Source organism: Paraburkholderia sp. J10-1 (assembly GCF_905220165.1).
Lineage (GTDB): Bacteria > Pseudomonadota > Gammaproteobacteria > Burkholderiales > Burkholderiaceae > Paraburkholderia.
Window position 1 is genome coordinate 229415 of record NZ_CAJMYW010000005.1, and the last position, 57671, is coordinate 287085.

Sequence of the window (57671 nt, forward strand, 5' to 3'; positions counted from 1 at the left end):
CCGCTATCTGTTCGCGCCGGTCGCGGTGGGCGACGCGATCTACGCAGCGGGCGAGAACGGCTCGGTCGCGAAGATCGACGCCGCGTCGGGCAAGGACATCTGGCGCACCAAGCTCAAGGACGACCTCTCGGCGGGCGTGGGCAGCGACGGCAATCTTACGGCGGTGGGCGGCCTGAAGGGCGATGTCTACGTGCTCGACTCGAACGGCAAGCTCTCGTGGCAGGCCAAGGCCCCGGGCGAAGTCATCTCGCCGCCGCTCGTCGGCAACGGCCTCGTGATCGTGCGCACGATCGACGGGCAGATCGTCGCCTTCAACGGCCAGACGGGCGAGCAGAAGTGGCTCTACCGCAACCGCGCCGTGCCGCTGAATCTGCGCGTGTCGGCGGGCATGACGTTCGCGGGTGACCAGGCCGTGCTGGCCGGCTTCCCGGGCGGCTCGTTCGCAGCGATCAACCTGCAAAGCGGCGACGCGTTCTGGGAAACGCCGGTCTCTTACCCGAAGGGCGTGACGGAAGTCGAGCGTATCAATGACGTGAGCGGTCCGCCCACGCTGGTGGGTGCCACCACCTGCGCGGTGACGTTCCAGGGTCAGCTTGGCTGCTTCGACGCCAATTCGGGCCGTCCGATGTGGCAAAAGGCGTTCTCGAGCACGAGCGGGATCGCTCAGGATGAAGGCACGGTGGTCGGTGGCGACGACTGGTCGGTCGTGAAGGCGTTCAGCGTGTCGACGGGCGAGCCGACCTGGACGAACGAGAAGCTGAAGAGCCGCGACGTCAGCGTGCCCGCATTGCTGGGCCATGCGGTCGTGCTGGGTGACTTTGAGGGTTATGTCCACTTCCTCTCGCTCGACGACGGCAGCTTTGTCTCGCGCGTGAAGACCGACGGCAGCCCGATCACGGCGGCTCCGGTACTCGCCGGCAACACGCTGGTCGTGCAGACGAAGGACGGCGACCTTTACGGTCTGCGTCCGCACTAAGTGGCGTTGGCTGCGGTAGCGCCTTCGGGGCGCGCCGCAGAGACACATGACGCCGGCTTGCGCGGCCGGCGTGCAAGGCAAGAAACGCGCATCGACCCGCGCACTGCACGCATACGCAGTTGGCAGCGCCTCACGAGCGGCGCTCCGATGCATGCAGATGCTCGAGGTAGCGGAGCCGGCAGGTTCCGATGCCTCACCCGCTGGCCGGCTCAAGCCGGCCATGCGCATTTTGGGACGGCGGCGAGCACGACCTCGCCGTTCATCCGCTGTTCGCCCGCTGTTCACCGTTACCGCCCCAGGTGGTTGCGCGGCGTCCAGCCCCGGTCGCGTTGCGCTTTCGGCTCGGGGACGCGGCCCTGCTCGTGAATTTCGTGATAATTTGCAACTGATGCAGCCCCGCAGGCGCAGGGCTTGCCGCGCAGCGCGCCGGACTCTCCGGCGCTGCGCCTTACTGTAGAAAAGATCAGATGAAACCCGTAATCGCCCTCGTCGGGCGCCCCAATGTGGGGAAATCCACGCTGTTCAACCGGCTCACGCGTTCGCGCGATGCGCTGGTGGCCGACCTGCCTGGCCTCACGCGCGACCGTCACTACGGTGAAGGGCGCGTGGGCGAGCGCCCGTATCTCGTGGTCGACACCGGTGGCTTCGAGCCGGTCGCGAAGGACGGCATCCTGCACGAAATGGCGCGCCAGACGCGTCAGGCCGTGGAAGAGGCCGATATCGTCGTGTTCATTTGCGACGGCCGTAATGGACTCGCGCCCCAGGACAAGCACATCGCCGATTATCTGCGCAAGACCGGCCGGCCGATCTTCCTTGTGGTGAACAAGGCAGAGGGCATGAAGTACAGCGCCGTGGCTGCCGACTTCTATGAACTCGGTCTCGGCGACCCGCGCGCGATTTCCGCGGCGCACGGCGACGGCGTGACGGAAATGATCAACGAGGCGCTCGAACAGGCGTACGCCGATCAGCCCGAGGAAAGCGAAGAGGACGCCGCCAAACACGGGATCAAGATCGCGATCGTCGGTCGCCCTAACGTGGGCAAGTCGACGCTCGTCAATACGCTGATTGGCGAAGACCGCGTGATCGCATTCGACATGCCGGGCACGACGCGCGATTCGATTTACGTGGATTTCGAGCGCGGCGGCAAGAAGTACACGCTGATCGACACGGCAGGCTTGCGCCGCCGCGGCAAGGTGTTCGAAGCGATCGAGAAGTTCTCGGTGGTGAAGACGCTGCAGTCGATCGCCGACGCCAACGTGGTGATTCTGCTGCTCGATGCGCAGCAGGAAATCTCGGACCAGGACGCGCATATCGCGGGCTTCGTGGTGGAACAGGGCCGCGCGCTCGTGGTGGGCGTGAACAAGTGGGACGGCATGGACGACCACGCGCGCGAGCGCACCAAGCACCACCTGCAGCGCAAGCTCAAGTTCCTCGACTTCGCGGAAATGCGCTTCATCTCGGCGACGGAGAAGTTCGGCATCGGCCCGCTCATGCGTTCGGTGGACGACGCCTATGCCGCCGCCATGGCGAAGCTGCCCACGCCGAAGCTCACGCGCGCGCTCATCGAAGCCGTGGAGTTCCAGCAGCCGCGTCGCCGCGGCCCGGTGCGTCCGAAGTTGCGCTACGCGCACCAGGGGGGACAGAACCCTCCGATTATCGTCATTCACGGCAACGCACTCGACGCCGTGACGGAAACCTACAAGCGCTATCTGGAGAACCGTTTCCGGGAAACTTTCTCGCTCACCGGCACTCCATTGCGCATAGAGTTTCGCTCCTCGACGAATCCCTATACCGAGAAAAACTAGGCTGTTGCTGAATAGCGTTCGCTACCCCGCAAAGGCCGCCTGGCCGAACCGCCAGGAACCGCGCGGGGGAACGAGAATCGGCTATAGTGTAGCGATTGGTGGTGGATTTCTTTTTCTTCATCCCAATATAAGTTAAACCTGCAAAAAAATACGGAGTTTGCTATGAGCAACAAAGGGCAATTGTTACAAGACCCGTTTCTGAACGCGCTGCGCAAGGAGCACGTGCCTGTTTCGATCTATCTGGTCAACGGCATCAAGCTTCAAGGGAACATCGAATCGTTCGACCAGTACGTCGTGTTGCTCCGTAATACGGTTACGCAAATGGTTTACAAGCACGCCATCTCCACGGTGGTTCCGGCCCGTCCGGTGAATTTCCACCCGGATACGGAAGCGTCCTGACCCATGACGCGGCCGGACCGGGGCGCCTCGCAGGCTGCTCTGGTCCGGCCGCTTTCATTTTGACATCCTCTAATTTGATCAACGCCGCACTCGTCGGCATCGACTTCGGCAAGACCGACTTCGAAGCCAGTCTCGAAGAACTCAGCCTGCTCGCTAAAAGCGCGGGCGCCACTCCTGCTGTCACGCTCACCGGGCGACGCTCCAGCCCCGACGCCGCCATGTTCATTGGTAGCGGCAAGGCCGAGGAACTGCGTCTCGCCTGCGAAGCGAACGACATCGAAATCGTCATCTTCAATCACGCGCTGTCGCCCGCCCAGCAACGCAATCTGGAGCGCGCGCTCAATCGTCGCGTGGTCGACCGCACGAGCCTCATTCTCGACATCTTTGCCCAGCGCGCCCGCAGCCATGAAGGCAAACTGCAGGTCGAACTCGCGCAGCTGCAATACCTCGCCACGCGCCTCGTGCGCGCCTGGACTCACCTTGAGCGCCAGAAGGGCGGTATCGGCCTGCGCGGCCCGGGTGAAACGCAGCTCGAAACCGACCGCCGGCTGATCGGCGAGCGCATCAAGATGCTGCAGGGCAAGCTTGCGAAGCTGCGCCGCCAGCACGGCACGCAGCGGCGTCAGCGCGAGCGCACCCGCACGATGTCGGTGTCGCTCGTGGGCTATACGAACGCGGGCAAGTCCACGCTCTTCAATGCGCTCACGAAGGCGCAGGCCTACGCCGCCGACCAGCTGTTTGCGACGCTCGACACGACCTCGCGGCGCCTCTGGCTCGGGGACGAAGTGGGCCAGATCGTGCTGTCCGATACCGTCGGGTTCATCCGCGAGCTGCCTCACCAGTTAGTCGCCGCATTCCGCGCGACGCTGCAGGAAACGGTTCAGGCCGACTTGCTGCTGCACGTGGTGGATGCGTCGAGCGCCGTGCGTCTCGACCAGATCGACGAGGTGAACAAGGTGCTGCGCGATATCGGCGCGGACACGATCCGTCAGGTGCTGGTCTTCAACAAGATTGACGCGGTGCCGGAACTGGCGGCCCGTGGCGGAACGGTCGAGCGTGATGAATATGGTAATATTTCGCGCGTCTTTTTGAGCGCGCGCACGGGCGTCGGACTGGATGCGCTGCGCTCCGCCATCGCCGAAATCGCGACTGCCGAGCCGCTTGCCGACGCGCCGCAGTCCCTGGCCGCAGACTGGAGCGCGGTGCAGGAAGAACCTCGCTGGGAACCCGAACACGAGCGCTGAAGCGCGCCCGGCATTGCCTCGCAAGCAAGGCCGGCCCCGCGGCTCCGATGGAATCCGCACGCAATTGACCCGCTGTCTACTCTGGTGAACGAACACAGGTGAACGATTACAACAAGCGGACTGGCTGGCAGCGCGCGCGCGCCATTTTCTCGTTGAACGACCCGCGTTGGGGTCGAGGCGACGGCAATGGCCAGCGTTCTGACGACGGGCGTCGCCCGCCGGGCAACAAGGGTGACAACGGCGACAAGGGAGACGGTCCGCCGGATCTCGACGAAATGTGGCGCGACTTCAACCGCCGCGTGTCCGCATTCTTCGGCCGCAAGGGCAAGGGGCCGGGTGGCTTCGGGCCGCGCCCGGACAACGGCCACGGCGCGCGCATCGGCGTGGGCATCGTAATCGGCGTGCTCATTGCGATCTACGTGGGCAGTGGCGTGTTCGTCGTCCAGGAAGGGCAGGCCGGCGTCGTGCTGCAGTTCGGCCAGTATCGCCACACGGTGGGTCAGGGCGTGCACTGGCGCATGCCGTATCCGTTCCAGACGCATGAAATCGTCAATGTCGGCCAGATCCGCACCGTCGAGATCGGCCGCAACAACCTCGTGCGCCCGGCAAACGTGAAGGACGCCGCGGTCATCACGCACGACGGCGACATCCTCAACGTGCGCTTTACCGTGCAGTACCAGGTCAAGCAGCCGACCGACTATCTGTTCCGCAGCGTCGATCCCGACCTCACCGTCACGCAGGCCGCGCAGGCGGCGGTGCGCACCGTGGTGGGCGCGCGCAGCACGAACGACATGCTCTACGCCGACCGCGAGCCAATTCGCGCCCAGCTTGCCGACACGATCCAGCACGCGCTCGACGAGTACAAGACGGGCCTCGGCGTGACCGGCGTGGCGATCCAGAGCGTCTCGGCGCCCGATCAGGTGCAGGCGGCACTCGACGACGAAGCCAAGGCGCGCCAGGACCGCGACCGCGCGAAGCGCGACGCCCAGGCCTATGCCGACCAGCTGTTGCCGCGCGCGCAGGCCGACGCGGCGCGTCTCATCGACGAAGCCAAGGCTTACAGCGAACGTGTGGTGTCGCAGGCACAGGGCGATGCGCAACGATTCACGCAGGTCTACGAACAATATGCGAAGGCGCCGGCTGTGATTCGCGAGCGCATGTATCTCGAGACGATGCAGCACATCTATTCGAATGCGACGAAGGTGTTCGTCGACAGCAAGTCGGGCAACAACGTGATTAATCTGCCGCTCGACAAGCTCGTCGACATGACACGTCAGCGCGCCGCCGTGGCTGCGGGCGCAACAGGCGCGGCTGCGGCCTCGGCTTCGAGCGCCGGTGCCGGTGCGGCAACGGCCGGCGCGGCTTCGGACGCCAACGCGGCCTCCGCTCCGGCAGCCGGCAGCGACTCACAGCAAGGCGCACAGCAGCAAGGTGCACAGCAGGGCGCCCAGCAGCAGGGCGCAGCTCCCGCAACTACGGCCAGCGACGCGGCAGCCGCCGCGAGCGACGCCTTCCGTTCGCGCGATGCGTTCCGCTCGCGCGGCCGCGAAAGCGACGTGCAATAAGGGGAGCGCCACTATGAACAAGATCATTGCGCTCGTCGTTGCCGTCGTGGTTGTCGTGCTGGTTGCGTCGTCGGCCGTCTTCATGGTCGATCCGCGCCACGTCGCCATCATTTCCTCGTCGGGCGGGGCCAACGCCACGCTCGCGGGTCCTGGGCTGCACGTGAAGCTGCCGCCGCCGTTCCAGACCGCCACGTTCATCGACACGCGCATTCAGGCGTTCGATGCGCCCGATGCCGACCGTTACACGACGTCGGACAAGACCGAACTGCTCGTGAACCCGGTCGTGCGTTATCGCATTTCCGATCCACTCAAGCTTTTCGCGGCCACGAAGGGCGATGCACAGACGCTTTCCGACCGCCTCGCGTCGCTGTCGCGCGACGCGCTCGGCGACGCGATCTCGAAAGTCACGCTCACCGAGGCGCTGGCGCAGCAGGAAGCCATTGCCAACGGCGCGCGCGACGCGCTCAGGCAAAGCGCGGCGCCGCTCGGCATCGACGTGATCGCGATCGAACTCACGCGCGTCGATTACCCGCCGGAGCTGGCGCAAACGATCTTCAAGCGCATGAGCGCCGCACGCGAGCAGGCCGCTGCCGAGATTCGCGAGAAGGGCGCGGCCGAGGCGCAGCAGATCAAGGACGACGCACAGCGCAAGCAGCAGGGCGTGCTGGCCGACGCCTATGCGCAGGCGCAAGCGATCAAGGGCGAGGGTGACGGCAAGGCCGCCGCGATTGCCGCCGAGGCGTTCGGGCGCGACCCGGACTTCTACCGGTTCTATCAAAGCATGCTCGCTTACCGCGAGAGCTTCCGGCCCGGCGACGTCATCGTGGTCGACTCATCGAGCGACTTCTTCCGCTTCATGCGTGGCCCGAACGGCGGCGTAAATGGCGGAGACAACGCATCGGCTTCCGCCACCCCGCGCAAACACTAGACAAAACGAGACACATGCGCCGCGCACTGCGCGGCGTCTTTCTTCGCATGGACATAGCTGGCTCCCTCTTGCTCGCGATCGCATTGATGCTGATTATCGAGGGCATGTTCCCGTTCGTTTTTCCGACGGCGTGGCGTGACACATTCCGTAAAATCGCGGAACGGCCGCCGCATCACATCAGGATTGGCGGGCTCATCGTGATGGGGCTCGGCCTCGTCCTGCTGATGCTGGCGACCTGACAGCATCATGCCGCCGCGTTCTTCAGATGCGGTGTGCGATGGGCGTTTTTTGACGGATTCCGAATTACCGGGCGGCGTGGCGTTTCGCCGCGCGTGGCCCTCATTGTGGTAGGACTCAACCGATGTCGACCTGGTTACTCCCCGAGAATATTGCGGACGTGCTGCCGTCCGAAGCGCGCAAGATCGAAGAGCTGCGCCGCCGCCTGCTCGATCGTTTCCGCGCCTATGGCTACGAAATGGTCATGCCGCCGTTGCTCGAGTATCTCGAGTCGCTGCTCGTGGGCAGCGGGCGCGACCTGAACCTGCGCACGTTCAAGCTCGTCGACCAGCTCTCGGGCCGCACGCTCGGCCTGCGCGCCGACATGACGCCGCAGGTCGCGCGCATCGACGCGCACCTGTTGAACCGCCAGGGCGTGACGCGCCTGTGCTATGCGGGCAACGTGCTGCACACGCGCCCGCGCGGCTTGCACGCCACGCGCGAACAGATCCAGACCGGCGCCGAAATCTACGGTCACGCGGGCCTCGAAGCCGACCTCGAAATCCAGCAGCTGATGCTCGATGCGCTGCGCCTCGCGGGCCTCGCGAAGGTGCGCCTCGACCTCTCGCACGCGGGCGTGCTCGCGGCGATCTTCGAAGCGGACCCGGCTGCGGCTGCACTCGGCGATGCCTTGTATGAAGCACTCGCTGGCAAGGACGTGCCGCGCCTCGCGGAACTCACGCAGAACCTCGAAGCCGCCACGCGCGACGCTTTGCGCGCGCTGCCCTCGCTCTACGGCGACGCGAGCGTGATCGACGAGGCGCGCGCGCGGCTGCCGGCGCTGCCGGGCATTGCGCGAGCGCTCGACGACCTCGCGTTCCTCGTGCGCGAGATCGAGGGTGCGGAGCTGATGCTCGACCTCGCCGATCTCGGCGGGTACGCGTACCACAGCGGCGTGATGTTCTCCGCCTACGTGGACGGCGTGCCGAACGCCGTGGCCCGTGGCGGCCGTTACGACAAGGTGGGTGAGGCCTATGGCCGCGCCCGCGCGGCAACGGGTTTTTCGCTTGATTTGCGCGAAGTGGCGCGCATTTCCCCGGTCGAAGCGCGCAGCAGCGCGATCCTCGCGCCGTGGCGCCATGACGAGGCGCTGCGCGCCGCCGTCGCCGCGCTGCGCGATGCGGGCGAGGTCGTGATCCAGGCGCTGCCGGGCCACGAGCACGACATGGACGAGTTCGCCTGCGACCGCGTGCTCATCGAGCGCGACGGCGTCTGGGTCGTCGAAAAACACGCCTGATACTGCACCGGGGCGGCCATTCGCGCCGCCCGCGAAGCGGCCGCGCAGCCGTGCCAAAGCACGCTTCGCTTCGCGCATGCCGTTGAGTGCAAAAGGAAATTCCGCGAATTTCGGGAAAAAAAGGCGGCCTTGCCGCTGAACCCAGGTAAAATACGTTTTTAACCAGCTAACGAAACACCATGTCTGCCAGCGCAGTGAATGTAACCCCGGGACGCAATGTCGTCGTCGTGGGCACCCAATGGGGCGATGAAGGCAAGGGCAAGATCGTCGACTGGCTGACGGACCACGCGCAAGGCGTGGTGCGTTTCCAGGGCGGTCACAACGCCGGCCACACACTCATCATCGGCGGCAAGAAGACCATTCTCCGGCTGATCCCGTCGGGCATCATGCGTGCCGGCGTCGCCTGCTACATCGGCAACGGCGTGGTGCTCTCGCCCGAAGCGCTTTTCAAGGAAATCGGCGAGCTCGAAGAAGCGGGCATCGACGTCCAGAAGCGCCTGTTCATCTCCGAAGCCACCACCCTCATCCTGCCGTACCACATCGCCATCGACCAGGCGCGCGAAGCCAAGCGCGGCGCCGCGAAGATCGGTACGACGGGCCGCGGCATCGGTCCGGCCTACGAAGACAAGGTGGCGCGCCGCGGTCTGCGTGTGCAGGACCTGTTCGAGCCGGAAAACTTCGCCGCTCGCCTGCGCGAGAACCTCGACTACCACAACTTCGTGCTCACGCAGTACCTGGGCGCGCCGGCCGTGGACTATCAGCAAACGCTCGACACGATGCTCTCGTACGCCGAGCGTCTGAAGCCGATGGTCACGGACGTTTCGCGACGTCTGTACGACGTGAACAACGAAGGCGGCAACCTGCTGTTCGAAGGTGCACAGGGCACGCTGCTCGACATCGACCACGGCACCTATCCGTTCGTCACATCGAGCAACTGCGTCGCGGGTGCAGCTTCGGCCGGCGCGGGCGTCGGTCCGCAAAAGCTGAATTACGTGCTCGGCATCACCAAGGCGTATTGCACGCGCGTCGGTTCGGGCCCGTTCCCGAGCGAACTGTACGACGCCGACAACGCCGATCGCCAGGAAGAAGTGGGCCTCACGCTCGCGAAGGTCGGCAAGGAATTCGGTTCGGTCACGGGCCGTCCGCGCCGCACCGGCTGGCTCGACGCTGCTGCACTGCGCCGCTCGATCCAGATCAACGGCGTGACGGGTCTGTGCATCACGAAGCTCGACGTGCTCGACGGTCTCGACGAAGTGAAGCTCTGCGTCGGCTACAAGGTCGATGGCAAGGACGTGGACATTCTGCCGCGCGGCGCCTCGCAAGTGGCCGCATGCGAGCCGGTCTACGAGACGTTCGAAGGCTGGAACGAAAGCACCATCGGCATCACGCAGTTCGACGCGCTGCCCAAGAGCGCGCAGGCGTATCTCACGCGCGTGCAGGAAGTCGCCGGTGTGCCGATCGACATGGTTTCGACGGGCCCGGATCGCGACGAAACGATCCTGCTGCGTCATCCGTTCAAGGTCTAAGTAGCAAGAAGGCAGAAGCAAAAATGATTCAAATGATGGACCCGCGCAACGACGACAAGAACCTGTGGGTCGGCTGGGATGAGTATCACCGGCTGATCGAACTGCTCGCGCTCAAGGTGCACGAGTCGCGCTGGAAGTTCGACCAGATCCTGTGTCTCGCGCGCGGGGGCTTGCGCGTGGGCGACCAGCTCTCGCGCATCTACGATCTGCCGCTGGCGATCCTCGCAACCAGCTCGTACCGCGAAGCCGCAGGTACGGAGCAGGGCGATCTCGACATCGCGCAGTACATCACGATGACGCGCGGTCACCTGGAAGGCAACGTGCTGCTAGTCGACGACCTCGTCGATTCGGGCGTCACGCTTGCCCGCGTGCAGGAGCACCTCAAGGAGCGTTACCCGGCCGTGACCGGCGTGCGCTCGGCGGTGCTCTGGTACAAGGGCTGCTCGAAGGTGACACCGGACTATTTCGTCCAGCATCTGCCGACCAATCCGTGGATTCACCAGCCGTTCGAGGAGTGGGACACGGTGCGCCCGCACAATCTCGGTGCGTGGATCAAGCGTGGTCTGCAGCAGGCGCAAGCGGCGCAGAAGTAAGCAGGGGTTATGCCGCCGCCAGGGTTTTCGGACCCGTGGCGGGCTGATCCAGAGACGGAGCCTTTATGGCTCCGTTTTTTTTTGCGTATCGCCCACGTTCCCTGGTGGCAGCGCAGGCGGGCAGACGTCATCTGGGGCCGGTGCTAAACTGCGCGGGGACAAGGGGATGTCGCAGTGCCGCGACGGCCGCTCGGTTTTGGCCACAGCCCGGTTTAGAATAGCGCTCGTTTTTTCCGCCTCGCAACGGATTACCGCGTATATGACAACTAGCACACACGTGGCCAAGCAGCCGCTACCTACTCTCGCCGTAGCGGCCATCGGCGTGGTGTTCGGCGACATCGGCACGAGCCCGCTGTATTCGCTGAAAGAGGCGTTCAGCCCTTCACACGGCATTCCGCTCAACGACACCTCCATTCTCGGCGTCATTTCGTTGCTGTTCTGGGCGATCGTGATCGTCGTCAGCGTCAAGTATGTCCTTTTTGTGATGCGCGCCGACAACAACGGCGAGGGCGGCGTACTCGCGCTCATGGCGCTCGCCATGCGCTCGTTCAACCGCAAGAGCAAGTCGGCGGCCTTGCTCACGGCATTGGGCATCTTCGGCGCGTGCATGTTCTACGGCGATGCCGTGATCACGCCGGCGATCTCGGTCATGTCGGCAGTGGAAGGCCTCGAAATTGCTGCGCCCAAACTCTCGCATCTGGTGCTGCCGTTCACGATGGTGATCCTGATCCTGCTGTTCTGGATCCAGCGGCACGGCACCGCGCTGGTCGGCCGTCTGTTCGGCCCGATCATGGTGCTCTGGTTCATCACCATCGGTGTGCTCGGCGTCTCGCGCATCGTGCAGGCGCCTGGCGTTATCGCGGCGCTCAGTCCGTACTACGCGGTCAGCTTCATGGGCGCGCACATGCTGCAGGCTTACGTGGTGCTCGGTTCGGTCGTGCTGGTGCTGACCGGCGCGGAAGCGCTCTATGCCGACATGGGCCACTTCGGCGCGAAGCCGATTCGCTGCGCCTGGTACACGCTCGTGATGCCCTCGCTCGTGCTCAACTACTTCGGCCAGGGCGCGCTCTTGATGCAGGACCATCGCGCGATCGAAAATCCGTTCTTCCTGCTCGCGCCTGACTGGGCCTTGCTGCCGCTCGTCGTGCTCTCGACGGTCGCCACCGTGATCGCCTCGCAGGCCGTGATCTCGGGTGCATACTCGCTCACGAGTCAGGCCATTCTGCTTGGCTACGTGCCGCGCATGAAGGTGCTGCACACGTCGGATCTCGCCATCGGTCAGATCTACGTGCCGGTCGTGAACTGGATGCTGCTCTTCATCATTCTGTGCATCGTGGTCGCCTTCAAGAGTTCGGACAATCTGGCCGCCGCCTACGGTATCGCCGTGACCGCGACGATGGTGATCACCACGGTGCTCGTCGCCGTCGTGATGACGAAGGTATGGAAGTGGAACAAGGCGCTCGTCGCCTGCATCATCTCGGTGTTGCTGGCCGTCGACCTGGGGTTTTTCGGCGCGAACCTGCTTAAGGTCGAAGAGGGGGGCTGGCTGCCGCTTGGCATCGGCGCGCTGCTGTTCTTCCTGCTGATGACCTGGTTCAAGGGCCGCATGATCGTGAAGGACCGCACGGCCGCCGACGGTATTCCGCTCATGCCTTTCCTGCAAGGGCTGCTCGCGCACCCGCCGCATCGCGTTTCGGGCACGGCCATCTACCTCACGGGCAGCGAATCGCTCGTGCCGGTCAGCCTGCTGCACAACCTCAAGCACAACAAGGTGCTGCACGAGCGCACGATCTTCCTCACGTTCGTGATCCGCGATATTCCGTATGTGGCTGACGCCGAACGCGTGTCGGTCAAGGATATCGGCGGTGGGCTCTATCTCGTGAAGGCCGATTACGGCTTTAACGAAACCCCCGACGTGCAAGCGGTGCTCGATGACATTTCGCGCACGCACAACATGACGTTCGAGATGATGGACACGTCGTTCTTCCTCGCGCGCGAGACGGTCGTGCCGACGCAACTGCCGGGCATGTCGATCTTCCGCGAACGCATATTCGCGTGGATGCATCAGAACGCCGCGAAGCCCACCGACTTCTTCAGCATTCCTGCGAACCGCGTAGTCGAACTCGGGACGAAGATCGAGATCTGATCACGGCGTTTCGACCAACAAAAAAGGCACCCGAGGGTGCCTTTTTTGTTGCGCATACAACGTAAGCCGTTGCGGCCCACGTGGCGTCATGCGGACATCAGCGTTGCTTGAGCTTCGCGAATGCCGCCGCCATTGCGCCTGCCGGTTCCGCATCGCGCGAACGCTGGCCGCCGCGATTGTCGCGATTGCCGCTGCCGCGGTTGTCACGATTGCCGGACTGGCCCGCGTTACCGCCGCTGCGTGAGCCGCCCGCGCTCATGGGGTCGTCGTCCAGACGCATCGTGAGCGCAATGCGCTGACGCTTCACGTCGACCTCGAGCACCTTCACCTTCACGACCTGGCCGGCCTTCACGACTTCGTGCGGGTCCTTGATGAACTTCGTCGACAGGGCGGAGACGTGCACGAGTCCGTCCTGATGCACGCCCACGTCGATGAACGCGCCGAACGCCGCCACGTTCGTCACGACGCCTTCGAGCAGCATGCCCGGCACGAGGTCGGACACCTTCTCGACGCCATCGCGGAACGTTGCTGTCTTGAACTCGGGGCGCGGATCGCGGCCCGGCTTTTCCAGTTCGCTCAGGATGTCGCGCACCGTCGGCAGGCCGAAACGTTCGTCCACGAACTCGGTGGGCGCGAGGCCCGACAGCGCTTCGCGGCTGCCGAGCACGTCGCCGATCGTGCGCTTGATCTTCGCAAGCATGCGCTCGACGACGGGGTACGCTTCCGGGTGCACCGACGAGCGATCGAGCGGATTGTCGCCGCCGTTGATGCGCAGGAAGCCTGCGGCTTGCTCGAACGTCTTGTCGCCCAGACGCGGCACCTTCTTCAGATGCTCGCGGGACGGGAAGGGGCCGTTCGCGTCGCGGTAATCGACGATATTGCGCGCGAGCGTGGAGTTCAGGCCCGACACGCGGGCGAGCAGGGCGACCGAAGCCGTGTTCGCATCGACGCCCACGGCGTTCACGCAGTCCTCGACGACAGCGTCGAGCGAGCGCGCGAGTTCGCGCTGGTTCACGTCGTGCTGGTACTGGCCCACGCCAATCGCCTTCGGCTCGATCTTCACGAGTTCGGCGAGCGGGTCCTGCAGGCGGCGCGCAATGGAGACCGCGCCGCGCAGCGAAACGTCGAGCTCGGGGAATTCCTTCGCAGCCAGTTCGGACGCCGAATAAACCGACGCCCCGGCTTCGGAGACCACGATCTTCTGCAGCTTCAGTTCGGGATGCTTCGAGATCAGCTCGCTCGCGAGCTTGTCGGTTTCACGCGAAGCCGTGCCGTTGCCGATGCTGATGAGTTCCGCTTGCGTTTGCGCGGCAATGCGCGCGAGCTTCGCGAGCGAGCCATCCCAGTCGCGGCGCGGCTCGTGCGGGTAGATCGTGTCGGTGGCGAGCAGTTTGCCGGTGCGGTCGACCACAGCGACCTTCACGCCCGTGCGCAGGCCCGGATCGAGGCCGATCACGGCCTTGGGGCCGGCCGGCGCGGCAAGCAGCAGATCCTTCAGATTGCGCGCGAACACGCGGATCGCTTCGTTTTCGGCCTGCTCACGCAGATTCGTGAGCAACTCGTTTTCGATATGCGGCTGCACCTTCACGCGCCAGCACCAGCGGCACACGTCGGAGAGCCATTTATCGGCTGGACGGTTCTGGTTCGCAATGCCGAAGTGGCGCGCGATCATCGCTTCGCCCGGATGCGGCACCTGTGCGTCCAGTTCGCCGCCAAGGCCGAGCTTGACCATCAGCACGCCGGCGTTGCGGCCACGGAACAGCGCGAGCGCACGGTGCGACGGCACGGTCTTGATAGTCTCGGAGTAGTCGTAGTAGTCGCGGAACTTCTCGCCTTCCTCGCTCTCCTTGCCCTCGACCACGCTCGACATCACCACGCCCTGGTTGAACAGCCAGTCGCGCAGTTTGCCCAGCAGTTCGGCCGTTTCGCCAAACTGCTCGGAGAGGATGTCGCGTGCGCCGTCGAGCGCGGCCTTCACGTCCGCGACGCCCTTCTCGGCGTCCACGTACTGCGCGGCTTCCGTTTGCGGGTCGAGCAGCGGGTTCGCGAGCAGCGCGTCGGCGAGCGGCTGCAGGCCGGCTTCGCGTGCGATCTGCGCGCGCGTGCGGCGCTTGGGCTTGTAGGGCAGATAGAGGTCTTCGAGGACCTGCTTGCTGTCGGCGGCTTCAATGGCGATACGCAGCTCATCGGTGAGCTTGCCTTGTTCCTCGATGCTCGCGAGGATCGCCGCACGGCGGTCTTCGAGTTCGCGCAGATAGAGCAGGCGCTCTTCGAGCGTACGCAGTTGCGTATCGTCGAGATTGCCCGTGACTTCCTTGCGGTAACGGGCGATAAACGGAACGGTCGAGCCTTCGTCGAGAAGCTGCACGGCGGCTGCGACCTGGCGCGGCTGCACGCTCAGTTCAGTGGCGATACGCTGGACGATCTTGAGTGCTACGGTTTCCGTCATAGGGTCTGGATATTCCTGCGAGGATCGGTTTGCGGTCCGGCGGCCGGTGCGGGCTCGAGCGCCCGCAGTGCCCAAAAAAGGCACGTTGCCGGGTGCGCCGCCGGCCGGTGGAGCGGGGCATTTTGCCATAAATGGCCGAGCGCTCAACCCGGGGGGTGTTAGAATTTCAGCCATGTTCCGCTGCCCACAGAAGACGTTGACGACCTCCCGCTTCTCCCCCGATTTGCCCCTTGCCCGGTTTCGCGCGCCTGTTGGCGTCACTCGGCGGTTCCCCGCTCTTGGGGCAATTTGTGCCGTCGCGTTGAGCCTTGGTGCGAGCGTTCCGGCCCTCGCGCAGGCGGTCGGGGTATCGGGGCCGCTACAGCAGCAAGGTGCGGCAGCAGCACCGGTCATGAAGCCAGCGGCTTTGGGCAACGCGCCGCTCGCAGCGTCTGATGGAGGGGGCGCTGGCACGTCGGCGTCGCAGCAGAGCGATTTCGATCAGCGGCAACAAGTGCTGGACCGTCGGAGTGCGGAGAACGACTATCAGTTTGCCGTCGCGCAGCACAACTGCTACAGCACGTTCTTCGTGAATCATTGCATCGGCAAGGCGCGCGACAAGATGCGTGTCGTGCAGGCCGATATCCGCCGCGAGCAACTGGCGCTCGACGACGAAAAACGCGCCGCGCATGCGCAGCAGCGCGACCAGCAGGCCGCATTGAAGCGCGCGCAAGACGAAGCCAACGCGCCGCAGCGCGCCGCCAACGAAGCGGCAAGCGCACAGGCCTACGAACAGAAGCAGCAGCAACACGCGCTCGATCAGGCGCAGCGCCAGGCCGAAGCGCCGCAGCGTGCGGCGAACGAGCAGGCGTATCAGGAAAAGCAGCGCCAACATGCGTTGGCTCAGGCGCAACGCCAGGGCGAGCAATCGCAGCGCGACGCGAACCAGGCGGCGTACGATCAGAAGCAGTACCAGAACCAACTGGACGAAGCGCGCCGCCAGGGCGAGCAGAAGGGCCAGGAGCGTGCGGAAAAGGCCCAGCGCTACCAGCAGAAGCAGGAAGACGCGGCGAAGCATAAGGCCGATGTCGAAGAGCGTCAAAAACAGGCGGCCGAGAAGGCGCAGCAAAAGCAGCAACAAGAACAACAGCAGCAGCAACAACAAAAGCAGCAGCAGGAAGAACAGCAGGACCAGTAGCACGAGTAGCACGCTTTTTCAGCCGGACTGCAACCTCAGGCGCGTTGTCCTTCGCAAGCGCGCGCCGCATATGTCGAGGAGGCGAGCATGCGCGAGCATCGTGAAGTCAAGACCGAGGTCCTTCGTGACCGCATTCTGCAGCTGGAATCGGAACATGGCGATCTGGACCGCCTGATAGACAGGATGTCCGATACCCCGGACTATGACGATCTCGAACTGCAGAGGCTGAAGAAGCGCAAGCTCAAGGTCAAGGACAACATCCTCCTGCTGCAACTGCAGCTGGACCCCGATTCAACGAAGACTTCGGACGGGCACGCCTGATCCCGGGTCCTGGCAGGCGCCGGGGCGCGGCAGTCGGCGAGTTGCGCCCTTCCGGACCGAGCAGGAACCGCTTGCCTTGAATTCAACGACCGTTTCTCGTTCCCGGCCCGCGCGCGAAGGCGGCGCGCCGGAGGCCGACGCGCGTGCGACGCAAACAGCCGCAGCCCCCGTGTTGAGCGCACGCCGTGCCGCCGAGCTCGAGCAGCTCTTCGCGGCCGACGGCTTGCTTGCGCGTGAGATCGACGGCTATCGCCCGCGCGCGGCGCAGATCGAAATGGCGCGCGCAGTTGCGGCCGCAATGGAAGCCGCCGCGCAATCCCAGCCGGACCCCGCAATGTTCGAACTCCAGTCGCGCCCCGCGCGGCGGCTCGAGCGTGGGGCGCCGGCACAGCCGGGCGCCGGGGAAGCGGCGAGCGCCGCCGCCGAGAACGGTGACAATACGCTCATCGTCGAAGCGGGCACCGGCACCGGCAAGACCTACGCGTACCTCGTGCCGGCCATGCTGTGGGGCGGCAAGGTGGTCGTCTCGACGGGCACGAAGCACTTGCAGGATCAGCTCTTCGCGCGCGACATCCCCACGGTGCGCGACGCGCTAGCGGTGCCTGTGAGCGTCGCCATGCTCAAGGGCCGCGCCAACTATCTGTGCCATTACTACCTGCAGCGCACGGCCGACAACGGCCGGCTCCCGTCGCGCCAGGAAACCGCGTATCTGCAGGAAATCGTGCGTTTCGCGAAGATCACGCGCTCGGGCGACAAGGCCGAACTCGCGAGCGTGCCCGAGACGGCTGCCGTGTGGTCGATGGTCACATCGACGCGCGACAACTGTCTTGGCCAGGAGTGTCCGCATTACAAGGACTGCTTCGTAATGCAGGCGCGCCGCGAGGCGCAGCAGGCCGATATCGTGGTGGTGAACCACCATCTGTTCTTCGCCGACATCATGCTGCGCGACACCGGCATGGCCGAACTGCTGCCGAGCGCGAATACGATCATCTTCGACGAAGCGCATCAACTGCCCGAAACGGCAACGCTCTTTTTCGGCGAAACCCTCTCGACTGCGCAGTTCCTCGAACTCGCGCGCGATTGCGTGGCCGAGGGTCTGAGTCATGCGCGCGACGCCGTCGAGTGGGTCAAGCTCGGCGCTGCGCTGGAGCGCGCGGCGCGCGACGTGCGGCTTGCGTTCAAGGAAGATTCGCTGCGGCTGTCGATCACGCAGTTGCCCGAAGACCATCCGCTCTTCGACGCGCTCGATGCGCTGCAGACCGAACTGGGCGCGCTTGCCACGGCGCTCGCGGGTCAGGCCGAACGCGCCGAATCGATCGGAGCCTGCTTGCGCCGCGCGCGCGAACTGCAAGGCATCCTTTCGGGCTGGACCGTACCGCAGAGCGGCGCCCCAGCGCACGAAACACGCAAGACCGATGCAAACGGCCAAGACGAAAACGCTCACGCTGCGGACGACGCGGACGAGAAAGTCCGCTGGGTCGAGGTGTTCTCGCACACGGTGCAGTTGCACGAAACCCCGCTTTCCGTGGCGCCGATTTTCGCGAAGCAACGCGCGGGCGTGCCGCGCACGTGGGTCTTCACATCGGCCACACTTTCGGTGCGCGGCGACTTCACGCACTACGCGGCGCAAATGGGTTTGAGCTCGCGCCGCTCGATGACGCTGCCAAGCCCGTTCGACTATCCCGCGCAAGGTCTGCTTTACGTGCCGCGCAATATGCCGCAGCCGTCGTCGCCGCAGTTCACCGACGCCGTGTTCGATGCGGCGTTGCCGGCGATCGAGGCGTCGGGCGGCGGTGTCTTCATGCTTTGCACGACGTTGCGCGCCGTCGACCGCATCGCGCAGAAGCTGCGCGACACGATCGAGGCGCGCGGCTGGAACACGCCGCTGCTCGTACAGGGCGACGCGAGCCGCACGGAGTTGCTCGAGCGTTTCCGCGCCTACGGCAATGCAATTCTCGTGGGCAGCCAAAGTTTCTGGGAAGGCGTGGACGTGCGCGGCGATGCGCTTTCGCTCGTGGTCATCGACAAGCTGCCGTTCGCGCCGCCCGACGATCCGGTATTGGCGGCACGGCTCGACGCGCTGGCGAAGAAAGGCCTGAGCCCGTTTGCGGTCCACCAGCTCCCGCAGGCGGTGATCACGCTCAAGCAGGGCGCGGGGCGGCTGATTCGCGCGGAAACCGACCGCGGCGTGTTGATGATTTGCGACACCCGTCTCGTCGACAAGCCGTACGGTCGACGTATCTGGCAAAGCCTGCCGCCGTTCAAGCGGACGCGGGAAATTGAGGTGGTGCAGGCGTTCTTCGAAGAGAAGAACGAGGAGGCAGGGGAGCAGGGCGGGGCACGTTAAGCCTCATGCGCACCGCATAACAAAAAAGCCACGAACGTGAGTTCGTGGCTTTTTCGCTTGCCCGCCGTATGTCTGAAGCGCGTTTGACGCAGGCAGCAGACCGTACGACGGTTCGCTGCGATGCCCGCCGGGACCGTGGTCTCCAGCGAGCGTCGCGCGAACGCAACTTACTGGCTTGCGCCCGAAGCAGCAGCCGGAGCCGAAGCGCCTGCGTCCGAAGCAGCAGCGCCAGCGTCCGAAGCAGCGGCGGTAGCCGAAGCAGCAGCGTCGCTCGCAGCAGCAGCAGCGCCCGAAGCAGCAGCAGCAGCGTCCGAAGCAGCAGCAGCCGGTGCCGAAGCAGCAGCAGCGTCGCTAGCCGGCGCAGCAGCTTGGTCGCTGCTCTTGTTGCACGCAGCGAGTGCAACAGCTGCCAGCAGGGATGCTACGAGGAGGGATTTCTTCATGATCACGTCCTTTTATGGTTAAAGGTAAGCAACAGCGCAAAATAATACCGGTAAATGTGCCCCAACACCGACCTGAGCCGCTGGTGGAGATGCACTGCAAGAGCGTGAATCTTCCCTACGGCCTGGCCGGAAATTATAGGCACTTTCGTATCGACCGTCGACAAATCCGGGGACAATACGTTGTCTTTCTCATACAAGCACTATTTTAGTACGGTATAACAGTCCGAAGCGCTTAGGCAAGCACCCCGGTCCGAATCCAGCCCGCACGATACCACTCGTGTAGCAACGCTGTCACACACGAATCGTGTGAGAGTGTTACAAAGCGTTTCCCGTCCATAGAGCGCCTGTCGGCCAGTGCAGGCAGCCACTTTCTTGCCTCTTTGAGCAAGTACTGTTCCCCGTTCAGGTAATACGACCGCGAATCGTAAAGCAGGATTGTCCTGCGGTCGAGTGTTATCCCATTTTTTGCCGCTTGCGCAACGAAACGGGCTTCGTCGAGCGGCTTTTCGGGGGCGTCGAATACGACATTGGCTTTCGGTTCGGACAGCCAGGAGCCTACGAACGAAGAGACATCGGCGTTGCTCCAGCGCACTTTAGCAAGCACGCCTCCAACACGCTCTACGAGTGCCGGGGGCAGCTGCGCGGGGTGCGCAACGGCCGGCTGGTCGGGGTCGCGATAGAGCGTGGGCTTGCCGTTGTCGTCGTTCGCGCCGCGCTCGGCGAGCCAGTATAGAAACTGGCTTGTCAATTCACTCGTGGAAGGAGAACGAAAGCCGATCGAGCACGTCATGCATTCGCCCTCGGCGACGCCGTCGTGCGCGATATGCGGCGGCAGGTACAGCATGTCGCCTGGCTCCAGCAGCCACTCTTCTTCAGGTTCGAAATTCGCGAGAATCTTGAGCGGCAAACCTTCCTGAAGAGAGAGGTCGCGCTGCGCGCCAATGCGCCAGCGGCGCTTGCCATGCACCTGCAGCAGGAAGACATCATACGAATCGAAGTGCGGGCCCACACCGCCGCCGTCCGACGCGTAAGAGATCATGAGGTCGTCGAGCCGCGCGTCGGGCGCGAAACGAAAGCGCTCGAGCAGGGCGCGCGCGCGGTCGTCGTGCAGGTCGGCACCTTGCACGAGCAGCGACCATTGGCGAGTCTTCGGCGTGGGCAGTTCGTCCGGCGAGAACGGACCGTGTTCGAGCGCCCAGCGGCGGCGAAAATGGGTGATGAGCCGCGACTCGACGTCGTCGCTGTCCGCAAGCGCGAAGAGTTCGTCGCGAGAGAGTGGCGCTTCGATCCCGGGAATCGCCTGGCGGATCAAGAGGGGCTTTTTCTGCCAGTATTTGCGCATGAACTGCGCCGGAGTCAGGCCGCCCAGGAGCGGCGTGGCAACATCGGGCGCGGGGCATGCCAGGGGGAGGGAGGCGCGCTGCTTGCGCGCGTCCACCGGGTGGTCTGGGGACCGCTTCGGCATCGTATAATGTGGTCTGTAATCTGGAGGAACGAATGAAAATTGCAAAGGACACCGTCGTGTCGGTCGCTTACAAGCTATCGGATGCGCAGGGCAATCTGATTGAGGAAAGCGACGAGCCGATGGTCTATCTGCACGGCGGCTATGATGGCACGTTCCCCAAGATCGAGGAAGTGCTGGACGGGCAGGAGCCGGGCTTCGAGACCCAGATCCAGCTTGAGCCGCAGGATGCCTTCGGCGAATACGATCCCGAGCTCGTGAAGATCGAGCCGCGCAACCGCTTTCCGGAGCCGCTCGAAGTGGGTATGCAGTTCGAAGGCACGCCCGAAGAAGGCGACGAAGACCTCGACGCGCTCATCTATACGGTCACGGACGTCGCCGAAGACAAGGTCGTGCTCGACGGCAATCACCCCCTGGCGGGCATGGCGCTGCGCTTCGCCCTGACGGTCAAGGAGGTGCGTGTCGCCACCGAAGACGAAATCGAACATGAGCACGCGCACGGCGCGGATGGCCTCGAAATCGTCGACGAAGACGAAGAAGACGACGGCGACGAAGGCGCCTCGAAACCCACCCTGCACTAATCGCCGATCAATGCGCGAAGCCGCCCGACGCCGGTGCGCCGGGTGGCTGCAACTGGCCGCCGCTATTCCCACCTTCCGGGCTGTTCTGCCCACTTGTACCATCTAGTCCATTCTGGCCACCCTGCGCGGGCCATACCGGCTTCGGCACGCCGTTTTCAGGCGCCGGCAAGCCTTGCGGCACGGCGGTTCCGGATGCGCCCGGCGCCACGTCGGGCGATTGCGGCATGCCCGGAATCTCGGTCACATCCGGCATCGACGACACTTCGGGCATTTCCGGCATCGCGGGCGACGCTACGCCTGGCAGATTCAACGACGGTGGTGTGGGCAGCATTGGCAGATGTTTCGGTACGTCGCGCACGCTCACGCGCAGAGGCGTACGGCGCGCCATGTCGGCGTCTACCTGCAGCCACTGCGTAAGTGGGTCGCGCAGCGAGAACGCGATGCGCGTGACGTTTTCTATCCTGGCGCCTTTGTCGTTACGCAGCGGCTGATCGATCGTGAAGCCGCGTGCGAGCTTCGAGTCGTCTGCATTCACGATGATGATCTGGCCGCGGAACGTTTCGGCGAGCTTCACGAGGCTGCGGCGCAACTCGAGATAGCCGTCGCGCGGCGCACGGTGAAAGCGCAGCCACGCGAAGCGATCCGGCCGCTCGTAATGCTCGGGCATCGCGTTGCCCTGCATGAAGATGACAATTGCGCGCGCGTTGCGGCGCTTCGCATATTCGGCCGCATGTTCGAGCCAGAAGCTGTTGGCGATCACGCGGTCTTCGAACTCGCCATTGCGCCCGCCTGCATTGAGATAGTGATTGTTCCCGTCGGGCACATTCAGCCCGATGAACACGGTATCGCCAAGTTGCCAGCGCACGTTTTCCCGATACGGCCGGAAGCGCGAAACTTCGCTCTCGCGCGTGAGCGTCAAGGGAGTCTGACCGAGCGCGTTAGGGTCGGAGAAGAAGTTCTGACGCAGGAAATCGAGTCGCTCTGCGGGATCGTAGGCACCCGAGCCGTTCATGCCGCAGGTCACCCAGTCGCGTTCGCCGGGCACGAACACGAGCGGCGCGCGTGACGCATCGAGAATGTCGTGACGACGCTCATAAAGATGGTCGGCACAGGTTTCGTGTGCACCTTTGAGATTGCCGTCGTAGACGGTGAAGGTGATTCCCGGATCGCGCCCGATGGCGTCGATGAGTCGCTGCGCCGACGCTTCCTCGGACTGCGAGGTGAGTGCGTTCGCCACGACCGCGAAGGCATAGCGCGGCGCTTGTGCGAGCGCCGCGAGCGGCGAACCCAGCAACGACGCCAGCATCAACGCGCATGACACACGGCGCATAATTTTCAGATAGCGCGAACGGGGGCTGCCGCGGCCCGCCGGTTGCGGTGGCCGCGGCGGCGTCGCGAGGCGACGCTCAGCGCTTCGTGTCCGGCGCCGTGGCCAGCTCATGCAGTTCGTACAACAGGTCGAGCGCGTCGCGCGGGCGCAATTCGTTCGGATCGAGTGCGCGCAGCCGCTGTGCGACGAGCGACGCGCCCAGATCTTCCTCTGCGGCCGGCGCAGCGCGATCTTCCACGAACGGTGCTTCGTCGTCGTAGTCGGCGGCGGGCGCGGCGAACAGGTCGAGTTGCGGCGTGGGCTGTCCTGCCGATTGCTGCTCCAGATGCACGAGATGTTTGCGCGCCGCGCGGATCACGGCGGCGGGCACACCCGCGAGCTGCGCGACCTGCAGGCCGTAGCTCTGGTTCGCCGGCCCTTCCTGCACCGCATGCAGGAAGACGATGCCGTGACCGTGTTCGACGGCTGAAAGATGCACGTTCGCCGCTTGAGCAAATTCCGTCGGCAGTTGCGTGAGCTCGAAGTAGTGCGTGGCGAAGAGCGTGTGGCAACCGTTGTGCGCGAGCAGATGCCGCGCAATGGCCCACGCGAGTGCGAGGCCGTCGAACGTCGACGTGCCGCGCCCGATCTCGTCCATCAGCACGAGGCTTTGCGGCGTGGCGTCGTTGAGAATGGCGGCGGCTTCGGTCATTTCGACCATGAAGGTCGAGCGGCCGCCCGCGAGGTCGTCGGCGGCGCCGATGCGCGTGAAGATGCGGTCGATCGGCCCGAAGCTTGCGCGCTTCGCCGGCACGTAGCTGCCCACGTAGGCGAGCAGGGCGATAAGCGCGGTCTGCCGCATGAAGGTCGATTTACCGCCCATGTTCGGGCCGGTGATGAGCAGCAGCTTGCGCTCGGCAGAAAGCAGGCAGTCGTTGGCGATGAACTGCTCGACCTGTGCTTCGACCACGGGATGCCGGCCTTGCTCGATCTCGATGCCGGGGGCTTCCGTGAACGTGGGCGCATTCCAGTCGAGCGCGCGGGCGCGTTCGGCGAAGGCGGCCAGCAGGTCGAGTTCGGCGAGCGCGGCGGCCACGCGCTGGCAATCAGGAATGAACGGCAGCAGCGATTGCAGCAGCGCGTCGTAGAGCGCCTTCTCGCGCGAAAGCGCGCGTTCCTGCGCCGAGAGCGCCTTATCCTCGAACGTCTTGAGTTCAGGCGTGATGTAGCGCTCGGCGTTCTTGAGCGTTTGACGACGGCGATAGTCGTCGGGAACCTTGTCGGTCTGGCCACGCGTGACTTCGATATAGAAGCCATGCACCTTGTTGTACTCGACGCGCAGATTGCCGATGCCGGTGCGCGTGCGCTCGCGCGTTTCGAGGTCGAGCAGGAACTGGCCGCAGTTCTCGGAGATGTCGCGCAGTTCGTCGAGGTCCGCGTCGTAGCCGCGCGCGATCACGCCGCCGTCGCGCACCATGGCGGCCGGCTCGGGCGCGACTGCGCGCAGCAGCAGCGCCGCGCATTCTGCTGGCGGTTCGAGCGCCTCGGCGATGTGCGCAAGCGACGTGGCCGCGCCGCTTGCGGCTGCAACCTGTTCGCGCAGCGCGGGCAACGCCGCGAAGGTGTCGCGCAGGCTCGACAGGTCGCGGGGGCGCGCGGAAAGCAGCGCGAGCCGCCCCGTGATGCGCTCGACGTCGGCGATCTGGCGCAGCGCGCCGCGCAGCGTATCGACGCTCGCTTGCGGTGGCGCCTCCAGCAGCGCGCCGATGGCCTGCTGGCGCATTTGCGCAATCGCAGCCTGGCGCGGCGGGTGATGGAGCCAGTGACGCAGCAAGCGGCTGCCCATGGCCGTGCTGCACGTGTCGAGCAGCGAGCAGAGCGTGGGCGATTCGGTGCCGCGCAACGTTTCAGTGAGTTCGAGGTTGCGGCGCGTGGCCGGATCGAGCCCGATGTATTCCGATTCGGCTTCGACTTTCAGGCTGCGCACGTGGCGCAGTTGCTGGCCCTGCGTGGCCGCCGCATAGAGCAGCAGCGCGCCCGCCGCGCCGCACGCGCTCGTGAGCGTTTGCGCGCCGAAGCCGTCGAGGCTCGCCACGTCGAGCTGGTCGCACAGGCGCTGCTTGCCCGAGCCGACGTCGAAGTGCCAGGCGGGCACGCGCGTGAGCGCGCCCGATCCGGCGGGCGGCGCCCAGGCGGACGTTTCCGCCGGCATTTCCGCGACGAGGATTTCCGCCGGCCGAATACGCTCGAACGCCGTGGCGACCTGTTCCGGCGCGACTTCCGCGAGGCGCAGCGCGCCGCTGGCGAGATTGAGCCACGCGAGCCCGACATTGACGGTCACGCCGCGGCGGTTGTGGCCGGGGCAAACGGCCATCAGGTAGACGTCGTTCTTGTCGGAAAGGAGCGCTGCGTCTGTCAGCGTGCCGGGCGTCACCACGCGCACGACCTTGCGCTCGACCGGGCCCTTCGACGTGGCCGGGTCGCCGATCTGCTCGCAGATCGCGACCGACTCGCCCAGCTTCACGAGCTTTGCGAGATATTGCTCGACCGCGTGATGCGGCACGCCCGCCATCTTGATCGGATTGCCCGCCGACGCGCCGCGCTGCGTGAGCGTGAGGTCGAGCAGGCGCGCGGCTTTCTCGGCGTCTTCGAAGAAGAGCTCGTAGAAGTCGCCCATGCGGTAGAACACGAGCGTACCCGGATGATCGGCCTTGATGCGCAGGTACTGCTGCATCATGGGAGTGTGTTGCGCGGTGTCGGCTGCGCCTGCGGTGTGTGTAGCCATCCTCGGTGTCTTGCTAGGGGTTCAGGGCGTGAGTTTAACGCGCGCCGATTGCATGTAAAGCCAGCCTTTCGGCTAACGCCATCCGATCATTCGTCGACCAGCGCCTGCAGGTCCACGGTGCGCGCGTTTGCCGCACTGTGCCGCATGGCGAGCCAGATCATCGTGGAAACGAACACGCCGAACACGACGATGATCCACTGCACGGGTACCTTCGCGGTGAGCAGCAGCGCATACGCGCCGAGCATGAGCAGCACCGCGAGATTCTGGTTGAAATTCTGCACCGCGATCGAGTGGCCCGCCGAAAGCAGGGTCGCGCCGCGATGCTGGAGCAGGGCGTTCATCGGCACGATGAAAAAACCGGCGAGCACGCCGAGCAGCACCATCAGCGGATACGCGAAAAGCAGATAGAAGGGCACGATGAACGTGCCGAAGCGCACGCCCACGCCTTGCGGAAACAGGCCCTTGCTGTAGAACGCCATGCCGATCGCCACTGCGCCGCACAGCACGCCCACGGGCAGCACGCGCAACGAGGCGCGCAGCGACACCCATGCGGCTGCCGCGCCCGCGCCCAGCGCAATGCCGAGTCCCGTCACGCCCTGCATCACGGCGGCTTTCGAGAGCGAGAGTCCGAGATTCGCGTCGGCCCATTTGAGGACGAGCAATTGCAGCGTGACCGCCGCGCCCCACATCAGGGTCGTGACCCAGAGTGCGATTTGCGCGAGCTTGTCGGTCCAGAGCACATTGAAACTATGCGTGAAATCGCCCATGAGCCGCGCCGGCTCCCTGAGCCGGTTTTCATAGCGGGCAAGCGTGTCGGGAATGCCGATGTTGATGATCGCGGCGCACACATACGTGATCATCACGGCGAGCATCGCGAGGTGGGCGGCCGAATGGATGAGCGGTAGCGGATGGCGCGTGACGAAACGATCGGCGTACGTCGAAACGAGCGCGCCGCCCATCATCGTGCCAATGATGGTGGATAGCACCGTGGCCGATTCGAGCCATGCATTGGCGGCGATGAGTTTTTCGGCCGGCAGCAATTCCGTCAGGATTCCGTACTTTGCTGGCGAGTACGCGGCGGCGCCGAAGCCGACCACGCCATACGCGAGCATGGGATGCACGCCTGCGATCATCAGCAGGCAACCGCCCGCCTTGAGCGCGTTCGAGACGAACATCACGTGGCGCTTTTGCAGGGCGTCGGCGAACGCGCCGACGAAAGGCGCGAGCAGCACGTAAGAGATCGTGAAGAAGATCTGCAGGAGCGGCGTCACCCAGGCGGGCGAAGCAATCACTGTGAGCAGCGCGATCGCCGCGATGAGGAGTGCGTTGTCGGCAAGCGACGACACGAACTGCGCGGCGATGATCGTGTAGAAGCCTTTTTTCATCGGATGCGTGCGTGGCCCTCTTGCGGCAGGGCGACCGGCGAAACAAAAAAGCGGCCGAAGCCGCTCGCTGCGCATGGGTGGGCCAGGGCTGACCTGGCGCGCGCGTTGCACGCGTCGCGGTGGAACAAGGCGTGCACCGCGACGCGCATGGACGATCAGGCCGCCTTCGTGACGCGCGTGTACTTCGAGAGGATCGGCACCATTTGCGCGTAGATCTTCGGGTTGCCCGCGACGACTTCGCCCACGTGCAGGAAGTCCGAGTCGCCCGTGTAGTTGCCGATCAGACCGCCGGCTTCCGTCACGAGCAGGCCGCCCGCGGCGACGTCCCACGGATTGAGACCCTGCTCGAAGAAGCCGTCCATGCGGCCGGCGGCGACGTTGGCCAGATCGAGCGCTGCCGCGCCCGGGCGGCGCAGGCCCGCGCACGCGTTGGTCATTTCGGCGAACAGTTCGCAGTAGCTGTCGAGGCCGTCCTTTTCGCGGAACGGGAAGCCGGTGCCGATCAGACCGTCGGCGAGACGGTCGCGGCGGCCCACACGGATGCGGCGGTCGTTCAGGAACGCGCCGCGGCCGCGCGAGGCGGTGAAGAGATCGTTGCGAGTCGGGTCATAGACCACGGCCTGCGTGACAATGCCCTTGTGCGCGAGCGCGATCGAGACGCAGTAGTACTGGAAGCCGTGGATGAAGTTGGTGGTGCCGTCGAGCGGATCGATGATCCACTGGTACTCGGACTCGTTGTCCGATTCGCCCGATTCCTCGGCGAGGATGGCGTGGTCGGGGTAGGCCGTCTTGAGCGTTTCGATGATGGCGGCTTCGGCCGCCTTGTCGACTTCCGTGACGAAATCGTTATGCTGCTTCTTCGCGACCTGCACGAGGTCGAGGTCGAGCGACGCGCGGTTGATGATCTGTCCGGCGCGGCGCGCGGCCTTGACAGCGATGTTGAGCATGGGATGCATGAGCCAGGATCCTTGTTGTCCGGCGCTCGCGCGAAAGCTCGCTGCGTGCCGGTGGTGCAAAAGATAAAAGCGTCTAACGATTGGACAGGGCGCGGGTCACGAATCGGACCTGCGGAACCTGTCCCGTCAACGGAGACGAATTGGATAAGAGCGGTGCGCGGCGGCGCGGTTTGCCAGAAAGTGGCCAGCAATGTGCCGAGCGTCTGGCGGGCAACCACACGGCTGCACGATTCGCCCGACGCGCGCGAAACCGCCATTTTACCCGAGTATCGGCATTTCTATGGCTTCTCCCGGGCAGGATATCGGGATTTCTATGGATATGACGTTCGGCCGGTCTGCGCGCCGGCGCAAACGCGATGGCGGGCGGCCTGGCGCGCCACGATCCGCGTGAGCGGCCCTCGCCGCGGCGCGAGGCGCGCTAACATAGATATTTCAATCTCCCTTTCGCAGTTAGAGAACCATCTTGGCGCACCCCGATTCACCTGATTCCCACGCACCGGCGCCGGCTTTCGGCGACGCCCACGAGCCGCTGCGCGGCGGCTTCACGTCCACCCGCTTCGTGCTCGTCGAGCCGAGCCATCCCGGCAATGTCGGCGCGGCGGCGCGCGCGCTGAAGACCATGGGATTCTCGCGCCTCGTGCTGGTGGCGCCGCGCGTGCCGCAGGTCCACTGCGACCCGGAGGCCGTCGCGATGGCGAGCGGGGCGGACGACGTGCTCGCGGCCGCCCACATCGTGCCGACGCTCGCCGACGCGCTGGCGGGCGTGCAATGGTCGCTCGCGCTCACTGCGCGCACGCGCGAGTACGGGCCGCCGCCCGCCGCGCCGCGCCGGGCGGTGCAGGACGCTTGCCGTCAGGTGGCGCACGGCGGCGACATCGCGCTCGTGTTCGGCAATGAGCGCACGGGCCTCTCGAACGACGATGTCGAGCGCTGCAGCGCGCTTGCGCACATCCCGGCCAACCCCGCCTATAGCTCGCTCAATCTTGCCCAGGCGGTCCAGGTGCTCTCCTACGAACTGCGCCTCGCGTATCTCGGCGAGAGCGCGCCTGCCGCGGCGTTGCCGGCGGCTGGCGGAGCGGGCGGGACTTCCCAGCTTTCGGCTGGATCGCCGCTTGCGACGAGCGACGACATCGAGCGCATGTATGTGCACCTCGAGAACGCGCTCATCGCGCTCGACTTTCTCGACCCCGCCAATCCGAAGAAGCTGATGTCGCGACTACGGCGGCTCTTTGCCCGCTCGGGGCTCGAGCGCGAGGAGGTCAATATCGTGCGCGGCATCGCCAAGCACATTCTCATGCTCAAGGGCAAAGGCGAGAACCGTTGATGCGCCGGGCCGGCGCGACGTGCGCGCCGGCGTCCGACCTTGCCGCTGTCGGGGACTTCCGACCGCAAATCGGCTTTGCGCCTACAATCGGCTGAAAACCGGCGAAGAATTCATAAGCAAATGCGCGTGGCTGCAATAGCCGCTGCGCCGCTTCGCGCGCACGCTGCGGTGGCGTGCGGCCGCCATTCCCCCTGTTTCACACGTTTTTTTTGCGTGACTGCCATGTTCAAGAGACTTCGCGAAGACATTGCCACGATCCGCGAGCGCGATCCCGCCGCGCGCAGTGCGTGGGAGGTCCTGACCTGTTATCCGGGTCTGCATGCGCTCGTGCTCCATCGTTTCGCGCATGCGTGCTGGCGCGCGCGGCGCCGCTGGCTCGCGCGTTACGTTTCGCAGATCGCACGTTTTCTTACCGGCATCGAAATCCATCCGGGCGCGACCATCGGCAGGCGTGTGTTCATCGACCACGGCATGGGCGTCGTGATCGGCGAGACGGCCGAGGTCGGCGACGACTGCACGATCTATCAGGGCGTGACGCTCGGCGGCACGTCGCTCACGCGTGGCGCCAAGCGCCATCCGACATTGGGTGCGGGCGTGATCGTCGGTGCGGGCGCGAAGGTGCTCGGCGGCTTCACGGTGGGTGCCGGGGCGAAGATCGGCTCGAACGCCGTCGTCGTGAAGCCGGTGCCGGACGGCGCGACGGCGGTGGGCAACCCCGCGCGCGTCGTCGCGCCGGCGAAGACTGCGTCGGTGCAGGCCAAGCCGGCTTCGGCGCGCGAGGGCTTCTGCGCTTACGGCATCACGCCCAATGCGGACGACCCGGTTTCGCTCGCGATCCACGGCCTGATCGACCACGCAGCCACGCAGGCGCAGCGTGTCGATGCCATCGTCGTTGCGCTCGAGCGCCTCGGCACGCGTCTCGAGGCGCTGCACGGCGCCGATGCGGCGCTCGCTGAATTGCGGCGTCTGTCGGAGGGGCTGGAATGTGGCGGTCCGCAGGCCGTTGCGGCGGCCAGCGAAGAAGAGAAAGCGCCCGTGCGCGTTTGACGCGCGGCGCGACCAGGGTGCTAGAAGCGGCACACCTCGGTTTCAGTCCAGCGGCAAGACCCTGAACCCTTCGGCGTCCACGCGCAGATAGCCGCCGCGTGGCTTGCCGTGATCGAGATCCCAGTCGGGCAAGACCCAACGCGTGCCGCCGGGCTCCTGGTGGCGTGCCGGCCTGTGCGTGTGACCGTGCACGATGGTGTTCGCACGCGCGCGCTTGAAGAGCGCCGCCACGCCTTTTGCGGTGACGTCGTACTTCGGCAGGCGCGGCCCGCTGCGCTTGCTTTCGCTCGCGTAGCGCGCGCGCTCGGCAATCGCACGCCGCCAGCGAAACGGCCATGCGAGAAACAGCAGTTGCACGAGTCGGTTGCGCGCGAGCTTGCGAAAGATCTGATAGCCGTGATCGTCGGTGCACATCGCATCGCCGTGCGCGAGTGCGAGACGCGTGCCGAACGCGGTGATCGCGATGGGGTCGGGCAGCCAGATCGCGCCCGCGGCTTTCATGAAGCGCTTGCCCATCAGAAAGTCGCGGTTGCCGTGCATGATGTAGAGCGCGATGCCGCGCTCGGAGAGCGTATGCATGAGCGCAGCCATGCGCGCGGGGAACGGATCGCTGAGCATGTCGTCACCGATCCAGTATTCGAAGAGGTCGCCGAGTATGAACACCGAGTCGGCCTGATCGGCCGTGACCCGGATAAAGCGCTCGAACGCGGCGACCGTACGCGGAATCCCTTCATTCAGATGGACATCGGAAATGAACAGGAACGGGCGAGCCGCGTGCGGGCGCTTGCCCTCGCCGGGCACGCCCGCGGCAGCGTGTCGTAAAGCCTTTTCCTGCAGCATCGATGAAGGGTGTGCGTGAGAGTGGGTTGAAGCTTATTCGACGACGACAGCCTTTTCGATCACGACGTCGTCGACCGGCACGTCCTGATGGAAGCCCTTCGAGCCCGTCTTGACCTTCTTGATCTTGTCGACCACTTCGAGGCCTTCCACGACCTTGCCGAACACGGCGTAGCCCCAGCCTTGCGGCGTCGGCGACGAGTGGTTCAGGAAGTCGTTGTCGGCCACGTTGATGAAGAACTGTGCCGATGCCGAGTGCGGGTCGTTGGTGCGCGCCATGGCGATCGAGCCGCGTTCGTTCTTCAGGCCGTTGTTCGCTTCGTTTTCGATCGGCGCTTCGGTCGGCTTTTGCTTCATGCCGGCGTCGAAGCCGCCGCCCTGGATCATGAACCCGTCGATGACGCGGTGGAACACCGTGCCGTCATAGTGGCCGTTCTTCACGTAGTTGAGGAAGTTGGCGACCGTCTTCGGGGCCTTCTCGGCGTTCAGTTCGAGCTTGATGACGCCGTGGTTCGTGTGCAGTTCGACCATGATGGGATCCTTTGCCTGTGGCTGGGGGAGTGAACGTCGCTGCGTCGGCAAGAGGCGGGGCGTGTTGCCCAACGCGTGTGCCGGCGCCGCGACGTGCGACGGGTGAGGGCGGCGTTGCCGCCCGGTTAGTCGATGATGACCTGGCGTGTTGCCGGCGCTTTACTTGCCGACGACGGTCGCCGATTCGATCACGATTTCCTTTTGCGGCACGTCGGCCATCGGGCCGCGCGAGGTGGTGGGCGCCGCTTCGATCTTCTTCACGACGTCCATGCCCTGCGTGACCTTGCCGAACACGGCATAGCCGTTGCCGTCCGGGTTCGGATAGTCGAGGCCGGCGTTGTCGACCGTGTTGATGAAGAACTGCGCGGTGGCCGAATTCGGGTCGCTCGTGCGCGCCATCGCGATCGTGCCCGTGAGGTTCTTCAGGCCGTTCTTGCTTTCGAGCGCGACCGGCGCGCGCGTGGGCTTCTCGACGAAGCTTTGCGTGTAGCCGCCGCCCTGGATCATGAAGCCGCGAATCACGCGATGAAAGATCGTGCCGTTGTACTGGCCAGCCTTCACGTACTGCAGGAAATTGTCGACGGTCTTCGGCGCTTTCTCCGGATAGAGTTCGACGCGAATGTCGCCTTCACTGGTCTTGAAGAGCACTTGCGGATGCGCGGCGGCCGGCTGGCCGTTTTGCGCAAAGGCGGGTGCGTTCGCGATCAGGGCGGCGCTGCCGAGCGCCAACATCAACCATTTCATGAGTATCCTCGGAAGTGCGGGAAAAACGTGTTGCGGCGCGCGAGGTGCTGCGCGCCACGTGTTAGTTCGACGGCGCCACGAAAGGCGGCATCGCCAGCGACCCCGTCGAGCCGCCGAACTGGTACGCGGGATTGGTGAACGCGGGCACGAGCGCCGTCGGGCTTGCGCCCGACGCGGCTTCTGGCGCTGCCGCAGCGGCGTTCGCTTTCTTCGCAGCGGGCGGCGGCGAGATGATCTTCGCGATGTCGGCGAGGCGTTGCGACGTCGCGCCGCTCGTGTGACCGAGCGTTTGCGCGCGTCGGTATGACGCATCGGCCAGACGCAGGTACAGGTCGCCGAGATTTTCCCACGCGAGACTATACGAAGGGTTCGCCTTCACCGCCGTTTCGAGTGCGACGCGCGCCTCCTCGTAGCGGCCATGCTTGGCATAAAGCGCCGCGAGATTGTTGTAAGGCTCGGGCAGTTCGGGGTAGAGCTGCGTAAGTTCGGTGAACGCCTCGATCGCGTCGTCGTCGCGGTTCAGGCGCGCGAGAATGGTCGCGCGCTTGAACTTCGCCTGCACGTCGCGCGGGTTCGTCTTGATGCGTTCGTCGAGCTGGCGCAGCGCGCCAGCCCAGTCCTGCTGGCTGATCGCTGCGTCGGCGCCTGGTGTGGCGTCGGACGTCGCCGGGGGCGCGGCATGCGCGATGCTCACGCTGCACAGCACGATCGCGACGCTCGAGAGAGCCGACGCGGCAAGGGTCGCAGCGCGGGGCGCGCGGCCGCTGGAAGGTTTCATAGGGTGAGGTCGCGGTGTTATACTCCGAGCCATTCTAACAAAAGGTCTGTGCGTTTTCGTCGCGCGCTTTGTCCCTCGCCCGTTTGTTCGCGTTATGTTTGCATTACGGGCGCTTGCGCGAGTCGCCGGGCTTTCCAACGCCACTCGTGGTCGTCTCCGCTGAGCATAGCAACCTGTTTGCAGTCCGGACGCCGACAGACAGCAGCCTGAGTCATGCGGGCATCACCCGCTGGCTGCGGTCGGCGCCGCCGCGGATTTCTTTCGACCCACGTATCCATCGCCTTTATGGAATCACTGCGCATCTACAACACGCTCGCGCGTGACAAGCAAATTTTCGTGCCACTCGAGCCCGGCGTCGTGCGTATGTACGTCTGCGGGATGACGGTGTACGACTATTGTCACATCGGGCATGCGCGCGTGATGGTGGTGTTCGATATCGTACAGCGCTGGTTGCGCGCGCTCGGTTACAACGTGACCTACGTGCGCAACATTACCGATATCGATGACAAGATCATTCGTCGCGCGGTGGAAAACGGCGAGACGATCAAGCAGCTCACCGACCGTTTCATCGCAGCGCTTCACGAAGACGCGGACGCGCTCGGCATCGAGCGTCCCGACCATGAGCCGCGCGCGACGCAGTACATCCCGCAGATGCTCGACATGATCGGCAAGCTCGAGCGCAACGGTTACGCGTACCAGGGTGCGGACGGCGACGTGAACTACGCCGTGCGCAAGTTCGCGAACTATGGCGCGCTCTCGGGCAAGTCGATCGAGGACCTGCGCGCGGGCGAACGTGTGGCGACGAACGATGCCAAGCAGGATCCGCTTGACTTCGTCCTGTGGAAACAGGCAAAACCGCAAGAGCCGGCCGACACGAGCTGGGACTCGAAGTACGGGCGCGGCCGTCCGGGCTGGCATATCGAATGCTCGGCCATGGGCTGCACGCTGCTTGGCGAGCACTTTGACATTCATGGCGGTGGCCAGGACCTGCAGTTTCCGCACCACGAGAACGAGATTGCACAGAGCGAAGGCGCGACCGGCAAGACGTTCGTCAATACGTGGATGCATAACGGCTTCGTGAATATCGACAACGAGAAGATGTCGAAGTCGCTCGGCAACTTCTTCACGATCCGCGAAGTGCTGGCGAAGTACGATGCAGAAGTGGTGCGCTTCTTCATGGCGCGCGCGCATTACCGCTCGCCGCTGAATTACAGCGACGTGCATCTCGACGACGCGCGCAACGCGCTCACGCGTCTTTACACGGCGTTGAAGGACGTGACGCCCGACGCCGGTGAGCTCGACTGGAATGAGCCGTACGCACAGCGTTTTCGTGCGGCAATGAACGACGACTTCAACACGCCGGTGGCGATCGCCGTGCTGTTCGAACTCGCGAGCGAGGTGAATCGTACGCGCGACGCCGTGCTCGCGCGTCAGCTGCAGCGCCTCGCACGCGTGATCGGGCTGCTCGTGCGCGAGCCGCGCGTGTATCTGCAACAGGCTGCGGGCGCAGAAGAGGCGGGCGCGCTCGACGTGGCAGCGGTCGAAGCGAAGATCGCGGCGCGCACGGCGGCCAAGCAGGCGAAGCAGTATGCGGAGGCGGACCGGATTCGGGCCGAACTGCTCGAAGCCGGTGTCGCGCTCGAAGACAAACCGGGCGGATTGACCGAGTGGCGCCGCGTGTAAGCGGGCTGTCCAGTTTCCACTGATCGATTCGCGAGGCAGGAGGCAGGATGGCAACGGCCACGAAGACGCAGACCAGGCGGTCTGCGTCGCTAACGGGCGGAACTGCGGGCGCACCCGCAGGTGCAAAGCGCGCGCTCAATGGCGCGGGCGGCAAGGCAGCGACAAAGCCGGCTACCAAGGCGGCGCGTGGTAAGGCAAACGGCGCGTCCACATCGCACGAGGCGCTCGACGGCGCGGCGATCGAGGCCGCGCTCTCCAATGGTCCGGCGGTGCTCGAAGCCGTGGAGCCGGCGGCGAATGCGCTCGGCGATCTCGAATTCGAAGTGCAGCGTCCCGACTATTGGGACAAGGCCTGCGCGGACCTCGTCAAGCGCGACCGTATTCTCAAGAAGCTGATTCCGAAGTTCGGCCCAGTGCATTTGCTGAGCCGCGACGATCCGTTCGTCACGCTCGCGCGTTCGGTGGTCGGCCAGCAGATTTCGACGGCGGCGGCGCAAGCGCTCTGGCAGCGTGTGGAAGCCGCGTGTCCGAAGCTCGTGCCGCAACAGTTCCTGAAACTCGGTCACGAAAAGCTCGCCGCGTGCGGGCTCTCGAAACGCAAGACGGAATACATTCTCGATCTCGCGCAGCATTTCGTCTCGGGCGCGCTGCATGTCGGCAAGTGGACGTCGATGGACGACGAGGACGTGATCGCGGAGCTCACGGCAATTCGCGGCATTGGCCGCTGGACCGCCGAGATGTTCCTGATCTTCAATCTCGCGCGCCCGAACGTGCTGCCGCTCGACGATCTCGGTCTGATCCGCGCGATCAGCGTCAACTATTTCAGTGGCGAGCCGGTCACGCGCAGCGAAGCGCGCGAAGTCGCGGCCAACTGGGAGCCGTGGCGTACTGTCGCGACGTGGTACATGTGGCGCAGCCTCGAGCCGTCGTGAGGCTTGAGTCAGCCGTTAATTTTTAAGAAAAATCCTATCGATCGAAGAAATCGATAGTTCTGAGCCGATTTCGGCGCGGGCTGGCGCGGTTAGAATACGCGCTGCCGCAAAGTGAAGGATTCCCACACATGAAGACCACGTTTCTGGATTTCGAACAGCCGATCGCTGAACTGGAAGCGAAGATCGAAGAACTGCGCTTCGTTCAGGACGATTCGGCCGTCGATATTTCGGAAGAAATCGAGCGGCTGTCGAAGAAGAGCCAGCAGCTCACGAAGGACCTCTATGCGAACCTGAGCCCGTGGCAGGTTTCGCAGATCGCGCGTCATCCGCAGCGTCCGTACACGCTCGATTACGTGCACGAGCTTTTCACCGATTTTCACGAACTCCATGGCGACCGCTCGTTCGCGGACGACCTTTCTGTCGTTGGCGGCCTCGCGCGCTTCAATGGTCAGGCCTGCATGGTGATCGGTCATCAGAAGGGCCGTGACACGAAGGAGCGTGCCGCGCGCAACTTCGGCATGCCGCGCCCGGAAGGCTATCGCAAGGCCGAACGCCTCATGCGCCTCGCCGAGAAGTTCGGTCTGCCCATCTTCACGTTCGTCGACACGCCGGGCGCATACCCGGGCATCGGCGCGGAAGAGCGTGGCCAGTCGGAAGCGATCGGCCGCAATCTCTACGTGATGGCCGAACTCAAGACGCCGATCATCACGACGATCATCGGTGAAGGCGGATCCGGCGGCGCGCTCGCCGTCGCGGTTGCCGACACGGTCATGATGCTGCAATTCTCGACCTACTCGGTGATCTCGCCGGAAGGCTGCGCATCGATTCTCTGGAAGAGCGCTGCGAAGGCGCCGGAAGCCGCGGAAGCGCTGGGCCTCACGGCGCACCGCCTGAAGGCGCTGGGTCTCATCGACAAGATCGTGAACGAGCCGCTCGGCGGCGCGCATCGCGACCCGAAGGGCATGGCTGCGCTGCTGCGCCGCGCGCTTGCCGACTCACTGCGCCAGTTCCAGGGCATGAGCATCGCCGACCTGAAAGAGCGCCGTTTCGAGCGCCTGATGGCCTACGGCAAGTACAAGGAAACGACGCCGGGCGCGTAAGGCGCGCGACGTCAACGCTCTATTACGTCTGCGGTCGTGCTGTGACCGACCATCCCGAATCCGACGCCGGGCGCATCATTCTCGATGCGCTCGGCGTTGTGCTTTCCGCGCTTCCCAACGACGCACGCATCGCGATCGCGTATAGCGGCGGGCTCGACTCGTCGGTGCTGCTCGATGCCGCAGTGCGCGCGGCCGGCGCTGCGCGTCTGATTGCGCTGCATGTGCATCACGGACTGAGCCCGAACGCCGACGCATGGCTCGCCCATTGCGAGGCGAGCGCGCGCGGCCACGGCGTGGCGTTCGACGCACGGCGTGTGGAGCTGGCGCGCGACGACGCGGGCGGCGTCGAGGCGGCCGCCCGCGATGCCCGCTATCGCGCGCTCGACGCGATGTGCGCGGTGCATGGTGTCGAGGTGCTCTGGCTCGCGCAGCATGCGGACGATCAGGCGGAAACAGTGCTGCTGCAGTTGCTGCGCGGCGCGGGACTCGCGGGGCTCGCGGCGATGGCGCCTGCGCGCGCGAGCGGCAATGGCGCGGTGCGCATGCGGCCATTGCTCGCTCTGTTGCGCACGCAACTGGAGCGCTATGCGCGCGCGCATGGCGTGCAGTGGATCGAGGACGAGTCGAACGACGACACGCGTTACGCACGCAACGCCTTGCGCCACGACGTGATGCCGGCGCTCTCGGCCCATTTCCCCGGCTATCGCGACGCGCTCGCGCGCACGGCGGCGCATGCGGCTGCTTCGCAGCGTCTGCTCGACGATCTGGCGCGGATCGATTTGCGCGACGTTGGACTCGATGATGCAAGTGCGCTTTCACACACCGCGCTGGTCGCGCTCGACGACCCGCGCGCGCTCAATGTGCTGCGCTACTGGATGCGCTCGCTTGGCCTGTCGGCGGCATCGGCGGCGCGGCTGGCCGACATGTTGCGGCAGTTGCGCGAGGTTGCGCGCGACGACCTGAACGCTCACGCATTGCGCGTCGATCACGCCGGACACCGCTTGCGCGCGTATCGCGGCATCGTCACGTGGCAAGCCGCAGCCGTACGCGAAGAACGCGCAGGCGAGGGCGCCACGCATTCGCGTGCGCCTGTGTCGTTGAAGTGGCGCGGCGAGGAAATCTGGCGTCTGCCATCGTGGCGCGGCACCTACGTTTTTGCGCCTGCCGCGCCCGACGACCCCGACGCCGTCCCAGAGCATGTGCTCGCGAGCGCTCCGCTCGTCGCGCGCGAGCGTAGCGGCGGCGAGCGTTTGCGCGACGAGGCTGCGAACGTGAGCCGCACGCTCAAGAATCTGTTCCAGACGCGTGGCGTGCCCGCATGGGAGCGCGACGTGCCGCTGCTCTTCACGGGAGAGACGCTGCTGTTCGTGCCCCGTATCGGCGTCAACCGGTCGGCGTTCGGTGCGGCGCCAGGCGAGCCGGGCGTGGCCTGGCGTCGCATCGAATGGCGCGAAGATTTACTGATCGCCTGAATTCACGCGCGCGGTCACCGCGCAGTTGGTGCGCAGTTGCCGCACGGCCGTGGCTGAACCGATCGGCGCAAGCGTGATCGTTCCCCCGCAAATCCTTGCCCCGCAAGCCTTTTTCGCCCTCCGCAAGCCTGTTTCGTCTTGTAATTTTGACGTCAATCGGGTAGTGTAAGTCGTTTGTCCAGCCCGCTTTTTCGCGTTCACGGACGCCGTCAAAAGCGGCGTGTGCCATGAAGGCGCGATTTTTCCTTCGAGCGGTATCCGACGGTTGCAGGGACGTCGTAGCGGCATGCGGGCAGGGCGCAAGTGCAAGCCACAAGAAGGCACGAGAAGGTACAAGCGCGCATCACCAATCGACACGATGCGCCGGCCTTCGCGCCCCTGAGGGCAAAACCCGCGCGTGCTGCACGCGCTGAAGCCGCCGCCATGGCCATAAGCGTCCGGGCGGCCCGGTCCTTCGGTGCGCCAGCGCGGTAACATCTCCAGTTCAGAACGACAATGGCACTCATCGTACACAAATACGGCGGCACCTCGATGGGCTCGGTCGAGCGCATCAAGAACGTCGCCAAGCGCGTCGCCAAATGGCACAAGGCCGGCCACAAGATGGTCGTCGTGCCCTCGGCGATGTCCGGCGAAACCAATCGTCTGCTCGGTCTCGCGAAAGAAATTTCGCCGCAGCCCAGCCCGCGCGAGCTCGACATGATTGCGTCGACCGGTGAGCAGGTGAGCGTTGGTCTCCTCTCGATCGCGCTGCAGGATGCAGGCGTCGACGCCATCAGCTACACCGGCTGGCAAGTGCCGGTCAAAACCGACAGCTCGTTCACCAAGGCCCGCATCAACGACATCGACGGCGAGCGCGTGCTGGCCGACCTCGACGAAGGCAAGGTGGTCGTGATCACGGGCTTCCAGGGCATCGACCCGGAAGGCCATATCACCACGCTCGGCCGCGGCGGCTCGGACACTTCGGCGGTTGCAGTCGCAGCCGCGCTGAAGGCCGACGAATGCCTGATCTATACGGACGTGGACGGCGTGTACACGACCGACCCGCGTGTGGTCGACGACGCACGCCGTCTCGATCGCATTACGTTCGAAGAGATGCTGGAAATGGCCAGCCTCGGCTCGAAAGTGCTGCAGATCCGCTCGGTGGAATTCGCGGGCAAGTATCAGGTGAAGACGCGTGTGCTCTCCAGCCTGACCGACCCGATGATGAACCTCGACGAGGAAATGACCTCGGGCACCCTGATTACTTTTGAAGAAGACGAGACCATGGAAAAAGCAGTCATCTCGGGTATCGCGTTCCAGCGCGACGAGGCCCGCATTGCCGTGATGGGCGTGCCCGACAAGCCGGGCATCGCGTATCAGATCCTCGGCCCGGTGGCGGACGCGAATATCGACGTCGACATGATCATCCAGAACCAGAGCGTGGCCGGCAAGACCGACTTCACGTTCACGGTGCCGCGCGGCGACTATCAGCGCGCCATGGATGTCCTGAACAACCAGGTGAAGGGTCACGTGAACGCCGAGCAGGTGCTGGGCGATCCGAAGGTGTCGAAGGTCTCGGTGGTCGGCGTGGGCATGCGCTCGCACGTGGGCGTGGCGAGCAAGATGTTCCGCACGCTCTCGGAAGAGGGCATCAACATCCAGATGATCTCGACTTCGGAAATCAAGATCTCGGTGCTGATCGACGAGAAGTACATGGAGCTGGCGGTCCGCGCGCTGCACAAGGCATTCGACCTCGAGCACGCGTAAATCGCGCTGGGTTGGCGTTGTATTGGCGTTGGGTCTGGGTTGTATGACGCGGATGTGACGCAGTTTTTCCGCTTGATTCTGATTTGAGATGCCGCGCGCGACGTTCGTTGTGCGCTTGCAGAAAAAACTTTGCAAAAAAGCGTCGTATGAATTGACCGGAAGGCGCTAACCCGCTATTATCTTGGCTTCGTTGCGCTGCCTCCCTGGCGCGAACGAAGTTTTCGGGAGACGTGGCCGAGAGGTCGAAGGCACTCCCCTGCTAAGGGAGCATCTGGGCCAAAACCTGGATCGAGGGTTCGAATCCCTCCGTCTCCGCCAGTAATGGCGGCGAAACCCCGCAAGTCTCGGCTTGCGGGGTTTTTGTTTTTTTGGCCCACGTTGTGCGTGAAGTCGGTGTTTGATCGGCCGCTTATTGCTTCTTGCCGCCGTCGAGGCGGCTCCGTTGTCGATTCCCGATTTCCAGGATTCATTTAATCAGGACTGCGATGGATGTATGTCAGGGAAGCGATATGGGGTCCCACATCGAGTCGTGCGCAACGCCTGGTGGAAGAGCGGGGTGTGCGCAAAGTCGTTCGTCATGCGAATGAAACGGCGTTTTCACGTGCATGCCGCACTCATGACCCAAGGTCCTGCTGGCGCCCGCACGCTTTGGCGCCAGCGGTGATATCCTCCGCTGCGCCGTCGTTCGCCGCGTTGCCCATGCTCACGGCAACACTGGGTCGCGAAAAGCACGCGAGCGATGTGCGCATTCGCACTGCGCTGCGCGCCGCCAGCCTTCGCGTGGGTGTAACGAGACGTAACGACATCGAACGCAGGGCAGGTTTGTGCATCAGTTATTACAAGTTTGAAATACGCCGGCCAAGACCGTGCGTTATATTGGTTTCAACAAAACATCAAACCCGAAAGGTGAGTCCATGAAGTTCCCACGTGTTGTTGCAATGCTGCTCGGGGGCGTGGCTATCGGCGCATCGAGCGTTGCTATGGCTGGCGTGAGCGTTGGTGTCAACATCGGTATTCCGGCCCCGGTTTATGTCGCTCCGCAGCCGGTCTACGCACCGCCGCCCCCGCCGCCGGTCGTTTATCAACCGGCTCCTGTCTACGCGGCGCCGCCGGCCATCGTGATCGGCTGGCATGGCGACCGTTACTGGGACGGCCGCCGCTACTGGGGGCGCGACGACTGGTATCGTCACCACGGCGGCTACGACGGCCCGGGCCGTGGTCACTATGACCGCGACCACGGTGGTCCTCCGGGACACTGGCACTAAGCCGCGAGGCTGGTTGCTGGCGTAACGCGTGTGACACGGGTAACGCGTTGCGCCAAAAGAAAAGCCGCCCATTGGGCGGCTTTTGCTTGTCTGTCGTTGCACGCGCAACGAGGCGCGCACAACGGGTAGACGCGAAGGCAGGCTTACTCGAGTCCGGCCATTCCGCCAACCACGGCGTTGAAGCCCGAGTCGACGTGCATGATTTCGGCGGTCACGCCGGCTGCCAGGTCAGAGAGCAGGAACGCGGCAGAATTGCCGACTTGCTCGATGGTCACGTTACGTTGCAGCGGGGCGTTTTGCTCGACGAAGTCGAGAATCTTGCCAAAGCCCTTGATGCCGCTTGCCGCAAGCGTCTTGATCGGGCCAGCGGAGATGCCGTTCACGCGCACGCCTTGCCCGCCGAGCGCCACCGCGAGATAACGCACGCTCGCTTCGAGTGCGGCCTTCGCGACGCCCATGGTGTTGTAGTTCGGGATGGCGCGTTCGGCGCCGAGATAGGTCAGCGTCAGCAGCGAAGCATTCTGGGCGAGCATCGGCTTGGCGGCCTTGGCGAGCGCCGGGAAGCTGTACGCCGAAATATCGTGCGCAATACGGAAGTTCTCGCGGGTCATGCCGTCGAGAAAGTCACCCGCGATCGCTTCGCGCGGTGCGAAGCCGATCGAGTGGACGAGGCCGTCGAGCGTGTCCCAGTGCTGCTTGAGGTCGGTGAAGAGCGCTTCGATTTGCGCGTCGTCGGCCACATCGCAGGGGAACACGAGGTCGCTTTCGAATTCGCGCGCGAACTCGGTAATGCGGTCCTTGAAGCGGTCGCCGACGTACGTGAACGCCAGTTCCGCGCCTTCGCGCTTGCATGCCTGCGCGATGCCGTATGCGATCGAACGGTTCGACAGCAGGCCGGTCAACAGAATGCGTTTGCCAGCGAGGAAGCCCATGAATTCTCCTAAATCAGGTCATTGCGCCCGGCGCCTGTAAGGGCGGCGCCGCGTGGTTTGGGTAGAATTCTCTCACAACTGACAAGGCAGCCCGGACAATTACCGATCTATGACGACAGGAACGCGAGGCAGGACGGCGCGCGGCGCGCTTGGGGCAACCGTTCCTGCGGCATGGTTCGCGCCTGGAAAAAGGCTGGCGGCCGCGTGTCTGGCGCTCGCATTCTGGCTGATGGCCATGCCGTCCGCGCACGCGGTCTACGCCATCGCACAGTATGGCGAGCCCAAATATCCGCAAGGATTCGCGCACTTCGACTACGTGAATCCCGATGCGCCCAAGGGCGGCACGCTCGTCCTCGCCAACCCCGACCGCCTCACGAGCTTCGACAAGTTCAACCCGTTCACGCTACGCGGCAATCCGGCGCCGGGCCTCGGCATGCTGTTCGAGAGCCTCACGACGGGAAGTCTCGACGAAGTGGCCTCCGCCTACGGTCTGCTCGCCGACGATATCCGTATCGCGCCCGACGCGCTTTCGGTGACGTTTCACATCAACCCGAAAGCGCGCTTTTCGAACGGCGACCCGGTGACAGCCGAAGACGTGAAGTTTTCGCTCGATACCCTGAAGAGCCGCCAGGCCGCGCCCTCCATGCAGGCGTATTTCAGCGAGATCACGCGCGCGGTCGTGGTCGATCCCGCGACGATCCGCTTCGAGTTCCGCAGCCGTAACCGCGAGCTGCCGCTCATTGCCGGCGGCATGCCCGTGTTCTCGCACAAGTGGGGATTGCGCCCGGACGGCAGCCGCATCGCCTTCGATCAGCTGGCGTTCGAGCAGCCGATCGGCAGCGGCCCGTATGTGATCGACCGCTACTCGAACGGCCGCACGATCACCTACAAAATCGACGCCAACTACTGGGGCAGGGATCTGCCGGTGCGTGTGGGCACCAACAATTTCGAGCGCATTACCTACAAGCTCTATTCGGATGACGTGGCGCGCCTCGAAGCCTTCAAGGCGGGCGAGTACGACGCGCTCGTCGAATACGTCGCGCGCAACTGGGTGCGGCGCGATGTCGGCAAGCGCTTCGACAGCGGTGAGCTCATCAAGCGCGAATTCCCGCAGCACAATGGCACGGGCATGCAGGGCTTCGTCATGAATCTGCGCAAGCCCGTGTTCCAGGATGTGCGCGTGCGCCGCGCGCTCGACCTCGCGCTCGATTTCCAGTGGCTCAACCGCATGCTGTTCTATAGCCAGTACCGTCGCATCGACAGCTGGTTCGCGAACACGCAGCTGCAGGCCAAGGGCCTGCCGTCGCCTGGCGAGCTTGCCTTGCTCGAGCCGTGGCGCAAGTCGCTCGACCCCGCCGTGTTCGGGCCGCCGCCCTTGCAGCCCGATACGACGCCGCCGGGCTCGCTGCGCGCGAATCTGCTCAAGGCGCGCGCGCTTCTGGCCGACGCCGGCTGGACCTACCGCGATGGCGCGCTGCGCAACGCGAAGGGCGAGCCGTTCACGTTCGAAGTGCTCGACGACACGAGCGCTTCGGCGCAGTGGGCGCCGATCATGGCGCAGTACACGCAGGCGCTCAAGCGGCTGGGGATCCAGGTGAACTATCGTTCGGTCGACTTTGCGCTCTACCAGAAGCGGCTCGACGCGTTCGACTTCGACATGACGACCATCAAGTTCCCCGACGTTCAGGTGCCCGGCGCGGAACAGGTCGACCGCTTCGGCAGCAAGGCCGCCGACGAGCCGGGCTCGGGCAACTTGCTGGGCCTGAAGTCGCCCGCCGTCGATGCGATTCTCAAGGCGCTTACGCAGGCGCAAACGCTCGAGCAACTGCTCGACGCCACGCATGCGCTCGACCGGGTGCTGATGCACGGCTACTATGTGGTGCCGCAGTGGTTCAGCGCGACGCACCGTGTGGCGTTCAAGAACACGCTGGCATATCCGGCGAAATTGCCGCTGTACTATGGCGCGAATGACTGGATCATCTCGACGTGGTGGCTGAAGTCACCACCCCGGCCGCAACCCGGGCAGCAAGCCGCTGGTCATTAACAACGGACACGACGGAAGCAACGAATCATGTGGAGCTACATCGTCAAACGCCTGCTGCTGATGATCCCGACGCTGTTCGGCGTGCTCACGCTGACCTTCGGCGTGATCCAGTTCGTGCCGGGCGGCCCCGTCGAGCAGGCAGTGCGAGAGTTGCGACGCGGGGCGGAGCAGGGCATGCCGTTCGGCATGCGCGCGCATTCGGGCGTGGACGCGCAGCAGATCGCGCAGCTCAAGCAGCTCTACGGCTTCGACAAGCCGCCGCTGCAGCGCTATTTCCTGATGCTCGGGCGCTTCGCGCGCTTCGATCTCGGGCAGAGCTATTTCCATCACCAGAGCGTCTGGTCGCTCATCATTTCGAAGCTGCCGGTTTCGATCAGCATTGGTCTCTGGACCTTCTTCCTCACCTATCTGATATCGGTGCCGTTGGGCATCGCGAAGGCGGTGCGCAACGGCTCGCGCTTCGATCTCGTGACGAGCCTCGTCGTGCTCGTCGGTTATGCGATTCCGGGCTTCGTGCTGGGCGTGCTGCTGCTTGTGCTGTTTGGCGGCGGCTCGTTCCTGCAGCTCTTTCCGCTGCGCAATCTCACCTCCGATAACTGGGACACGCTTTCGCTCGGCGGCAAGATTCTCGACTATCTCTGGCACATCGCGCTGCCGGTTACAGCCTCGGTGGTGGGCAGCTTTGCCGTCACGACCATGCTGACCAAGAACGCCTTTCTCGAAGAGATCCGCCGCCAATACGTGCTGACGGCGCGCGCCAAGGGCCTCTCGGAGCGCACCGTGCTCTGGAAGCACGTGTTTCGCAACGCGTTGCTGCCGCTCGTGGTGGGCTTCCCGTCCGCGTTCATCGGCGCGTTCTTCACGGGCAGCCTGCTGATCGAAACGCTTTTCTCGCTCGACGGGCTCGGGCTGCTTTCATACGAGTCCGTCGTGCGGCGCGACTATCCAGTCGTGCTCGGCACGCTGTATCTCTTCACGTTGATCGGACTCCTGACGAATCTGATCTCCGATCTTTGCTACGTGTGGGTCGATCCCCGCATTCAATTCGAACAACTGGAGCGCTGAGTTGAACCGAGTCCGTGCCGGCGCCGAGTCCGAGCTGCGCACCGAGTCCGTGCGCGCCTTCAAGTCGCCCACGCCCGCGCGGCGGGTGTGGCTGCGCTTCAAGCAGCAACGGCTCGGCTACTGGAGCCTCATCATCTTTGTCGTGGCCTTCGCGGCGAGCCTCGCGGCGCCGCTCTGGTGCAACGACAAGCCGCTCGTCGTGCGCTACGACGGTCACTTGTACTTTCCGCTCTTCAAGGCGTACCCGGAGACGACGTTCGGCGGCGACTTCCCGACGCCTGCCGACTACCTCGATCCGTATATCCGCCACCGGTTCGACGCGCCCGGCAACTTCGCGATCTATCCGCCTAATCCGTACTACTACGACACGCTCAACTACTTTTCGAAGGTGCCGAATCCCGCGCCACCGTCGCGGCAGAACTGGCTCGGCACCGACGCGAGCGGACGCGACCTGTTCGCGCGGTTGCTCTATGGCTTTCGCGTGTCCGTGGAGTTCGGGCTCGTGCTGACGGCGATCGGTACGGTTATCGGCATTCTGGCGGGGGCGGTGCAGGGATATTTCGGCGGCAAGGTCGATATCGTCGGGCAACGGCTGATCGAAATCTGGAACTCGATGCCGGAGCTCTACCTGCTCATCATCTTCGCGGCGATCTTCGAGCCGGGGTTCATCCTGCTCATTGTCCTGTTGTCGCTATTCGGCTGGATCGGGCTCGCGAGCTATGTGCGCGCCGAGTTCCTGCGCAACCGCAACCAGGACTACGTGCTCGCCGCGCGCGCAATGGGTCTTTCGAACTGGCAGATCATCTGGCGCCACGTGCTGCCCAACAGTCTCACGCCGGTCATTACGTTTCTGCCGTTCCGTATGAGCGGAGCGATTCTCGCGCTCACGAGCCTCGATTTCCTCGGCCTTGGCGTGCCTCCGCCCACACCGAGCCTCGGCGAATTGCTCGCGCAGGGCAAGGGCAATCTCGACGCATGGTGGATCTCGATGTCGACATTCGGCGTGCTCGTCATCACGCTGCTGTTGCTCACGTTCATGGGCGACGCGCTACGCAACGCGCTCGATACGCGCATTTCCGACGCCATGAAGGCCGGAGGCAACCAGTGAGCGCCCAGCCGGAAAACATCGCCGCGCCGCTGCTTTCGATCGAGCATTTGAGCGTGCGCTTTGACGAGACACTTGCCGTCGACGACATCACGCTCGCGATCGGGCGCGGCGAGCGCGTGGCGCTCGTCGGCGAATCCGGCTCGGGCAAGACTGTGACTGCGCTGGCGGTTCTGCGGCTCTTGCAGGACGCGCAGATCAGCGGAACGATCCGGCTCGACGGCGAGGATCTGCTCGCGAAAAGTGAGCGCGCGATGCGCGGCCTGCGCGGCAGCGACATCGCGATGATCTTCCAGGAGCCGATGACGGCGCTCAATCCGCTCTACACGATCGGCGAGCAGATCGCGGAAACCATCGTGCTGCACGACGGCGTGTCGAAGAAAGCGGCCTACGAGCAGGCGGTGGGGCTGCTCGAGCGCACGGGCATTGCCGAGGCGCGGCGGCGCGTGTCGAGCTATCCGCATCAGCTCTCGGGCGGCCAGCGACAGCGCGTGATGATCGCCATGGCGCTCGCGTGCCGTCCGCGCCTGTTGCTCGCTGACGAGCCGACCACCGCGCTCGACGTGACGATCCGCGGCCAGATCGTCGATCTGCTGCTCGAACTGCAGCGCGAGGAGGCAGCGCGGCGCGGTATGTCGGTGCTGCTCATCACGCACGACCTGAACCTCGTGCGCCGCTTCGCGCAGCGCGTGGCCGTGATGGAGAAGGGCAGGCTCGTGGAGTCGGGCAGCGTCGAGCAAATCTTCGAGGCGCCGCAGCACCCGTACACGCAGCGGCTCATCGCGAGCCGGCCGGAGCGCCACGTGCTCCCCGTGCTGCCGATCGCGCCGGTTCTGCTGCAGACGAAGGACGTGATCGTCGACTTTTCAACAAAGCTGCCGGGTTTTCGCGGCTGGTGGCAGAAGGGGCGCTATCGCGCCGTGAACGACGCGAACATCGCGGTGCGCCAGGGCGAGACGCTCGGCATCGTCGGCGAGTCCGGCTCGGGCAAGACGACGCTTGCGATGGCGATGTTGGGGTTGCAACGAACGGCGGGCGGTGTCGTCGAGTTCCAGGGGCGGCCGATCGCGAGCTATCAGGGGCGCGAGCGGCTTTCGTTGCGCTCGCATCTGCAGGTTGTCTTTCAGGATCCGTTCAGTTCGCTTTCTCCGCGCCAGACCATCGAGCGCATCGTGGGGGAGGGGCTCGCGCTGCATCGGCCCGATCTCTCCACCGAGGAGCGGCGCAAGCGCGTGGTCGGCGTGCTGCGCGAAGTGGGCCTCGATCGCACCGCTTTGCAACGATACCCGCACGAGTTTTCGGGCGGCCAGCGCCAGCGGATTGCCATTGCGCGCACGCTGGTACTGGAGCCGCGCGTCATTGTGCTCGACGAACCGACCAGTGCGCTCGACGTGTCGATCCAGCAACAGGTGTTGAGATTGTTGACGGATTTGCAACGCAAGTACAACCTGGGCTACGTGTTCATCAGCCACGACCTGGAGGTGATCGGCGCGATGGCGCACCGGATCGCAGTGATGCAGAACGGGGCAATCGTCGAGTCGGGAGAGGTCTCGAATATCTTCGATAGACCGGCGCATCCTTACACCCGAAAATTATTGAAAGCCGCATTCGATCGCTAGGCTTTGGCGGAACTTTAGGGTGAATTTCGGTGAAATTCACCAATGAGGTGAATGTCGCGATTGAATTTTTCTATTTGTTTTGACACACAAATACTTACTGGCTAGTATCGTCCAAACTTTTCTACTAACTCCCTGATTTACGGGCAATTTCTACCGACCAATGCAGCACCGATACCTGACCCAGGCTTGCACGCGCGTCGTCGCCGGGATGTTCATCGGCGTACTGATGGCCGCAGCTCCCGGCGCGTTCGCCGACGAAGTAAGCAGCTTTAACCAGAATGCCTCATTTTCGCCGAGCAGCTCGGCGAATCCGCAGTCCATCCCTGCAGTTCAGAACGCACTTCAGAATGCCAACCAGGCGACCCCGGCGGCGGCTCCGGCCCCGACCGAAGGCGGCGCCAAGGCGTTCCTCTCCGGCATGGCCGGCAAAGCCGGCGACGTCGTTGTCGGCGCACTCAATATGATTGGCGTGCGTTACCGCTGGGGCGGCAACTCGCCTGACTCCGGCCTCGATTGCAGCGGCTTCGTGCGCTACGTGTTCCAGGACACGCTCGGCATGTCGCTGCCGCGCCGCGCCGAAGAAATGAGCCGCGTGGGCGAGAAGGTCAGCATGAGCAACCTGAAGCCGGGCGACCTCGTGTTCTTCAACACGATGCGCCGCACGTTCTCGCACGTCGGTATCTACATCGGCGACAACAAGTTCGTGCATTCGCCGTCCACCGGCAGCACGATCCGTGTTGACGACCTCGACGACGGCTATTGGGAAAAGCGCTTCACGGGCGCACGCCGTGTCGAGACGTCGTTCACGCCGGACCAGCAGCAAAGCCTCAAGCGCGTGAGCGCACAGTTCGACCCCAACGGCGGCAACTGATCGGGGCTTTGTAGCGCACCCGGTAGCTAAAAAGCCTGCTTCTCGCGAAGCAGGCTTTTTGTGTTTGCACGCCCGCCCAAGGGGCGCTTGGGGTCTAGCGGTCAGGCCGTCAGGCGCGCCGCTGCAAGCTTGCGCTCGAGTTCCTGCATGATGCGCGCCGCCGCTTCCTCGCCCGCGAGAATCGCCGCGTTGCGCTGCGTGAAGTCGCTGCTCGACATCGCGTTGAGGTTCGGGCGGATCACGACGTCGGCGTACTTGTCGAGTTCGTAGGTCTTGATCGTCTGGCCCATGATCGTGAAGGTCTGCATCAGCACGTCGAACTGGCTGAGCGTCGAGGCCGTTTCCGGGCGCGACGAAATGTCCACGGCGATCACGAAATCGGCGCCCATCTTGCGTGCGAACGAGGCCGGCACGGGGCTCACGAGGCCGCCGTCCACGTATTCGTGGCCCGCGATCTTCACCGGCTCGAAAATCGACGGGATGCTGCACGACGCACGCACGGCAATACCCGTGTTACCGCGCTGGAACAGGATGGGCTGCCCCGTGCGCAGGTCAGTCGCGACAACGCCGAGCGGCTTCGCCATTTTTTCGATGGGGCGCTCGCGCAGCGTGGTGTTCAGATAGTTCTGCAGCGCCACACCCTGCAGGAGGCCGCGCGTGCGGAAGGGCATCGCCCAGTCGCTGATCGAAGCTTCGTCCATCGTCAGCGCGAGCTTGTTGAGCGCGAAACCGTTCATGCCCGAGGCGTACAGCGCCGCGACGACCGAGCCCGCGCTTGTGCCGACCACGAAGTCGACTTGCACATTGCGCGCCTCGAGCGCCTTGATCACGCCGATATGCGCGAAGCCGCGCGCGGCGCCGCCGCCAAGCGCGAGGCCCACGCGAATCGGGCGCGTCGGCTTGCCGACCGGCGGCGGGGGCGCAGTGGTGACGGGCGGCGGGACGCTGGCGGTCTGCGTGCCCGCGGTCGTGCAGGCGGCAAGGACGGTGGAGGCGGCCGCAAGCGAAAAGTGGCGGCGGCTCAACGAAGGCGATGACTGCTTCAAGAAGGTTCTCCATGCGGTCCGCGTTCGTGTTCGGTCAGGAACGATGCGGTACCCCGGTCTGCTCGCGCGGGCGGCTGAGTATCTGTGTTTGCGCGCGCGACGCCGCAGCGTGGTGGCGGCGCGCCGACATCATAAGGCAAAGCGCGGCCGGTTTAGCGAGCGTGCATGTAACGCGATGTGTCGGAAGGTGACAAAGCGCCTGCCGGTTTGCGAGCGCGCGGGCGTCCGCGCGAGATTTGAGTAAGACTCGCATGAGAGAAGCGCAGCACCGACAGGCGTGCGCCGGACCGCGCCCCCAGGCCGAAGCCGTGCCTGGCGGGTATAATCCCGTCTCTAATTTTCCGGATTCCCGTTCGCGCGCGAGCTTGTGCGCCCCGGCGCTGCCGCGCGGGCCGAATGCGCCGCGAACCCCGGCCGTCCGCCGCCGTGGCTGCTTCTATCGCCAGCGCCGCGCCGCGGATGGCATCGTCCTCGAGTAATCGCCCATGACTACCTCTGTCGTCCGTACCCGCTTCGCGCCGAGCCCGACTGGCTTCATCCACCTCGGCAACATCCGTTCCGCGCTGTACCCGTGGGCGTTCGCGCGCCACAACAAGGGCGTCTTCGTCTTGCGGATCGAAGACACCGACCTCGAGCGTTCGACATCGGAATCGGTCGACGCGATCCTCGAAGGCATGGAGTGGCTCGGCCTGAATTTCGACGAAGGCCCGTTCTACCAGATGCAGCGCATGGACCGGTACCGCGAAGTGCTCAAAGAGATGCAGGAGCAGGGTCTCGTGTACCCGTGCTACATGTCGACCGAAGAACTCGACGCACTGCGCGAGCGCCAGCGCGCCGCCGGCGAAAAGCCGCGCTACGACGGCACGTGGCGCCCGGAGCCGGGCAAGGTGCTGCCCACGCCGCCGGAGGGCGTGCAGCCGGTGCTGCGCTTCCGTAACCCGCTCACGGGCGTGGTGGCATGGGACGACGCCGTCAAGGGCCGCGTGGAGATCTCGAACGAGGAGCTCGACGACCTCGTGATCGCACGCCCGGACGGCACGCCGACCTACAACTTCTGCGTGGTCGTGGACGACCTCGACATGAAGATCACCCACGTGATTCGAGGCGACGACCACGTGAACAACACGCCGCGCCAGATCAACATCCTGCGCGCGCTCGGCGGCGAGCCACCGGTCTATGCGCACCTGCCCACCGTGCTCAACGAGCAGGGCGAGAAGATGAGCAAGCGCCACGGCGCGATGAGCGTAATGGGCTATCGCGACGCCGGCTATCTGCCCGAAGCGGTGCTCAACTATCTCGCGCGTCTGGGCTGGTCGCACGGCGACGCCGAAGTGTTCACGTGCGAGCAGTTCGTCGAGTGGTTCGACCTCGAGCATCTGGGCAAGTCGCCCGCGCAGTACGACCACAACAAGCTCAACTGGCTCAACAACCACTACCTGAAGGAAGTGGACAACGCGCGGCTCGCCGAGCTCTCCAGGCCGTTCTTCGCTGCGCTCGGTGTGGACGAGGCCGCGCTTGCCAAGGGCCCGTCGCTCGAAGGCGTGGTCTCGCTCTTCAAGGACCGCGCGAACACGATCAAGGAGATCGCCGAGAGCGCGATGATGTTCTACCGCGAACCGCAGCCGGAAGCCGAAGCGCTCGCGCAGCACATCACGGAAGCGGTGCGTCCTGCGCTCGCCGACCTCGCCGCCGCGCTCAAGGGCGCTGAGTGGACGAAGGAGGGCGTCTCGGCCGCGCTCAAGGCCACGCTCGCCGCGCACAAGCTGAAAATGCCGCAGCTCGCGATGCCCGCCCGTTTGCTCGTGGCCGGTACGACGCATACGCCGTCGGTCGATGCGGTGCTCGTGCTGTTCGGCCGCGATGCGGTGGTGAGCCGTATCGAGAAGGGCATTTCGGCTGCAAAGTAAATTTTTTGAAGAATTTTTCGCCCGGACCCTAGCGCCCGGGCGGCAGTTCTTGTAGTATTCGGGCTCCGTTGAATACGGAGCGCGAGATAGCCGCGAATTAGCAGCAAATCTCACGCAAAGAGCCCCAGAATCGGGCAACGATGTTTCAAAGAAACCTCGAAGCGCTTCAAAAAACGATTCAAAAGCTCTTGACGAAAGCGAAATTGATGTTTAAAATCTCGCTTCTGTTCTGCAAGGGGGTATAGCTCAGCTGGGAGAGCGCTTGCATGGCATGCAAGAGGTCAGCGGTTCGATCCCGCTTACCTCCACCAACAGAACGTGTAGTACGCAGTAGAGTGTGGTAACGGCATTATCTGAAAAGATCATGTCCCCTTCGTCTAGAGGCCTAGGACATCACCCTTTCACGGTGAGTACAGGGGTTCGAATCCCCTAGGGGACGCCAGACATGAGCGTCGTCAATGAGATTGGCGAGGTACCAGGTGGGAGTCAATTGACATCCATCTGGCTGTGTCGAACTGGAGCGGTAGTTCAGTTGGTTAGAATACCGGCCTGTCACGCCGGGGGTCGCGGGTTCGAGTCCCGTCCGCTCCGCCAGATCCAGCCCGTTCAGAAACTGTGAGCGGGCTTTTTAGTTAAAGTGACGATTACAGGCGCAAGCACGTGTTGTCCCCTTCGTCTAGAGGCCTAGGACATCACCCTTTCACGGTGAGTACAGGGGTTCGAATCCCCTAGGGGACGCCAAATCAAAATGCGGCGCCAAAGAAGTAACACTGCGAGCAGTGTGGCGACGCCGCCAGCGGGAATCGACCGACGCCCGCAGGTTGAGCAGCAAGCTGGAGCGGTAGTTCAGTCGGTTAGAATACCGGCCTGTCACGCCGGGGGTCGCGGGTTCGAGTCCCGTCCGCTCCGCCAGATTCAAAGCCGTTCGGTAGTAGCGAGCGGAATGCAGTTCAAAAGGCGTAAGCCTGTGTTGTCCCCTTCGTCTAGAGGCCTAGGACATCACCCTTTCACGGTGAGTACAGGGGTTCGAATCCCCTAGGGGACGCCAAATGAAAATGCGGCGCCAAAAAAGTAGTGTGGCGACGCCGCCAGCGGGAATCGACCGACGCCCGCCGGTGAGCAGCAAGCTGGAGCGGTAGTTCAGTCGGTTAGAATACCGGCCTGTCACGCCGGGGGTCGCGGGTTCGAGTCCCGTCCGCTCCGCCAGAATGAAGCCCGTTGGATACGTCCAACGGGCTTTTTCTTTTTCCGCAGACGTTTCTTCCTTCTCTCCTCATTCTTTCCCTACGCGCCATTTCATTTTTCCGTACGGACAATCTGCGATTGCCGACGGTCGCGCGTTATCGTAGCGTTGTCGAAACCTCGTTTCCCCGCTTGCCGACATGTTCGCACCCAACGACATTGCGTCGCCGTTTCAGCTGCGCCGCGCCACCATGGACGATTTCGAGTTCGCGGAGACGCTCACGCGCAACAACATGGGTGGCTACTATTTGCGGCATCACCTCGTCTGGCGCGGCGATCTCTTTCTGGCGAGCTATCGCGAGTCGGAGAATTTCATTCTCGAACTCGACGGCGAGGCGATCGGCGTGCTGCGCGTGACGCAGGAGGGCGACTCGCTGCACATTCGCGATGTGCAGATCGCCCAAGGCTATCGCGGCAACGGCGCCGGCACGTTCCTGCTCGACATCTCGCACCAATGGGCCCGCGAGCGGGGCTTGCGCGAACTGCAACTGCGCGTGTTCGTCGATAACCCGGCCGCGCGTCTTTATCTGCGCATGGGGTACCGCGTGGCGGGTCCGAGGCTTGCGCGGCTTGGCTCGATTCGCCACATGACACGGCTGGTCTGAACGCAGCCGGTACCTTGTTCAACGCGCACTATTCGTCACGATGATCGTTGCGACTGGCGGTCACGGAATCTTCGGGTTCGTCTTCGTCGCGATCGCCCGAGCCGCGCGCGATGAAGGCGCGCGGGCTCTCGCCGAATGCGCGGCGAAACATCGCTGAAAACGCGCTCTGGCTCTGGTAGCCGAGTTCCTGCGCCACGACGGCCATCGGGCGTCCCTGATTGAGGAGCGGAATGGCGCGGGCGAGGATCGCCTGCTGGCGCCACTGTGAAAAGCTCACGCCGAGTTCCTGGCGAAAGAGCCGCGCAATCGTGCGGGTACTCGCGCCGACGTGTGCGGCCCAGTATTCGAGCGAGCCGGGCCCCGCCGGATCGGCGATCAGCGCCTCGCACAGCGCGCGCAGGCGTTTTTCCTCAGGCATCGGCACGGCGAGCGGCAGCGGCGCCGAGCGCGTGATCTCGTCAAGCGCCAGCGCGCCGAGCAGGCGCTCGCGCGCCGTAGGAATGCCACGCTCGTCGAGCGCGGCGATCGTCTCGCGCAACAGACCTGAGACCTCGACCACGCGGCACGCGTCGAGGCCGGGCGGAATCACCGATTCGTCTACGTAGAGCGTGCGCAGGAACGCATCCTCGACGATCGCCACTTCGTGCGTGATGTGAGGCGGCACCCAGATGGCGCGCGAGGGCGGCACCATCCACGTCGTGCCGGGCGTTGCCATGCGCAGCACGCCGCGCGACGAGTAGGCGAGCTGGGCCCACGCGTGCGTGTGCTGCGCGATGCATACCCCGGCCGGCATGGGCCGCGAGCGCACACGGATAGGATGCGTGGGCGTAGGCGCGAACTCGGGCGGGATATCGATGAGTTCGGCGCGCGGCGGCGCAAGGTGGCTTGCGGTGCTGGCCGCGGTTTTAACCGTAGCGTTGGGCGAATCCTCGGGCATGACGGGCACGGTGCGGCGGGTTGGGCGACGGGGTCGCCAAGTCTGGCGCACCCATTGTAGACGTCTCGCGCGCGGCGGCCTGGGCCGCATGCATTAATGGCCGGGCATAATGTGGACGGATCGATAGCGTGCTCGTGCGGCGCGAGCCACCCTGAAGGAGAAAAAAAGCCATGAAATATGTGTTCGTCTACGGCACGCTGCGCGCGGGCGAGATCAACGACATCAACCTCGCGGCGGATCGCAACGCGATCGCGCGCCCGCGTCACCTCGGTCTCACCACGCTCGCCGGTCGGCTCTTCGACTTCGGCAGCTATCCGGGGATGGTGGCCGAAGCGCCGGATGCGCATTCGTCGGTCGTCGGCGACGTCTACGAAATCGACGACGCGCTCCTCGCCGTACTCGACGAAATCGAGCAGGTTTATCCGGGCGTGGATGGACTCTTCGTGTCGAAGGAAGTGGATATCGAGGTGCAGGGCGAACGCATTGCTTGCCTCTACTATCCGGTTGCGTCTGCCGCCATTGCAGGACGCCCCGAGATTGCGGGCGGCGACTGGGTCACGCATCGGCGCGCGCGCTGACCCGAAGACGCGCGGCGCTCCCGTGAGCGCGGCGCATGAAAACACGAAGGCCCGACGGATTCTCATCCGTCGGGCCTTTTGCATCGGCTATTCGTTAGCAATACCGATGAATCAGATCTCTTCGTACAGCGGCAGCGTCAGGAACTCGACGAAGTTTTCCGACGTCGACATCTGCTCGAAGATCTGCGCGGCGCGCTCGTACGGCTTGGTGTCGCCGCCCACCGACGCCTTCACCTTGTCCAGCTCCTGCGGAATCAGATCGCGCACGAGTTCGGCCGTGACCTTGCGGCCGTCCTCGAGCTTGCCCTTGGGCGAGCGGATCCACTGCCACACCTGCGAGCGCGAGATTTCGGCGGTCGCCGCGTCTTCCATCAGGTTGTGGATCGGCACGCAGCCATTGCCTGCGAGCCACGAACCGAGGTAGTGGATGCCCACGTTGATGTTGTTGCGCAGGCCGGCTTCGGTGATCGGCGCTTCCGGACGGAAGTCGAGCAGATCCTTGCCCGCAACGTTCACGTCCGGGCGCTGCTTGCCGATCTGGTTCGGCTTGTCGCCGAGCACCTTCACGAACTCTTCCATCGCGATGGGCACGAGGCCCGGGTGCGCGACCCAGCCGCCGTCGTAGCCGTCCGTTGCGTCGCGCGCCTTGTCCGAGCGCACGCCGCCCATGGCCTTGTCGTTGGCGGCCTCGTCGTTCTTGATCGGGATCAGCGCGCTCATGCCGCCGATAGCCGGTGCGTTGCGCTTGTGGCAAGTCTTGAGCAATTCGAGCGCGTAAGCGCGCATGAACGGCACCGTCATCGTGATCTGCGAGCGGTCGGCGAGGCAGAAGTCCTTGTCGTTCTTGAACTTCTTGATTGCCGAGAAGATGTAGTCCCAACGGCCCGCGTTGAGGCCCGAGCTGTGCTCGCGCAGCTCATAGAGGATTTCGTCCATCTCGAACGCGGCGAGGATCGTCTCCACCAGCACCGTCGCGCGGATCGTGCCGCGCGGGATGCCCACGCCTTCCTGCGCCGCGACGAAGATGTCGTTCCACAGGCGCGCTTCGAGATGGCTTTCCATCTTCGGCAGATAGAAGTACGGGCCGCTGCCGCGCGAAATCAGTTCCTTCGCGTTGTGGAAGAGGTAGAGCGCGAAGTCGAAGACGCCGCCCGACACACGCTGACCGTCCACCGTCACGTGCTTCTCGTCGAGGTGCCAGCCGCGCGGTCGCACGATCAGCGTGGCGGTCTTGTCGTTGAGCTGGTAGGTCTTGCCGTTCTGTTCCAGCGAGATCGTGCGGCGCACGGCGTCCTTCAAGTTGAGCTGGCCGACGATCTGGTTTTCCCAGTTCGGCGAGTTCGAGTCCTCGAAGTCGGTCATGTACGCGTCCGCGCCCGAGTTCAGCGCGTTGATGATCATCTTGCGCTCGACCGGGCCCGTGATTTCCACGCGGCGGCATTCGAGATCCTTCGGCAGCGCCGCGATCTTCCAGTCGCCTTCGCGGATCGATTTCGTTTCGGCAAGAAAGTCGGGGCGCTCGCCGGCGTCGAGGCGCTTCGTGCGCTCGACGCGTGCCTTCAGCAGTTCCTGGCGGCGCGGCTCGAACGCGCGATGCAGCTTCGCAACGAGTTCGAGCGCTTCGGGCGTGAGGATCGTTTCGAAGCCGGGCTGGATTTCAGCCGTGATCTGCATGCCTTGCGGCAGTTGCAACGTGTTCGCCATTTGCTTGCTCCTTGGTCGGTCAGACTGTGAATGTGTGGTTGTTGTGGCTCGCGTCGAGCGGCTTGTCCGTCACGCGCCCGGGCTGGGGCGAGGGCGGCTTTGCCTTTCGGGCGCAGCGGTTTCGAGAAAAGCGGCGAGTTCTGCCATGCCGCCGCCCGTGCCATGCGGCGCCACGCCGAGCTCTTCGGCGGGCAGTCGCTGGCGGTTGATCCAGAACGTGGTGTAGCCAAACCAGCCGGCGCCCGCGGCGTCCCAGCCGTTCGACGACACGAACACGATGTCGCGCGGCGCGGCGTCGAACGCATCGGTGCCGAGCGAATATGCGGCGGCGGCCGGCTTGTAGGCACGCACGGCATCGACCGACAGCACGTGGTCGAAAAGGCCGCTCATGCCGGCGCTCTTCACCGCGATGTCGAGCATTTGCGGGTTGCCGTTCGATAGGATCGCAAGGCCCATGCGCGTGCCGTCTTCGCGCCCTTCGTGCATCTGACGCAGGCGGCGCAGCGCGGGCAGCACGTCGGGGAAGGCCGAGAGGCAGGCATATTCGTCCATGAGACGCTTTTCGCCCGCGCCCGTGAGCGACAGGTTCAGGCGGCGCGCGGCGTAACGCAGCGCGTCGAGCGTGATGTCCCAGAACGGGCGGTAGC

The 57671-nt window shown here is 64.5% G+C and carries 47 protein-coding genes and 8 tRNA genes (2 of these 55 running past the window's edge); 39 read left to right on the forward strand and 16 right to left on the reverse strand.

All coding sequences use genetic code 11. From position 1 onward, the window contains the following. The 11 genes from bamB to U5A65_RS18505 form a co-directional block, all read left to right on the forward strand. A protein-coding gene (bamB, locus tag U5A65_RS18455; RefSeq protein ID WP_321908909.1) for an outer membrane protein assembly factor BamB crosses the window boundary here: on the forward strand, nt 1–976 show its 3' portion. The gene continues 170 nt to the left of window position 1, outside the view; only the last 976 of its 1146 coding nucleotides appear in the window; its start codon lies off the left edge, out of view; it ends in the stop codon at nt 974–976. Nucleotides 977–1443: 467 nt separating this feature from the next. Then, the gene (gene der / locus U5A65_RS18460) at nt 1444–2781 is read left to right on the forward strand and encodes a ribosome biogenesis GTPase Der (RefSeq protein WP_321908907.1); all 1338 of its coding nucleotides are present in this window, start codon (nt 1444–1446) and stop codon (nt 2779–2781) included. A 162-nt stretch (nt 2782–2943) separates the two neighbouring features. Beyond that, entirely contained in the window at nt 2944–3180 is a 237-nt protein-coding gene (gene hfq, locus U5A65_RS18465) for an RNA chaperone Hfq (protein WP_027793540.1), read from the forward strand. A 74-nt stretch (nt 3181–3254) separates the two neighbouring features. Further along, on the forward strand, nt 3255–4424 hold the full coding sequence (gene hflX / locus U5A65_RS18470) for a GTPase HflX (RefSeq protein ID WP_321908906.1): 1170 nt from the start codon (nt 3255–3257) through the stop codon (nt 4422–4424). 98 nt (nt 4425–4522) lie between these two features. Then, complete coding sequence (hflK, locus tag U5A65_RS18475) at nt 4523–5989, forward strand: FtsH protease activity modulator HflK (protein WP_321946944.1); 1467 nt, start codon at nt 4523–4525, stop codon at nt 5987–5989. 13 nt (nt 5990–6002) lie between these two features. Beyond that, the gene (locus U5A65_RS18480; protein WP_321934895.1) at nt 6003–6917 is read left to right on the forward strand and encodes a protease modulator HflC; all 915 of its coding nucleotides are present in this window, start codon (nt 6003–6005) and stop codon (nt 6915–6917) included. A gap of 47 nt (nt 6918–6964) precedes the next feature. Next, nucleotides 6965–7156, forward strand: coding sequence for a DUF2065 domain-containing protein (locus U5A65_RS18485; protein ID WP_028210024.1), 192 nt, complete (start codon nt 6965–6967; stop codon nt 7154–7156). 122 nt (nt 7157–7278) lie between these two features. Then, nucleotides 7279–8430 carry an ATP phosphoribosyltransferase regulatory subunit gene (locus U5A65_RS18490; protein ID WP_321934894.1) on the forward strand — a complete coding sequence of 384 codons (1152 nt, stop codon included), beginning with the start codon at nt 7279–7281 and terminating at the stop codon, nt 8428–8430. A gap of 179 nt (nt 8431–8609) precedes the next feature. Next, entirely contained in the window at nt 8610–9956 is a 1347-nt protein-coding gene (locus U5A65_RS18495; protein WP_321908899.1) for an adenylosuccinate synthase, read from the forward strand. A gap of 23 nt (nt 9957–9979) precedes the next feature. Next, entirely contained in the window at nt 9980–10549 is a 570-nt protein-coding gene (locus U5A65_RS18500) for a phosphoribosyltransferase (RefSeq protein ID WP_321908898.1), read from the forward strand. Nucleotides 10550–10808: 259 nt separating this feature from the next. After that, a complete protein-coding gene (locus U5A65_RS18505; protein WP_321908896.1) occupies nt 10809–12695 on the forward strand; it encodes a potassium transporter Kup in 1887 nt (628 codons plus the stop codon). 97 nt (nt 12696–12792) lie between these two features. On the opposite strand, the gene U5A65_RS18510 is transcribed toward U5A65_RS18505, so the two are convergent. Then, nucleotides 12793–15144, reverse strand: coding sequence for a Tex family protein (locus U5A65_RS18510; RefSeq protein WP_321908894.1), 2352 nt, complete (start codon nt 15142–15144; stop codon nt 12793–12795). 172 nt (nt 15145–15316) lie between these two features. Between U5A65_RS18510 and U5A65_RS18515 the strand changes: the two genes are divergently transcribed. The 3 genes from U5A65_RS18515 (at nt 15317) to U5A65_RS18525 (ending at nt 18989) form a co-directional block, all read left to right on the forward strand. Further along, entirely contained in the window at nt 15317–16321 is a 1005-nt protein-coding gene (locus U5A65_RS18515) for a colicin transporter (protein WP_415765207.1), read from the forward strand. Between the two features lie 87 nt (nt 16322–16408). Further along, on the forward strand, nt 16409–16642 hold the full coding sequence (locus tag U5A65_RS18520; protein ID WP_028204122.1) for a DUF465 domain-containing protein: 234 nt from the start codon (nt 16409–16411) through the stop codon (nt 16640–16642). A gap of 76 nt (nt 16643–16718) precedes the next feature. Next, a complete protein-coding gene (locus tag U5A65_RS18525; RefSeq protein WP_321946945.1) occupies nt 16719–18989 on the forward strand; it encodes an ATP-dependent DNA helicase in 2271 nt (756 codons plus the stop codon). A gap of 167 nt (nt 18990–19156) precedes the next feature. On the opposite strand, the gene U5A65_RS18530 is transcribed toward U5A65_RS18525, so the two are convergent. Together U5A65_RS18530 and U5A65_RS18535 are read right to left on the reverse strand one after the other, a co-directional pair. Beyond that, a complete protein-coding gene (locus U5A65_RS18530; RefSeq protein ID WP_112172866.1) occupies nt 19157–19432 on the reverse strand; it encodes a hypothetical protein in 276 nt (91 codons plus the stop codon). Nucleotides 19433–19664: 232 nt separating this feature from the next. Further along, a complete protein-coding gene (locus U5A65_RS18535; protein WP_321908890.1) occupies nt 19665–20897 on the reverse strand; it encodes a cupin domain-containing protein in 1233 nt (410 codons plus the stop codon). A gap of 32 nt (nt 20898–20929) precedes the next feature. On the opposite strand from U5A65_RS18535, the gene U5A65_RS18540 reads away from it, so the two are divergent. After that, nucleotides 20930–21475: a peptidylprolyl isomerase gene (locus tag U5A65_RS18540; protein WP_321908888.1), complete on the forward strand. Its 546-nt coding sequence runs from the start codon at nt 20930–20932 to the stop codon at nt 21473–21475. Between the two features lie 7 nt (nt 21476–21482). Here the strand turns inward: U5A65_RS18540 and U5A65_RS18545 are convergent, their stop codons facing one another. The 4 genes from U5A65_RS18545 to U5A65_RS18560 form a co-directional block, all read right to left on the reverse strand. Then, nucleotides 21483–22781 carry a hypothetical protein gene (locus U5A65_RS18545; protein WP_321946946.1) on the reverse strand — a complete coding sequence of 433 codons (1299 nt, stop codon included), beginning with the start codon at nt 22779–22781 and terminating at the stop codon, nt 21483–21485. Between the two features lie 100 nt (nt 22782–22881). Next, nucleotides 22882–25569, reverse strand: a complete 2688-nt coding sequence (gene mutS, locus U5A65_RS18550; RefSeq protein ID WP_321908885.1) for a DNA mismatch repair protein MutS — start codon at nt 25567–25569, stop codon at nt 22882–22884. Nucleotides 25570–25655: 86 nt separating this feature from the next. Further along, nucleotides 25656–26954, reverse strand: coding sequence for a lysophospholipid transporter LplT (gene lplT / locus U5A65_RS18555; protein ID WP_321946947.1), 1299 nt, complete (start codon nt 26952–26954; stop codon nt 25656–25658). A gap of 155 nt (nt 26955–27109) precedes the next feature. Next, nucleotides 27110–27910: an inositol monophosphatase family protein gene (locus tag U5A65_RS18560; protein WP_321934887.1), complete on the reverse strand. Its 801-nt coding sequence runs from the start codon at nt 27908–27910 to the stop codon at nt 27110–27112. A gap of 529 nt (nt 27911–28439) precedes the next feature. On the opposite strand from U5A65_RS18560, the gene U5A65_RS18565 reads away from it, so the two are divergent. Both U5A65_RS18565 and cysE read left to right on the forward strand, forming a co-directional pair. Beyond that, a complete protein-coding gene (locus U5A65_RS18565; protein ID WP_321909203.1) occupies nt 28440–29234 on the forward strand; it encodes an RNA methyltransferase in 795 nt (264 codons plus the stop codon). Between the two features lie 222 nt (nt 29235–29456). Beyond that, nucleotides 29457–30281 carry a serine O-acetyltransferase gene (gene cysE / locus U5A65_RS18570; RefSeq protein WP_321946948.1) on the forward strand — a complete coding sequence of 275 codons (825 nt, stop codon included), beginning with the start codon at nt 29457–29459 and terminating at the stop codon, nt 30279–30281. 42 nt (nt 30282–30323) lie between these two features. Here cysE and U5A65_RS18575 read toward each other — a convergent pair whose 3' ends face one another. The 4 genes from U5A65_RS18575 to U5A65_RS18590 form a co-directional block, all read right to left on the reverse strand. After that, nucleotides 30324–31121 carry a UDP-2,3-diacylglucosamine diphosphatase gene (locus tag U5A65_RS18575; RefSeq protein ID WP_321908880.1) on the reverse strand — a complete coding sequence of 266 codons (798 nt, stop codon included), beginning with the start codon at nt 31119–31121 and terminating at the stop codon, nt 30324–30326. A 33-nt stretch (nt 31122–31154) separates the two neighbouring features. After that, nucleotides 31155–31649: a peptidylprolyl isomerase gene (locus U5A65_RS18580; RefSeq protein ID WP_321908879.1), complete on the reverse strand. Its 495-nt coding sequence runs from the start codon at nt 31647–31649 to the stop codon at nt 31155–31157. Between the two features lie 159 nt (nt 31650–31808). Further along, complete coding sequence (locus U5A65_RS18585; RefSeq protein WP_158757625.1) at nt 31809–32393, reverse strand: peptidylprolyl isomerase; 585 nt, start codon at nt 32391–32393, stop codon at nt 31809–31811. A gap of 61 nt (nt 32394–32454) precedes the next feature. Continuing rightward, nucleotides 32455–33171: a tetratricopeptide repeat protein gene (locus U5A65_RS18590; RefSeq protein ID WP_321908878.1), complete on the reverse strand. Its 717-nt coding sequence runs from the start codon at nt 33169–33171 to the stop codon at nt 32455–32457. A 285-nt stretch (nt 33172–33456) separates the two neighbouring features. On the opposite strand from U5A65_RS18590, the gene cysS reads away from it, so the two are divergent. The 7 genes from cysS to U5A65_RS18625 all read left to right on the forward strand — a co-directional run bounded on the left by cysS (nt 33457) and on the right by U5A65_RS18625 (nt 41369). Next, a complete protein-coding gene (gene cysS / locus U5A65_RS18595; RefSeq protein WP_321934883.1) occupies nt 33457–34854 on the forward strand; it encodes a cysteine--tRNA ligase in 1398 nt (465 codons plus the stop codon). A gap of 47 nt (nt 34855–34901) precedes the next feature. Then, a complete protein-coding gene (locus U5A65_RS18600) occupies nt 34902–35786 on the forward strand; it encodes a DNA-3-methyladenine glycosylase (RefSeq protein WP_321908874.1) in 885 nt (294 codons plus the stop codon). Nucleotides 35787–35914: 128 nt separating this feature from the next. After that, nucleotides 35915–36886 carry an acetyl-CoA carboxylase carboxyltransferase subunit alpha gene (locus U5A65_RS18605; protein ID WP_158757629.1) on the forward strand — a complete coding sequence of 324 codons (972 nt, stop codon included), beginning with the start codon at nt 35915–35917 and terminating at the stop codon, nt 36884–36886. Nucleotides 36887–36927: 41 nt separating this feature from the next. Next, nucleotides 36928–38358 (forward strand): tRNA lysidine(34) synthetase TilS, encoded by a 1431-nt coding sequence (tilS, locus tag U5A65_RS18610; protein ID WP_321946949.1) that lies wholly within the window; start codon nt 36928–36930, stop codon nt 38356–38358. Nucleotides 38359–38853: 495 nt separating this feature from the next. Beyond that, nucleotides 38854–40104, forward strand: a complete 1251-nt coding sequence (locus tag U5A65_RS18615; protein WP_321908870.1) for an aspartate kinase — start codon at nt 38854–38856, stop codon at nt 40102–40104. A 224-nt stretch (nt 40105–40328) separates the two neighbouring features. Continuing rightward, nucleotides 40329–40422 (forward strand) — tRNA-Ser (locus U5A65_RS18620). Between the two features lie 596 nt (nt 40423–41018). Continuing rightward, nucleotides 41019–41369: a hypothetical protein gene (locus tag U5A65_RS18625; protein WP_321908868.1), complete on the forward strand. Its 351-nt coding sequence runs from the start codon at nt 41019–41021 to the stop codon at nt 41367–41369. 143 nt (nt 41370–41512) lie between these two features. On the opposite strand, the gene fabI is transcribed toward U5A65_RS18625, so the two are convergent. Further along, complete coding sequence (fabI, locus tag U5A65_RS18630) at nt 41513–42301, reverse strand: enoyl-ACP reductase FabI (protein ID WP_321908866.1); 789 nt, start codon at nt 42299–42301, stop codon at nt 41513–41515. Between the two features lie 109 nt (nt 42302–42410). On the opposite strand from fabI, the gene U5A65_RS18635 reads away from it, so the two are divergent. The 5 genes from U5A65_RS18635 (at nt 42411) to U5A65_RS18655 (ending at nt 49005) form a co-directional block, all read left to right on the forward strand. Then, nucleotides 42411–44345, forward strand: coding sequence for an extracellular solute-binding protein (locus U5A65_RS18635; protein WP_415765151.1), 1935 nt, complete (start codon nt 42411–42413; stop codon nt 44343–44345). 27 nt (nt 44346–44372) lie between these two features. Next, nucleotides 44373–45410 (forward strand): microcin C ABC transporter permease YejB, encoded by a 1038-nt coding sequence (locus U5A65_RS18640; protein ID WP_321908863.1) that lies wholly within the window; start codon nt 44373–44375, stop codon nt 45408–45410. 1 nt (nt 45411) lies between these two features. Continuing rightward, nucleotides 45412–46518, forward strand: coding sequence for an ABC transporter permease (locus U5A65_RS18645; protein ID WP_158757636.1), 1107 nt, complete (start codon nt 45412–45414; stop codon nt 46516–46518). Continuing rightward, nucleotides 46515–48134 carry a dipeptide ABC transporter ATP-binding protein gene (locus tag U5A65_RS18650; RefSeq protein ID WP_321934881.1) on the forward strand — a complete coding sequence of 540 codons (1620 nt, stop codon included), beginning with the start codon at nt 46515–46517 and terminating at the stop codon, nt 48132–48134. The genes U5A65_RS18645 and U5A65_RS18650 overlap by 4 nt, the downstream gene beginning before the upstream one ends. Nucleotides 48135–48294: 160 nt before the next feature. Further along, on the forward strand, nt 48295–49005 hold the full coding sequence (locus U5A65_RS18655; protein ID WP_321908858.1) for a C40 family peptidase: 711 nt from the start codon (nt 48295–48297) through the stop codon (nt 49003–49005). A 101-nt stretch (nt 49006–49106) separates the two neighbouring features. On the opposite strand, the gene U5A65_RS18660 is transcribed toward U5A65_RS18655, so the two are convergent. Next, nucleotides 49107–50051 carry a patatin-like phospholipase family protein gene (locus U5A65_RS18660; protein WP_321946950.1) on the reverse strand — a complete coding sequence of 315 codons (945 nt, stop codon included), beginning with the start codon at nt 50049–50051 and terminating at the stop codon, nt 49107–49109. A 485-nt stretch (nt 50052–50536) separates the two neighbouring features. On the opposite strand from U5A65_RS18660, the gene gltX reads away from it, so the two are divergent. From gltX to U5A65_RS18705, 9 genes are all read left to right on the forward strand, one after another. Continuing rightward, nucleotides 50537–51958, forward strand: a complete 1422-nt coding sequence (gltX, locus tag U5A65_RS18665) for a glutamate--tRNA ligase (protein WP_321934879.1) — start codon at nt 50537–50539, stop codon at nt 51956–51958. Between the two features lie 235 nt (nt 51959–52193). Further along, nucleotides 52194–52269 (forward strand) — tRNA-Ala (locus U5A65_RS18670). 55 nt (nt 52270–52324) lie between these two features. Further along, nucleotides 52325–52400 (forward strand) — tRNA-Glu (locus tag U5A65_RS18675). Nucleotides 52401–52475: 75 nt separating this feature from the next. Then, nucleotides 52476–52552: transfer RNA gene (locus U5A65_RS18680), tRNA-Asp, on the forward strand. Nucleotides 52553–52623: 71 nt separating this feature from the next. After that, nucleotides 52624–52699, forward strand: a tRNA-Glu gene (locus U5A65_RS18685). 94 nt (nt 52700–52793) lie between these two features. Beyond that, a tRNA-Asp gene (locus U5A65_RS18690) sits at nt 52794–52870 on the forward strand. Nucleotides 52871–52930: 60 nt separating this feature from the next. Further along, nucleotides 52931–53006, forward strand: a tRNA-Glu gene (locus U5A65_RS18695). Nucleotides 53007–53087: 81 nt separating this feature from the next. Further along, nucleotides 53088–53164: transfer RNA gene (locus tag U5A65_RS18700), tRNA-Asp, on the forward strand. Nucleotides 53165–53340: 176 nt separating this feature from the next. Next, the gene (locus U5A65_RS18705; RefSeq protein WP_133181337.1) at nt 53341–53805 is read left to right on the forward strand and encodes a GNAT family N-acetyltransferase; all 465 of its coding nucleotides are present in this window, start codon (nt 53341–53343) and stop codon (nt 53803–53805) included. 28 nt (nt 53806–53833) lie between these two features. Here U5A65_RS18705 and U5A65_RS18710 read toward each other — a convergent pair whose 3' ends face one another. Further along, nucleotides 53834–54742 (reverse strand): helix-turn-helix transcriptional regulator, encoded by a 909-nt coding sequence (locus tag U5A65_RS18710; RefSeq protein WP_321946951.1) that lies wholly within the window; start codon nt 54740–54742, stop codon nt 53834–53836. Nucleotides 54743–54912: 170 nt separating this feature from the next. On the opposite strand from U5A65_RS18710, the gene U5A65_RS18715 reads away from it, so the two are divergent. Further along, complete coding sequence (locus U5A65_RS18715; protein ID WP_321946952.1) at nt 54913–55320, forward strand: gamma-glutamylcyclotransferase family protein; 408 nt, start codon at nt 54913–54915, stop codon at nt 55318–55320. 111 nt (nt 55321–55431) lie between these two features. Here the strand turns inward: U5A65_RS18715 and aceB are convergent, their stop codons facing one another. Both aceB and U5A65_RS18725 read right to left on the reverse strand, forming a co-directional pair. Further along, the gene (gene aceB / locus U5A65_RS18720; RefSeq protein WP_321946953.1) at nt 55432–57024 is read right to left on the reverse strand and encodes a malate synthase A; all 1593 of its coding nucleotides are present in this window, start codon (nt 57022–57024) and stop codon (nt 55432–55434) included. 69 nt (nt 57025–57093) lie between these two features. Beyond that, nucleotides 57094–57671 carry the 3' portion of a haloacid dehalogenase type II gene (locus U5A65_RS18725; protein WP_321908845.1) on the reverse strand. 205 nt of this gene lie beyond the right edge of the window, so 578 of the gene's 783 nt are visible here — the last part of the coding sequence; its start codon lies beyond the right edge, outside the window; its stop codon occupies nt 57094–57096.

Bases quoted from the DNA above. Each gene is read 5' to 3' on its own strand.
- der (WP_321908907.1), top strand. From the start codon at position 1,444: ATGAAACCCGTAATCGCCCTCGTCGGGCGCCCCAATGTGGGGAAATCC.
- hfq (WP_027793540.1), top strand. From the start codon at position 2,944: ATGAGCAACAAAGGGCAATTGTTACAAGACCCGTTTCTGAACGCGCTG.
- U5A65_RS18480 (WP_321934895.1), top strand. From the start codon at position 6,003: ATGAACAAGATCATTGCGCTCGTCGTTGCCGTCGTGGTTGTCGTGCTG.
- U5A65_RS18485 (WP_028210024.1), top strand. From the start codon at position 6,965: ATGGACATAGCTGGCTCCCTCTTGCTCGCGATCGCATTGATGCTGATT.
- U5A65_RS18490 (WP_321934894.1), top strand. From the start codon at position 7,279: ATGTCGACCTGGTTACTCCCCGAGAATATTGCGGACGTGCTGCCGTCC.
- U5A65_RS18495 (WP_321908899.1), top strand. From the start codon at position 8,610: ATGTCTGCCAGCGCAGTGAATGTAACCCCGGGACGCAATGTCGTCGTC.
- U5A65_RS18500 (WP_321908898.1), top strand. From the start codon at position 9,980: ATGATTCAAATGATGGACCCGCGCAACGACGACAAGAACCTGTGGGTC.
- U5A65_RS18505 (WP_321908896.1), top strand. From the start codon at position 10,809: ATGACAACTAGCACACACGTGGCCAAGCAGCCGCTACCTACTCTCGCC.
- U5A65_RS18510 (WP_321908894.1), bottom strand. From the start codon at position 15,144: ATGACGGAAACCGTAGCACTCAAGATCGTCCAGCGTATCGCCACTGAA.
- U5A65_RS18515 (WP_415765207.1), top strand. From the start codon at position 15,317: ATGTTCCGCTGCCCACAGAAGACGTTGACGACCTCCCGCTTCTCCCCC.
- U5A65_RS18520 (WP_028204122.1), top strand. From the start codon at position 16,409: ATGCGCGAGCATCGTGAAGTCAAGACCGAGGTCCTTCGTGACCGCATT.
- U5A65_RS18530 (WP_112172866.1), bottom strand. From the start codon at position 19,432: ATGAAGAAATCCCTCCTCGTAGCATCCCTGCTGGCAGCTGTTGCACTC.
- U5A65_RS18535 (WP_321908890.1), bottom strand. From the start codon at position 20,897: ATGCCGAAGCGGTCCCCAGACCACCCGGTGGACGCGCGCAAGCAGCGC.
- U5A65_RS18540 (WP_321908888.1), top strand. From the start codon at position 20,930: ATGAAAATTGCAAAGGACACCGTCGTGTCGGTCGCTTACAAGCTATCG.
- U5A65_RS18545 (WP_321946946.1), bottom strand. From the start codon at position 22,781: ATGCTGGCGTCGTTGCTGGGTTCGCCGCTCGCGGCGCTCGCACAAGCG.
- mutS (WP_321908885.1), bottom strand. From the start codon at position 25,569: ATGGCTACACACACCGCAGGCGCAGCCGACACCGCGCAACACACTCCC.
- lplT (WP_321946947.1), bottom strand. From the start codon at position 26,954: ATGAAAAAAGGCTTCTACACGATCATCGCCGCGCAGTTCGTGTCGTCG.
- U5A65_RS18560 (WP_321934887.1), bottom strand. From the start codon at position 27,910: ATGCATCCCATGCTCAACATCGCTGTCAAGGCCGCGCGCCGCGCCGGA.
- cysE (WP_321946948.1), top strand. From the start codon at position 29,457: ATGTTCAAGAGACTTCGCGAAGACATTGCCACGATCCGCGAGCGCGAT.
- U5A65_RS18575 (WP_321908880.1), bottom strand. From the start codon at position 31,121: ATGCTGCAGGAAAAGGCTTTACGACACGCTGCCGCGGGCGTGCCCGGC.
- U5A65_RS18580 (WP_321908879.1), bottom strand. From the start codon at position 31,649: ATGGTCGAACTGCACACGAACCACGGCGTCATCAAGCTCGAACTGAAC.
- U5A65_RS18585 (WP_158757625.1), bottom strand. From the start codon at position 32,393: ATGAAATGGTTGATGTTGGCGCTCGGCAGCGCCGCCCTGATCGCGAAC.
- U5A65_RS18590 (WP_321908878.1), bottom strand. From the start codon at position 33,171: ATGAAACCTTCCAGCGGCCGCGCGCCCCGCGCTGCGACCCTTGCCGCG.
- cysS (WP_321934883.1), top strand. From the start codon at position 33,457: ATGGAATCACTGCGCATCTACAACACGCTCGCGCGTGACAAGCAAATT.
- U5A65_RS18600 (WP_321908874.1), top strand. From the start codon at position 34,902: ATGGCAACGGCCACGAAGACGCAGACCAGGCGGTCTGCGTCGCTAACG.
- U5A65_RS18605 (WP_158757629.1), top strand. From the start codon at position 35,915: ATGAAGACCACGTTTCTGGATTTCGAACAGCCGATCGCTGAACTGGAA.
- U5A65_RS18615 (WP_321908870.1), top strand. From the start codon at position 38,854: ATGGCACTCATCGTACACAAATACGGCGGCACCTCGATGGGCTCGGTC.
- U5A65_RS18625 (WP_321908868.1), top strand. From the start codon at position 41,019: ATGAAGTTCCCACGTGTTGTTGCAATGCTGCTCGGGGGCGTGGCTATC.
- fabI (WP_321908866.1), bottom strand. From the start codon at position 42,301: ATGGGCTTCCTCGCTGGCAAACGCATTCTGTTGACCGGCCTGCTGTCG.
- U5A65_RS18635 (WP_415765151.1), top strand. From the start codon at position 42,411: ATGACGACAGGAACGCGAGGCAGGACGGCGCGCGGCGCGCTTGGGGCA.
- U5A65_RS18640 (WP_321908863.1), top strand. From the start codon at position 44,373: ATGTGGAGCTACATCGTCAAACGCCTGCTGCTGATGATCCCGACGCTG.
- U5A65_RS18655 (WP_321908858.1), top strand. From the start codon at position 48,295: ATGCAGCACCGATACCTGACCCAGGCTTGCACGCGCGTCGTCGCCGGG.
- gltX (WP_321934879.1), top strand. From the start codon at position 50,537: ATGACTACCTCTGTCGTCCGTACCCGCTTCGCGCCGAGCCCGACTGGC.
- U5A65_RS18705 (WP_133181337.1), top strand. From the start codon at position 53,341: ATGTTCGCACCCAACGACATTGCGTCGCCGTTTCAGCTGCGCCGCGCC.
- U5A65_RS18710 (WP_321946951.1), bottom strand. From the start codon at position 54,742: ATGCCCGAGGATTCGCCCAACGCTACGGTTAAAACCGCGGCCAGCACC.
- U5A65_RS18715 (WP_321946952.1), top strand. From the start codon at position 54,913: ATGAAATATGTGTTCGTCTACGGCACGCTGCGCGCGGGCGAGATCAAC.
- aceB (WP_321946953.1), bottom strand. From the start codon at position 57,024: ATGGCGAACACGTTGCAACTGCCGCAAGGCATGCAGATCACGGCTGAA.